Here is a 56,037-nt window from a genome sequence, read left to right as displayed (position 1 = left end):
CGCCGTGCAGATCAACGCAGACAACTCGGGGACCGGCGGTTTCGTCTGGGTCGCGCGGAACGAGACGGGCGCGGGCATCGAACTGAACGGCAACTGGGGGTACTCCGAGGAACCGCGATTGACCCTCTACGGTTCCACGCAGTCGGCCGGATTCCGCCTGGACGAGACGGGTGACGGATCGGTCTCCCTTCCCGCGGGAGCCGTCAACAGCGCGGAGATCCTCGACGAGCCGGGAACGGCGGCGGAGGCGGCCAATACCAGCCTGATGCTCGACGGGACGGTGCAGGCGATCCTCTCGCGGACGATCACCGCTCCCGCCGCGGGGTACGTCCTGGTCGTCGGCACCTGCCAGCCCCGGGCGAACCATACTGCGGGAACGAACAGCTTCGCCGATTTCGGCGTCTCGGACCTGGGCACGGCGTTCCCGTCCAACCAGGACGTCGAATTCCGCGTGCCTTCGACCGCCGCCTCGGGCATGTACTGCATCCCGGCGACCGTGACCGGTCTCTTCGCCGTCACGAGCGGCTCGCACACCTTCCACCTGCTCGGGCGGGAGAACTCGGGGGATTTCGAAATCTTCGACGCGCAACTCACGCTCGTCTATCTCCCGACGGCCTACGGGACGGTGGTCGAAACGATGAGAATGGCCGGCGATCCGTTTGATGACGCCGCTCCCGGCCGACCGGCCGTCGACGCCGGCGCGGCGGCCCTCGAGCGCGACGCGTCGATCGCGGCCGACCGCGCGCGCGTCGATCGCGAGCTGGCGGCGATGCGCGCCGAACTGGAGGACGTGAAACGGCTGATGGAGGAAGAACGGAACCGATAGCCACCCCCGCAGCGGACGGGCGAGTACCGTCGCCGGGGACTCCCGCCTCCCGGTGACGGCCGCCCTCCGCGGCGGAAGCGGAACGGTTCGAGCCCGCGTGGCGCGGCCGGTCGGGAAGAGACGCACAGGTTTTTTTCCCGATCGGCCGGCGCACTGTCATCGCCCCCGTGAAACAAAATCCTTCCCGCGTACGATATACGGATTGAGAGCCGAAAAGCCGCGTCGTCGCATCGTCGAGTCGCGCTCGCGGCCCGTTCGGAAATGCAGGGAGGAGCATGCATGCGCATCAAGATCGCCATCACCGTATCGCTCTTCGTCACCGTCATCGCGCCGGCGGCGACGGCGAGCACCGACTGCCCGCCCGCCGACGAGACCCATCGGTATGTCGAGGCGCCACTGGATCACGACGATCCGTCGGCGGGTGTCTTCGATCTCTACTACGAGCTCGCGGCGCCCTTCGATCCGGCGAAGCCGACCCTGATCGTCGTCTCGGACGCACAGCAGTTCTTCGTGTCCCCGGGACGAATGGAGCGGGTCGCGAAGAGCGTCGGGGGCGAGGATTGCAACGTGGTCGGTATCGTCACGCGGGGGAAGCCCTGCTCGGCGCTCGGCGACGCTCGACGTCCTGACGGGTCGGTCGACTGGTGCAAGGCGGCCAGGTACTTCTCGGCCCGCCAGTTCGTCGGCGATATCGACCTGGTGCGCCGGGAAACGGTGGGCGAAACCGGCCGCGTCATGCTCTACGGAGCGTCGGGGGGCGGCCTGCTCCTGCATCAGTACGTCGCGCGTCACGGCGACCGCGTGTCACGCGCTTGGTCGCGGTGCGCCGTCATGCCCGGCGTCAACGCGGCGCTCGGCATATACGCCGACCGGTTCTTTCTCGATCTTGCCGCTCACGATCCGACGCTGCCGCCCATGCTCCGGTTTGTTCTCGACGGCGAGCGCGTCGATCGCGCCCGGCTGATGCACGTGCTGCAGCGGGTGAACTTCTTCGTGGAGCACACGGAAATCGACGAAACGAGAGCCTCGATCGTCAGGCGCCTGTACGGCGGGGACGCCGCCGTGCTGGATTCCCTGCACGCCGCCTGCCAGTGCGCGGCGGTCGACAGCATTCTCGGCACCCCGGAGGCGGCGGCGGTCGTCGTCCGGCTCTTCGAGCTCGACTGGCCGGAGATCAAGCGCCGCCGGGCCGAGCTCTTCCGGAACGACGTCGTCTACCCGGAGCTCGAAACGCTGTACCGGTATATCGAGCCGCTCGTCGAACTCCTCGACGCCGGCCGGATCGCCGAACCTGACCTGGCGATCGAGCGCGGCGCGCGACGAGCCGACACGGAGATGCTGATCCTCGCGGGGGCGCACGATCACACGGTGAACTGGCGCAGCCAGGAGGTGCTCGCCGGCTGGTACCGGCGCGTCCACTTCTTCCTTGCCGACGACAACCACATGTTCATGAAAGACGCGGCGGGCTACCGCGCGATGGGAACGGCATTCTATCTCGGGGGGCTGGGGAGCGAGGGATTCCGGTCGGCGGTGTCCGCCGTCGAGGCGCACCGCTATCGACCGGCCTCGCCGGCCGCATCGTCCGTCAGCGGAGCCTCGCCGAAGCCCTCGAAACGGTAGTCGCGACCGGCGCTTTCTCCCGCCGATCCCGACACGGCACGACGCCGTCGTTCCGATTTATCGATTGAGTGTTCCCCGCACTCGACGGTACAATGCGTCTCTCGCGCCGGAGCGTTCCGGGAGAAGACGCGGCGAAGCGACTGAAGGGGGGGGCGGTGAAGCGCCTGATCGGCATCGCGACGACGATACTGTGCCTGGCCGCGGCGGTTGCGGCGGCTGCGGGTGATCGGGAAACGAAGCTCTCGCCGGAGGAGCTCTCGCTGCTGCTCGACCGCTCGCCGCAGCTCGTCCTCTACGGGGGATACACCGTCGAACCGGGCGACACGCTGCGCGGGCCGGTCGTCGTCGTTCGCGGCGCGCTCGACGTGCGGGGCGGCGGCATCGTCGACGGCGACGTGTGGGTGGTGAACGGGCGACTCATCCTCGCCGGCGCCTCCGGCGTGACGGGGCGGGCGCATCTCGTCGATTCGGAGATCTACCTGTCGCACGATGGCCGCGTCGATGGGGGAATCGCCCGGTACCGGTGTTCGTGCCGCCTCGATGACGAGCTGTTCGAGTCCACCGGGGAGCTTCTCTTCGTCGAGTACGTCGATCCGCGCGCCGTCAGGACGGCCTTCGCCTTCGAGCCCGGAGCGCCGAGCCGCGTCGATTACCACCTCGTCAGCGTCGGGTTGAAGCGGGAGAACGATCTTCATCGCGATCCCTACGTGAAGGGACGGGCGATGCTGCGCCTCCCCCTCTGGAAAGAGTCGCACGGTCTTCTCGGGTTCGAGGCGGGGATCGAGATCCCGATCGGCGGCGGCGGGACGGCGTTGCATCTCGAGGCGTTCAAGACGTCGGAGACCGAGGACGACCGTCTGCTCTCCCGCCTGGAGAACGGCGTCATCACGAGCCTGACCGGGGACGATTTCCTCGACTGGTACGAGAAACGCGGCGGGCGGGTCGGCCTCACGATCCGATCCGGCGGGCGATGGATCGTCGAGTCCGCCTTCCTGCTGCAGGAGGAACTCTCGCTCGAGGCGCGCGGCATTCCCTCGCTGCTCTTCCCGCGAGACACGTACCGCCCGAATCCCGCGATCGCGGACGGCACGCGTATGGCATTCTCGACGAGCATCACGCTCGACACGCGCGACGGCTGGGAGGAGGAGACCGGCTGGTTCTGCCGTCTCCGGGCGGAAAAGGGGTTCGCCGACGGGCCGGGAACGTTCTCATACGAGACGCTCGAAATCGACGCCCGGCGCTATACCGATCTGCCGCGGGGGATACGGCTCGATCTGCGTGGACGACTCTTCACCGCCTTCGACCGGCTTCCGTCGCAGCTGACGCAGTCGCTGAACGGATACGCGGGCGTGCGCGGTCTCCGGGACCTGCCCTTCGATCCACCGCGGGGCGACCGGGTCGCCTTCGCGTCGGCCGAGCTGCGCGTGCCGATGCCCCCGGCGCCCCTTCTCCGGCGCCTGTGGAGCCGATGGGATCTTCTTTTCTTCTCCGACGCGGGGCTCGTCGCCCTCGCCGGGGATCCCCGGTCGCCGCTCGGTTTCCTCGACCGTTCCGCGGAGAGCTGGGGGCAGACGGCGGGCGTCGGCGTTTCCGGCGAATCCCTGCTGCCCTGCGTCGTTCTGGCCGTCGCCTGGGATCTCGACGGAAGCTTCGACGAACCGCGTGTCATCCTGCGGGCGCAACGGTCGTTCTAGGAGGAATCGCACGTGCTCGTCATCGATGGTCTCGAAAAGCGTTTCGGAAGGGTCGAGGCCCTGCGGGGGATCGATCTCCAAATCGAGACGCCCGGCGTCTACGGTTTCCTCGGGCCGAACGGGGCCGGCAAGACGACCGCCTTCAAGATCGTCTGCGGGCTCCTCCGGCCGACGGCGGGGCGGGTCCTCGTCGACGGGATCGACGTCGCGAAGCAGGCCGCCGCCGCGGTGGCGAGGATCGGCGTCCTCTTCGACGCGCCCGCTTTCTACCCGTGGTTGACCGGAAGGGAGAACCTCGAGGTCGCCTGCCGCTGGCTCGGACGGGGCGACGGCCTCCTCGTGGACCGGCTGCTCGATCTCACCGGACTCGGCGAGTCGAAGAGGCGGCGCGTCTCGGGGTATTCGTGGGGCATGAAACGCCGACTCGGACTCGCCGCGGCCCTGCTCGGCGATCCGCCGATCCTGCTGCTCGACGAACCGACGAACGGGCTCGACCCGGCGGGGATCGCCGACATCAGGCGCCTCCTGCCCCGGCTCGCCCGCGAGGAGGGAAGGGCCGTTCTCCTCTCGAGCCATCGCATGGACGAGGTCGAGAAGACGTGCGACCGCGTCGCGATCATCGACCGCGGCCGGATCCTCGCCGACGGCCCCGTGGCGGAACTCGCCGCCGGGGGGGAAGGTCTCGAGGACCTCTTCTTCCGGATCACCGGCGCGGGAGGCGGCGATGAGTGAACTCGCCAGGGTCCTCGCCGCCGAGCGCTTCAAGGCGTCCCGAAGGAGGACGACGTACCTCTTTCCCGTCGCGATCGCGCTCGCGTCGGCGATCATCGTTTTCGCCCTCGATGCGGCGACGCGCCGGCAGTGGATCGGCGTGCCGAGCGGGTTCTATCTCGCCTCCTCGTCGCTCGGCCGGATCGCGCACCTCGCCGCGTTCGCCGGCGCAATGCTCGCCTGCTTTCACATCTCCCGCGAATACGCGCTCGGCACGGTCAAGGCGGCCTGGGTGCGTCCCGTGTCGCGCGGTGCCTGGTGGTGGGGCAAGCTCATCTCGGCCGTCGCCGCCTCGGCCGCGCTCTTTGTCGTCGCCGCCGCCGTCGTGGTCGCCGTCTCCTGGCTGAAGCCCGGTTTCGCGGACCTCGTGGAGACGCAGGTCATGATCCATCCGGCGGGGCGACTCGGCCTGCGGCTTTCTCTCGCCATCGCGCTGACTTTGTGCGCCGTCGTCGCGACGACGGCCGTATCGGCGGCGATCGCCGCCGCCTGCAACGGGCCGGGAACGGCGATCGCCGCCACCCTCGCCCTCTGGGGGGCGATGTCGTTGCTGTCCGTATTCCCGGAGGCGCAACCCTGGCTTCCGACGACCTGTCTCTCATTGCCCGCCGAACAGATGACGGCGATGTCCGCGGGGCTTCCCCTGCCCCGTGAATGGGGCGACGTCGTGCGTCTGACGCTCGCCGGAGCGGCGGGATGGACGGCCGTGTCGATCGTCGTCGGCCGGAGGATCGTCATCCGCAAGGAGGTCACCTTCTGATGCGCACACACCGAGTGCTCGGGGCCGCGGCCGTCGCCGCGATCCTCCTGCTGCCCGCAGCATGCCCTGTCGCCGCACGCGACGACGCGGCCTTCACCCTGTCGAGGTTGAGCGTCGCCGACAAGCTGCTCGACGTCCGCGCGGAGGATCTCGACGGCGACGGACTCTGCGACATCGTCATCACGCACCGGAAGGGCCTTCCCCCCGACGAGACGAGATGGATCTCGGTCTTCTGGCAGGACGCCGAGGGCGGTTTCGCCACGGCGGCCGATCACTCGTGGCCCGTCGACACCGCGGCCGTCCTCCTCGACATCGGTGATTTCGATAATGACGGCGGCAGGGAGATCGTCTACGCGACGCCCTCGGAGATCCGCTGCTACCGTCTCGCAGGCCGCCGCTACGACGAGACGCCGGTGACGCTTTTCGAGACGGGCGGCATCGCCGTCTTTCCGCCCGAGAGCCGGTTGCCGGTCGTCGACTTCGTCAGGGACTGGAACGGGGACGGCCGGGAGGAGATCGCCGTCTTCGATTTCGGGGGGCTTCGTCTGCACGCCGCCGACACGAGCGGCCGATGGGTCGCGACCGACACGCTTCGCATCGACATCTCGACCGTCGTGTACACGCGGGATTCGGGATCCCTCGACGGCGAGGTGACGCTCGGCGTGAGCGCCCGGTACGCCTTTCCCGACATCCGCGTCGAGGACGTCGACGCAGACGGCCGGGCAGACCTCCTCACGATCGACGACGACGAGGTCGCGGCCTACCTGCTGGGGGCAAACGGGCGGTTCGCCGCGGTGCCGTCGTGGCGCAGGCGGTTCGACGTGCGAACGAAGAAGGAGAAGATCGAGGGGATCGCCGAGGTTTCCACGGTCGTGCGCGATCTCGACGGCGACGGATACGTCGACGTCGTCGTCACGAAGCAGACGGCGAAGGGACTCTCGAACTTCCGCGGCGTCATCAACGTCTACCGGGGAGGCCCGGCGGGATTCGCGGAGGCCCCGGGGCAGGTGATCGTCTCAGAGGGAACCGCCTCGGCGACCGCCATGATCCGGGACGTGAACGGGGACGGCCGGCTCGATCTCGTCTTGCCGTCGGTGAAGATCAGCGTGTCGTCGATCATCCGGTTCCTGCTGACCCGTTCGGTGCCGATCGCCTTCAACATCTTCCTCCTCGGCGAAAACGACCGTTTCTCCGACCGGCCCGATTTCACCAAGGAAGTGAAATTCAAGATCGATTTCTCGGGCGATTCCGACACGCAGGCGATGGATCTCGACGGCGACTTCGACGGCGACCGGCGGAAGGATTTCGTCTTCGCCACCGGCGAAAACGAACTCTCGATCTACCTCGGCCTCGAAGACGGCGGAGACCGGCTCTTCTCGAAGAAGCCCGTCGCCCGCATCGAGGCGGACGCCTACGGCGAGCTGGACACGCGCGATCTCAACGGCGACGGCTATTCGGACATGATCATCCACTATCCGCAGAGCAGGGAACGGCGGGGAATGGTGCAGGTGCTCATCAACAGGCGAACGCTGAGGTAGCGGCCGCGGAAGAGTCCAGGGAAGGCCGGCCGCGGCTAGTCCCCGAATCCCTCGAAACGGTAATCGCGGTAGGCGTCGCAGCGGGAGCAGAGCAGGATCTTTCCCCGCTCGCCCCGGTTGAGGATCTCGGCGAATCCGCGGCGGACCGGGCCGTTCCAGATATCGAGGACGCTCGTCTCGTTGACGTCGCCGATGACCGCGCGGCCGGCGATGTCCCAGCAGCAGAGCACGGCCCGGCCGTCGGTGTAGAAGAACATCTCCTCGCGCATCTTCAGGCACGGCTTCTCGACCATCTCGACGCCCTCGTCCCACGGCCAGTTGTACAGGGGGACGATCGAGGCGCGATCCGCGCGGGCCGACCAGAATTCGACGAAGGCCTTCTGTTCGTGGCGGTTGATGTCCATGTCGATCATCCGCACGTCGGTGACGACCCGGCTGCCGCTCTCGTCGACGAGCGCGATGAAACGTTCGATGTTTTCGACGACGCGATCGTAGTCGAGGCCGACGCGGCACTGCTCGTACACCCCGGCGGAGAAGGCGTCGACGCTGAAGCGCATGAGATCGATGCCGGCGTCGATCAGCCCGCGGCCCCGCTTCTCCGTGAGGGCGTTCGCGTTCGTGTTGATCTCGACGCGCGCGGTGGGATCCTCCTTGATATACCGGACGATCGTCTCGATGCGCGGATCGATGAGGGCCTCGTTCTGCAGGAAGGGCCGGTAGGTGACGCCGAGTCCGCGGGTGTCGTCGACGATCTTGCGCCACGTCTCGTCCGGCATCCTGCGCGGTCCGCGGGCGATCGTCTTCTGCGGGCAGAAGGGGCACTTCGCGTCGCAGCCGATGATCGACTCGATCTGGATGTACCGCGGTTGTGTCGGAAGCCGGAGATCGGCGTTCATGCGGGCTCCTTCCGTCGTTCCGGGAATCGGGTGAGGGTGCCGTCACGCCTGCAGACGGGTCAGCAACAAATCTACGCAACGGGGAGCCGCTCCGCAATGTTTTCTGATGAACCCGGCCGCTTCCCGGCCGCGGCGCGCGAGGAGCGCGGGATCGTCGAGAAGGGCGGAGACGCCGTCGGCGAATTCCCCTGGCCGCTTTACGACGCGGCCCGCGCCGGCTTCGGCGAGCCTGAGGGCCTCCCACGAGTTGTCGATGCGCGGGCCGAAGAAGACGGGCAGGCCGAGGACCGCCGGCTCCATCACGTTGTGGACGCCGGTGGTGAATGAACCGCCGACGTAGGCCACCGTGCCGGCGCGGTAGAGTTCGGCGAGGTACCCCAGGCCGTCGGCGACGACGACCGGCTCGGGCGGCGGACGCTCGCCGAGTTCGGAGACGAGGGCGAAGCGGAGCCCTTCGGCCTCGAGCGAGCGGCCGATCTCCGCGAGTCGCGCCGCCGTCGGCTCGTGCGGAACGAGGATGAGCGCGGTCTCCGGATGCCGTTTCCGGAGACACGCGAATCCCGGGATGACGACCGCCTCGTCGCGGGGCCACGTGCTTCCCGCCACGACGAAGACGCGGCGGTCGTCGAGAAGCGCGCGGGGCGGTTCGACGGTCGTCGTGTCGACGCGGCGGCAGACCTGGTCGAAGCGCGTATCGCCCGTCGTCTCCACCAGCACGCCGCCGCCCGATGCGAGGCGGAACCGTCCTGCGTCCTCGTCGGATATCGCCGCGATCGCCGACAGCCGCTGGTAGAGCGAGCCGTACCAGCCGCGGGCGTACCATGCGAGCCTGCGCGAGCCGGTAGAGAGGGTCGCCGACACGAGCACCTGCGGCACGCCGCGACGGGAGGCCTCGAGGATGAGGTTCGGCCAGAGATCGAACTTCACGTAGACGAGAAGGTCGGGACGCAGGATATCGAGGCAGAAACGCGCGTTGCCCGCCGTGTCGAAGGGGAGGTACTCGACGAAACGGATGCGTTCGTTCCTTCTCGATCGGTCGTGGCGATGGAGGTAGTTGTATCCCGACGGCGAGGTGAAGGTCAGGGCGATCCGGACGTCCGGGCGGCGGGCGGCGAGTTCGTCGATCACCGGCGTCGCCTGCAGGAATTCCCCGACCGAGGAGACGTGGAACCAGACGAGCGGGCCCGCCCCGGCTGCGGCCGCCCCCTTTTCGCGCCAGCGCGGCCGGATCCCCCGGCGCGTGGCGAGGGTCTCGGCGATCTTTTCGTCGAAGGGCGCGACGAGACGGAGAGCCGCCGGCGCGAGGGGCGCGACGAGGCCGTAGAGGAACTGCGCGGGGTGACTCATCCTTCTCCTTCAGCCTCGGCGGTCCCGGCCCCGTCGAGGATTCCCGCTGCCGCGTCGAAGACGCGTGCCGGCGCCAGCGACTCGAGACAGTCCTTCGTGCCGAACGGGCAGGGGCGCGCTCCGTTCCGGGAACAGGGGCGACAGTCGAGGGGCGCCTCGATGACGACGCTCGCCGGAAGTCGCGGGAAATAGCCGAACTGGCCCACGGTCGGGCCGAACAGGGCGACGACCGGCGTTCCGACCGCCTCGGCGATGTGAAGCGGTGCCGAATCGTTGGAGACCAGGAGGGGGCACCTCGCGAGAAGGGCCGCCGTCCCTGGCAGATCCAGCCGGCCGGAGAGGTCGATCGCGGCGCCGCCGCTTTTGGCGGCCACCTCGCGGCAGACGGGTTGGTCGTCGGGGCCGCCGACGAGGACGACCGTCTCGCCGCGGGCCGCGAGCATCGCTGCGAGGGCCGAGAAATGCCCGGCGGGCCAGCGCTTGGTCTCGTGTCTCGCCCCGGGCGCGATCGCAACGGGCGCCCGGGCGCCCGTCTCTCCGGCGAGCAGTCGTTTTGCCGCGGCGATGGCGCCTGGGGACGGAGAAAGCCTCGGCGGGGGATCGTGGGGAAGTTCGGCCCCGAGGCGGCGGGCGAGGTCGACGAAGCGGCCGGCCATGGAGACGCCCGGCGGAAACCGGTCGATCTTGCGCCTGATGAGGAGCAGTTTGCGCGCCTGGTCCTTGTCGATGCGCACCCGCGTCCCGGCGCGCAGCGTTCCGGCGAGGACGGCGCTCCGGGGGACGCCGTGTGCGTCGATCAGGACGTCGAACCGTCCGGGCATCGACGCCCGGAGGGCGAACAGCGCTTTCAATCCGTCGCCGCGGAGCAGGTGGAGGGCGTCGATCCGGTCGTCCGTCTCGAAGAGCGGGCGGTACCGTTCCTTCGTGACAAAACTGATCGCCGCTCCGGGGCAGCCCTCGCGCAGCGCCTCGAGAAGGGCGGTGAGGAGCACGAGGTCGCCGAGCGACCCGAACCGGATGACGCAGATCGTTTCGATCGTCCGTCTCATGGACACGAATATACGACAAGCATCCGGTCAATTCCAGATTTGAAAACGGGATGCATATCGTGAGGTCGTGATCCCATGCATGGCGGACCGGTGTGCGCGGCGGAAGAAGGGCCACGCCGCGGGGATGGTTGGGCGTGGAATAGGAAACAATCTCGCGGTTTCCCGTTCGTGTTCATCCGGTAATTCGGAATATTTCCCCAAAATAGATTGTTTCGTATGGATTCGGCACACGAAATGTTTGATGCGCGAGAAAAATGCGAAATGATGCGCGGATTCGTACGCCAAAAGGTTTGATATTTCAGGATTCATGCATTATATTTACGCCTGATTTCGCAAAACACTCATATATCTTGTTTTGCGTAAGAGATCCCCGGCGGGGCAGTCGTCGCGGGACCGGGATGAAAGGGAGAGGTGCATGGAAGTGAAAAACGAGATCGGCGCACGCATCAAGCAGTACCGTCTCTCCAGGGGATTGACCTTGAAGGATATCGAGGTCAAGGCGAAGGTGTCGGCGACGCACGTTTCCGAGATCGAGCGGGGGATGACCTCCCCGACGGTCGGCGCCCTGGCCAAGATCGCCGAGGCGATGGGCACCGACGTCGCGTATTTCGTCGAGAAGCGCAACCTGTCGAAGATATCGGTCGTCCGCCGGAGCGAGCGCCGTCACATGCATTACAAGGAATGGGGGGCGACCTATCATTCCCTGACGATGGACATGCCGAACCCGATGATCTCCTTTCTCGAGGTCGAGCTCGAACCGGGCATCAAGCGGCCGGAGGAGACGAGCGTGCACGACGGGGAGGAGTTCGCGCTCGTGACCAAGGGCGTGATGGAGATCATCATCGGCGAAGAGAAATACATCCTCAAGGAAGGCGACAGCATCCACTACAAGGCCAACAAGCCGCACGCGATGCGGAATATCGGCGACGCCAGGTGCAAGGCGATCTGGGTCACGATGCCTCCGTTCAGTCTGTAGCGGGGGAGGTCGAGGTGAGGAGACGGACATGATTTCCAAGGAAGAGATCGGGCGGCGGATCAAGAAGGTCCGCGAGGAACAACACCTGACGCTCAAGAACGTCGAGGCGAAAGCGGGCATCTCCGCCACGCACATCTCGGAGATCGAGCGGGGGAAGACGTCACCGACCATCGGGGCGCTCATCAGGATCGCCGACGCGCTCCAGAAGGATCCGGCGTATTTCATCGAGGAGCAGGAGCTGGCCGACGTCTCCTTCATCGCGCTCGAGGATCGCGAGGAGCGCGAACTCGGCCGCACGCCGGGCAAGCGGGAGATGCTCACGCATTCGATCCCGAGCGGGAAGATCAACGCCCAGCTGATCACGCTCACGCCCAACGAGAACGCCGATATGGACATGCACGTCCACGAAGGGGACGAGGCCGCCGTCGTTTTGTCCGGCAGGATCAATTTCCGCGTCGACGACAAGCTCTACGAGCTCGGCGAGGGGGACAGCATCTACTATCTCGCTGCGCAGGAGCACGGTTACGCGAACGCCTCGAACGAAGAGGACGCGAAGCTGATCTGGTTCGCGTCGGAGCGGCGGGTAGACTAGAATCCGCCATCGGCACGGTCTTTCGGGCCGCCGGCGAACACGCCGGCGGCCTTTTTTTGTATCTGATTTCCATTGACATGAAAAAAGATACGTCCCTATCATCAGCCGGTATCGAAAGGGGGACGAATGAACGGGTACGAGGACGACCTGTCCGAACGGGACGGCTTTCTTTTCCAGCACCTGATCGCCATGTTCCAGACTCTCGCGCTGCAGCAGATGGGGAAGTTGATGAATCCCCTGACCGGCGCGGTGGAGCGGGATTTGCATCAAGCGCGTATCACGATAGACATGCTCGAGATGATCAGCACGCGAACGGCCGGAAACCTGTCGGATACGGAGAGCCGTATCCTCGACAACGTGCTCATGGAACTCAGAATGAACTTCGTCGACGAGTCCTCCCGGCCGGAACCCAAGGACGGGGACGGCGCGGAAGAAGCGACAACGGCGGATGAACCGCCCGCGGAAGGGGAAGAAACGGAATCGACGGACGCCGGCGGCGACGCCGACGGCGAAGAAGACGCGACTGGACGTACGTAAGGCGGCCCCGGGGGACCGATCGGGACATTCGCCGCCGGAACAGAGGAGGTTCGAGAGATGAGAGCAGTCATTCTGGTGATTCTCGCCGCGATCCTGCTGCCGATCGGCGCAGTCCCGGCCGCCGGTCAGGATGCGTGGGACGGCACCTCGGGGTTGCTTCGCGTGTACGACGCGGAAACGATCGGCAAGGGAAAGCTGATCTTCTCGCTCGGCACATGCTATTACCGGCGCGCCGACGTCCTGCTGACGCCCGGGCCGCGCAGTCTGTACTACCTGGCGGAACCGGGGTCCGAGCCGGAGGTCACGTACAGTTTCTTCAGTACGAGAGCGGTTCTCACGCTGGGCATCAGCGATTATCTCGAGATCTCCGCCGGTCTCGGCGTCCGCAACTGGATCATGCAGGTCGGGAGCGAATCGGAGAGCGGCGAGCTCGAGACGCGGACCCGCGGAGGGATCGGCGACACCGACGTCCAGCTCAAGCTGATTCCCCCGATTCCCTCGGAGATCGTCCGGGTCGGGTTCCTCGGCTCGGCGCGCTTTCCCACCGGCAACGCCGAGCGGGCCTTCACGACGGACAATATCGATTTCGGGATGAAGGGGCTCTTCACGTTCGATCTGACGAACCAGGACCGTTTCGTGCCGACGAGACTCCACTTCAACGCCGGCTACCGGTTCAACAAGAACGAAGAGGACGGGTACGGGATCCTCTACACGAACAATCCCGATTCGAGCGGATTCTACTATCCCGCGTACCCCGCGGTCCCCGAGGACGAGAGCGACAGCTTCAACGACATGTTCGAATTCGGCACCGGCGTCGAGTTCATCGTCGGCCAGGCGAGCCTCTTCCTCGAGTTCAAATGGGACCAGTTCATCAACGCCGACTGGCCCGAGGGCGATACGCTCTCCTACTACGGCAACCGCAACAAGAACGTCTACACGATCACGCCCGGCCTCTCGGTGACGAGCAGCAACGGCGTGGGGGTTCTGCTCGCCCTCGACATCAATCTCAACAGCGATGACGACCCGGCGCTTTCCTATCCGCCCGACTGGGCCGCATATTTCGCGTTCTCGTACGGCGGGTTCGTCATGGCACAGGACGCCGACGGGGACGGTATCGAGGACGGCGAGGACCGCTGCCCCGACAGTCCCGAGGATTTCGACGGCTTCGAGGACGACGACGGCTGCCCGGAGCTGGACAACGACGGTGACGGCATCAACGACGGCGTCGACGCCTGCCCCGATCTCGCCGAGGACTTCGACGGCTTCGAGGACGAGGACGGCTGTCCCGATCTCGACAACGACGGCGACGGGATCCCCGACGTCGAGGACCGCTGCCCGGGCGAGCCCGAGGACTTCGACGGGATCGACGACGCGGACGGGTGCCCCGACGTGATGCAGGACACCGACAACGACGGCATTCCCGACGACATGGACAAGTGCCCGCTCAAGGCGGAGGATCAGGACGGCTTCCAGGACGAGGACGGCTGTCCCGATCTCGACAACGACATCGACGGCATACTCGACGTGGACGACCAGTGTCCGAACGAACCGGAGACCTTCAACGGATACGAGGACACCGACGGGTGTCCCGACGAACGGCCGATCGAGGCGAAGTTCATACTCCGCGGGATAAATTTCGAGAGCGGCTCCTCCGCCCTCACGCCCGACAGCTACGGGGTGCTCGATCAGGTGGTAAAGTCGCTGATGGCCTACCCGGAAGTGCGCGTTGAGATCAGGGGATACACCGACAGCGTGGGTTCCGAGGAATCCAACCAGCGGCTCTCGGAGAAGCGCGCGAACGCGGTGAGGCAGTACCTGTCGAACGCCGGTATCGCCGTCGACCGCGTGATCGCGAAGGGCTACGGAGAGGCCGATCCGATCGCTCCGAACACGACCGCAGCCGGCCGCGCGGAAAACCGCCGGATCGAGTTCCACCGGCTCAACTGACGGAAGACGGCATCGATAACGCTGAACGGGGGCGCCTGGCAGGCGCCCCCGTTCCGTTTCCCCCTCGCCCCGGCTCTGGTCAGCGTTCGCCTTTCTTTCGCTTCGCCGCCTGCCAGAGCGATTCCATCTCGTCGATCTCCATCGATTCGAGGTCGCGGCCCCTCTCGGCGGCCGCCGATTCCATGGCGCGGAACCGGTCGGCGAACTTCGCCGTCGTCGTGGCGAGGGCGCCCTCGGGATCGGCGTCGAGGCGGCCGGCGAGATGGATCACGGTGAAGAGGAGATCCCCGAGCTCCTCCTTGACGTGCGCCCGGTCTCCCTCGAGGACGGCGTCGAGAAGCTCGTCGGATTCCTCGCGGATCTTCCCGACGATCCCGCGGATGTCGGGCCAGTCGAAGCCGACGGCCGTCGCTATGCGCTGCACGGCGTCGGCGCGGCGGAGGGGCGGGAGATCGTGAGGTATGCCGTCGAGAAGCCCCATCGGCGGGCGACCGGCCCGCTCGAGGCGCTTGGCCCGGTCCCAGGCGGCCTGGCTCTCGGCCGCGGTGTCGGCCTTCTCGTCGCCGAAAACGTGCGGATGGCGCGAGACGATCTTGCGATGAACGCGCGAAACGATGGCGGAGAGCGGCGTCTCGACGCGTTCGAGCAACAGCTCGTGCGCGAACACGACGAGGAAGAGGACGTCGCCGAGCTCCTCCTCGACGCCGTCGATGTCGCCCGCGCGCTCGGCGTGCAACAGCTCGTACGTCTCCTCGACGAGGTTCGAGATGATGTCGTCGAGGGTGCGTTCCCGATCCCAGGCGCAGCCCGATTCCCCGCGAAGGATGCGCAGGGTCCTCCGCAATCCGTCGATCTCCGCCGCCAGCGTCGCGTCGTCCGGTTTCATGCCTATCCCGTTCGTCTGCGGTGAACGTCTCGCCGCCGCGCAGGGAGCGCGACGGACGGCGGAAGTATATCCGATATTGCGCGCAGGGGCAATTCCTGTTACACTCCGTGTTTATCCCTTCAGGAGGCATGTGTGGCCGAGACGATCGTCATCAGGGGCGCGCGACAGCACAACCTCAAGAACATCGATCTCGAGATACCCAGGCGGCGGGTGATCGCCGTCACCGGCGTCTCGGGATCGGGGAAGTCGTCGCTCGCCTTCGATACGATCTTCGCGGAGGGCCAGCGCCGGTACATCGAGTCACTCTCGACCTACGCGAGACAGTTCATCGAGAAGCTCGAGCGCCCCGACGTCGACGACATCGCCGGCATCTCCCCGACGATCGCGATCCGCCAGAAGAACACCGTCACTAGCGCGCGCTCGACAGTCGGGACGGCCACCGAGGTGTACGACTATCTCCGGTTGCTCTTCGCCAGGGTCGGTCGGACGATCTGTCCCGACTGCGGCATCGAGGTGCGCGCCCATTCTCCCAGCGAGGCCGCCGCAGCGGCGCTCGATCTGTTCGCCGGACGCCGCGTGCATCTCGTCGTGCCGTCCGGATCGATCGACCCGGAGACGTGGGAATCCCGCAGGGGCTATCTCATCTCCCGGGGATACGCCCGCCTGCTCGTCGAGGGGGAGCCGAGACGGATCGACGAATACGAGCCGAAGAAACGGAAGGAATTTCCTCTCGACGTGCTCCTCGACCGGCTCGACGCGACGCCGGAGAACAGGGCGCGGATCGCCGATGCGGCGGAGATCGCCTACCGCGAGTCGTCCGGCACCCTCCGCGTCGTCGCCGTCGACGACGAAGAGACCCGCGACTTCACGAACGCCCCGTCCTGCACGCGATGCAACCGCGTCTTCGTCGAGCCGACGCCGCATCTCTTCTCCTTCAACTCCCCGTTCGGCGCCTGCCCGGAATGCAAGGGATTCGGCGACCGCATGGATTTCTCCGAGGAGCTGATCGTCCCGGATTCGCGGCTGAGCCTCGAGAGGCTCGCCGTCGATCCGTGGTCGCGCGAGCGATTCGCCCGTCAACGGTACCGGATGCTCGAGTTCTGCGGGAAACGCGGCATTCCGGTCGACGTTCCCTGGCGGGAGCTCGAACCAGCGCACCGGCGAACGCTTCTCGAGGGGGAGGACGGGTACGTCGGGATCATCCCCTTCCTCGAGAAGATGCGCGAGAAGAGCTATCGGAAGGGGCACCGTTTCTATACGCGGAAGTACATGGATTTCACCACCTGCCGCGTCTGCCGCGGGGGCCGCCTCCGGCCGGAGGCCTCGTGGGTGAGAATCGGCGGGCGCGCGATCTCCGAGCTCGCCGCGATGACGCCCGCCCGGATACTCGCCGCTCTCGGCGAGGCGCCCCTCAGCGAAAGGGAACGCGAGATCGCGCGCGACATCCTCGCCGAACTGGACGCCCGTCTGCGGTTCATGATCGACGTCGGGCTCGGGTATCTCACGCTCGATCGCCTGACGCGGACCCTCTCCGGCGGGGAGGCGCAGCGGATCAACCTCGCGAATTCCCTCGGCGCGAATCTCGTCGACGCGCTCTACGTGCTCGACGAGCCCTCCGTCGGTCTTCACGCCGCCGACAACGAGCGTCTCGTGACGGTCATGTCGCGGCTGCGGGATCTCGGCAACACCGTTCTCGTCGTCGAGCACGACCCCGAAATCATCCTCTCGGCCGACTGGCTCGTCGATCTCGGGCCCGGGCCGGGGCACGACGGGGGGGAAGTGCTCTTCAACGGATCGATAAAGGAGGCGAGGCGGACCGAGGTACCGCGCTCGGAAACCTTCACGTGGCTCTTCGGGCGGGGGGGAAGGGGCCGGGCCGGGCGGAAACACGCCAGGCCGACCGGGCGTGTCTCGCTCGGGAACGTGACCGCGCACAACCTGCGGGGGATCGACGTGGAGATACCGCTCGGCTGTCTCACCTGCGTCACCGGCGTCTCCGGCTCGGGCAAGAGCACGCTCGTCGTGGATGTCCTCTACCGCGCCCTCGCCGGACGGGGGAGAAGCTACCACGGCCTCGGCGGCATCGAGATCGAGGGAACCATCGATCGCACGCTCCTCGTCGACCAGTCGCCCATCGGCTCGACCCCGCGATCGAACCCGATCACGTACATCAAGGGTTTCTCGCACATCAGGGCGGCTTTCGCCTCGCAGCGGAAGGCGATGATCCGCGGATATCCCCAGGGGCGTTTCAGCTTCAACAAGCCGGGCGGCCGCTGCCCGCGATGCCAGGGGATGGGCTTCCGCCGCGTCGAGATGCATTTCATGGCGGACGTGTTCGTTCCATGCGACGATTGCGGCGGAAAGCGATTCAACCAGGAGACGCTCGAGGTGCTCTACAAGGGAAAGGATATCAGCGAAGTCCTCGATTTGACCGTCGACGAGGCGATCCGCTTCTTCGATGACACGCCCGCGCTCGGCGAGAAACTGTGGATCCTCTCGAGGGTCGGCCTGGGGTACCTCGCGCTCGGGCAGCCGTCGAACACGCTCTCGGGCGGCGAGGCGCAGCGCATCAAGATCGCACGCGAGCTCGCGGAATCGTCCGGCGAGCGGAACCTCTACATCATGGACGAGCCGACGACGGGACTGCACATGGCGGACGTCGAGCAACTCATGCGCGTTCTCGGCGATCTCGTGGACGCGGGGCACACCGTGGTGGTCATCGAGCACAACATGGATGTCATCGGGCGCGCCGATCACGTCATCGACCTCGGTCCCGGGGGCGGCGACGAGGGAGGGCTCGTTATCGCTTGCGGGACGCCGGACGAGATCGTACAATGCGGCGGGTCGCTGACGGGGAAGCACCTCGCGGCCTATCGCCGACGATACCTGGAGGAATAGGAGATGAACGTCCTGGTCACGGGCGGCGCCGGTTACATCGGCAGCGCGGTCACCGAGTACCTGCTCGACGCCGGCCACGCGGTCACGGTCGTCGACAACCTCTCGACCGGCCATCGTCCCGCGATCGACGAACGCGTGACCTTCGTCGAGGGGGATCTGCTCGACGAGGCGACCTGCCTCGAGGCGCTCGCCGGCGTCGAGGCGGTTCTCCATTTCGCCGCCTTCTCGCAGGTGGGCGAATCGGTCGCCGATCCGCTGAAGTACTACCGGAACAACGTCGCAGGCGCCGTCTCGCTCCTCTCGGCGATGCAGGCGCTCGGCGTCGGCAATTTCCTCTTCTCCTCGACCGCCGCCGTGTACGGCGAGCCGCCGGAGACGCCGATCACCGAGGAATCGCCACTCAGACCGGTGAACGCGTACGGCAACACGAAGCTCGCGATCGAGACGATGCTCTCCGACTGCGGCAGGGCCTGGGGGCTCAGATCCCTCTCCCTGCGCTATTTCAACGCCGCCGGGGCGACGGAGGCGCACGGGGAGGATCACCGCCCAGAGACACACCTGATTCCCCTCGTCCTCGATGCCGCCACGGGCCGTCGCGGGGAACTCGTCGTCTACGGAAACGACTACCCGACGCCGGACGGGACCTGTGTCCGGGATTACATCCATGTCCGCGATCTCGCCACCGCGCACGTGCTCGGTCTCGGGAAACTCGCCGACGGCCTCTGCGGCGCGGTCAATCTCGGGAACGGGCAGGGCTTCTCCGTCCTCGATATCATCCGTTCGGCGGAGATGGTGACCGGGCTGGACGTGCCGTACCGGATCGGCGGCCGGCGCGAGGGCGATCCGGCGGTGCTCGTCGCCTCTTCGGCGCGCGCCGAGGAACTTCTCGGGTGGAAGCGGCTGCAACCGGCGATCGACGACATCATCCGCGATGCCTACGCATGGCGCCGCCGGTTCCCCGACGGATATCCCGACTGATCCTGGAAAAATATTTACCACACGCTGCTTCCCGTGCAGCGTCGGTTCGCCGGCGACCGGACGCGTGCGGTCTCCGGAAACGTTTGTCACAAAGAACCGGCCTGGAACGATCCACGCAACAACGCCCCGAACAATAAGATAGGCGATCGTGCGCCGCGCATCTCCGCCGCGGCGGCCGGTTGGCGGTCTTTCCCGCAACATGGCATGCACATTGCGTTTATCTCCCGTGCGATCCATGCGTCCGCATTCGGCGGGCCGTCGGCGCGTACGGAGAGGAGACCATGTCCGCGGGAATCGCCATCGAAATGCTCGGCCGCTTTCGCCGGCGTCCGCCGCGATCAATGCAGGGGGCGGTGGCCTTGATCGGGGAGATCGCGAGGGAGCGAATCGGCGCGGACGCCTGCACGCTTCTGCTGCCGGGCGACCGGGTGGTATACGTCGCCGGGGCGATCCCCGGCGCGACGCGGGAGCGGATCGCGGCCGCCGCCGGCGTGCCGGAGGCCGTGGGGTGGGACTGGCTTTTCATCGACGCAACCGACGACGGCGGCTCCGGGACGGTGGATGCCATGGTGGCTCCCTTCTTCGACGGGCGCGAACGAATCGGCTCCTTCGCCTTTCTGCGTTCGGGCGGCCTCTTCGAAGCGGAGGCGGAGGACGATCTGCCGGCGGTCGCCGAGGCCGTTTCCGCATTGCTCGCCCCGATGGTCGAATCCGACGGAGGGCGCCGGCGCGACGGGTTGCGGATCGAGCTGCTCGACGCGGTCGGCGATCCCCCGGCGATGCGGAAAGTGCTCGACCGGCTGTGCGCGGAGAGCGGCGCGGAGTTCTGCGCCTATTACGCGGGAGCCCCGGATCGACGGTTGTACGCGTCGATCCTCTGCCGCGAGTTCTCGAGGCGCCTGCCCGAGATCCGCCAGAAGCTCGTCACCTCATGCGGGATGTTCGCGAACGACGGCGGCGGCGACGTCCTCTCGGAGGACGTCTTCTACCGGCGAGAGGGGGAGAACGTCGCGTATCTCCTCGGCGATTCGCGGATCGAGAGCTACTTCCTCGTGCCGGTCATCTTCGATACGGTCGTGAGGGGAGTGCTCTATGTCGGGAGCGTCCGGCGGGACGCGTTCGTCCGCGAGAACATCGCGGCGTTCCGGTCTTTCGCCGAGGAGGACGGAAAACGGACGCCTCTCGTCTACAGCGTCGGAGGGGAGCGCCGCATCCTCGAGAAGGTCGTCGCCGCGATGCCCGCGGGAGTCGCGCTCGTCGGCGCCGACGGGGAGATCGTCGCCGCCAACCGGCTCTTCCGCGAGACGTTGCGGTTGCAGGACGGGCAGGTCGGATCGATCGGCGAGGCATGGCGTCTCGCGGGATTCCGGGTCGACGTGCTCGCCGAACACGTTGTCGGGAACGTCCCGGCCGGAGCGACCGTCAGGGGGGGGAAGGGCGACGACCGGTACCTGAGGATCGACCGCGTGCCGATCGGCGATCTCTCCGCCGACGTGTCGTTTCTCGTCGCCGTCCGCGACGTGACAAACGAATACGAACGCGACCGGGACCGGGAGGAATCGATCGCCATGGTCGCGCACGAGTTGCGCACGCCCCTCGCCGCCTTGCGCAACGCCCTGCGCATCATGGTGGAGGCGAATGGCATCGAAGGGGAGGCGGGGCTCTTCCTCGGCACGGCGATCCGGACCGTCGACCGGCTCGACCTGCTCGTCGACGGGCTCGTCGATTCCTCGGGGCTGCGCGGGAAGGAAGCGGACGCGCATCCCGTGCGCGTCGACACGCGGCGGTTTCTCGGCGATGCGTCGCGCCTCTTCGCGGAGTCGATGCGCCGCCGGCGGATCGCGTTCGACGTCGAGGTGGACGGGCGATGCGCGGCGGTGCGCGTCGACCGGGACGCGACGTCGCAGATCGTCCAGAACCTTCTGTCGAACAGCCTGAAGCATGTCCCGGCCGGCGGCGCGATCGTCATCGACGTGCGGCCGTTCGATCCGTCGGCGTCCGGGGAGGGATGGTCCGCGGAAGCAGCCAACCTGTTCGGCGGCGTGCCGTGGGAGATGCTCGACGTCCCGGCGCGATTCGTCGATATCGCCGTGAAGGACACGGGGGACGGTATCGCCGGCGACGTCGCGCAGGCGATCAACGGACCCGATCCTCCCGATGCGCGGCGCGAACGGCCGGCGAAGGGTCTCGGGCTCGTCATCGCGCGCCGCCTCGCGGGAATGCACGGCGGCGCCCTCTTCGTCGAGAGGAAACCGGGGACGGGAGCGGCCGTGCATCTGCTGCTGCCGGCGAACGAGGAGACCGCGGCCGCGGTCGCGGCCGCGCGGCGGGCCGGCCGGGCCCTGGACGGGATGCTCGAGCGGGGCCGCCGCGTGATCCTGTTCGCCATGGAGAAGGACGACCGGCGCTGCTGGCTCGAGATCGCGGGCGAATGGCGGGGGAAGGTGGTCGTCGAGCCCTCGCCCGACGAGTCAAATGACGAGGGGTTGTTCTTGTGGCTGTTCGGCGGACGTTTCGCCGCGGGCTTGACGGCGTCGGCCCGTCTCGCCGCCGGACCGCTGTCATTCTTCGCTGGCGGCAGGGGGCATCTCCGGCCGCTTCGGGGGGACGCGGGCGACGCATTGCGCGTCGGCTGGGTCTTCGCTCCCGACGGCGGGACGCGATTCGCCGACCTGATCGCGGCGGCGCGGGAACGGACGGTCGCGGCCATCCCGGCCGCGGCCCTGAAAGGAGAACCGGGATGATCGGATACCGGATTCTCATCGTCGAGGACGATGAGGATATCGTCGAGACGGTCAAGTACAGTCTCGAACTGCGCGGGTTCACGGTCGACGTGGCCTACGACGGTCTGCACGCGCTCCGCAAGGCGCGCAAGGAGCACTACGACCTCATGCTGCTCGACATCATGCTGCCGGGCAAGAACGGGTACGAGGTGTCCCGGATACTCAAGGAGGAGATGGCCCAGGGGCTGATCGATCCCTTCCGCATCCTCGTCCTCACCGCCCGGAAGGTCGACAGCGCCGAACGGGAGGATTTCCTCGCCACCTGGTCGCAGGCAGACGAATACATGTACAAACCCTTCGAGCTCGGCGATCTCATCGCTCGGATCGAGGATCACATCAAGGCGCAGGAGCGGGAAGCGCTCCGCTAGGCATCGAGGCCGGCGGGAACGGAAGACGATCGATCATGTCACGCGCGAACGGCGCATACGACCGTGATACATCCGCGTATCTCGAAAGCATCTTCGAGAGTTCGCCGCTGGCGCTCGTCTCTCTCGACCTGCGCCTTCGCGTCACGATGTGCAACCGGGCGACGACCGAACTGACCGGATGGGACGCCCCGAGCCTGCTCGGCCGGCGCGTGACGAGACTGATCGCCCTGTCCCGGCTCCGCCCCGTCATCGAATACCTCAGGGCCCGCGGCACCCTGCGTCTCGGCGGGTGGATCACGAAACTGACGGGCAGCGACGGAAAGGAGGTGCCCGTGCGGCTGCGTCTCTCGCCGCTCGCCGGGGAGGGCGGGAGGCCGATCGGAACGCTCCTTCTCGCCTCGGATCTTCGCGACGCGAAGCGGGCCCAGGCGCGGCTCATCGAGGCGGAGCGCGTTGAGGCGATCGCGCAGACCGCCGTCTCGATCAACCACGAGATCAACAATCCCCTCTGCTCCATCCTCGGTAACACGCAGCTCCTCCTGATGGAGGGCGACAAGCTCGATCCGCGGATGATCGCGAAGCTCCACGCGATCGAACGGCAGATCGGCAGGATCCAGCTGATCGCGGAGCGGCTCGCCCGGGTCACCCGCCCCGTCGTCAGGGAGTACGTCGGCGGAAGAACGATGATCGATCTCGAGGAATCGGGCGTCGAGTCGATCCGTCCCGGGCAGGCGGCGAAAAGTGATTGACAAACGTCCCCCGATATTCGAACTTTAGACCCCGTGGGAAGGTAGCTCAGTCGGTAGAGCAACGGATTGAAAATCCGTGTGTCGGGGGTTCAATTCCCTCCCTTCCCACCACCCTTCCGGTCGATCGATCGATCCCCGCCGGCGAACCGGCCCCCCGGACCGAACCGTGGAAGGCGATCTGCCCCCCGATGACCCGCTTTTCGTCGAGGAGACGGTTGAGGCGAGGAGAACGCGTTTTCTTCGATCCGGCATCCGACCGTCCTCGTCCGCGGAGTCCGTCGTCGGCGCTTTGTCGCGCCGCGTGACGAACGTCCCTTCTGCCCGGTTGCCGGCCGCACCAGGCAGGGGTCGAGGGAATTGTTGTTGACATTACGGAAAAGCGCGATTTATCTTCTTTCTCACAATCACGGCGCGACGGGAAGGGGGAGGAGATGGACAGGAATCTGATGGCCGCCATCACGGCGGCCGTTCAGGCTTACATGGCGACCGAGGGGGAGGATCCACGGCTCCGCCCGGGGCAGAAGCTTCCCCCATGGAAGGTCGCGGCCCGCAGGCAGACGATGCACCGGCGGCGATTCGCCTTCCGCAAGGGGGGCATGCTCAAGGTTCCCCTGAAGCGTTTCTCGATATTCTGATTCGATTCCACGTTCTTCCGACGGAGTCCATAGATGGCCGGAACTCGCAGGAAATCACCCAAGGCGCGGCCGTTGGCCGTGACGGACACGACCTTGAGGGACGGCCACCAGTCGATCCTCGCCACGCGCATGCGCACCGGAGACATGATCGCCCTCGCGGAGATGATGGACGAGGTGGGATTCCAATCGATGGAGGTCTGGGGCGGCGCGACCTTCGACGTGGCCACGCGTTTCCTCAACGAGGATCCGTGGGAACGGCTCGCCGAGCTGAAACGGCGCCTTCGGCGGACGCCCCTGCAGATGCTCCTCCGGGGGCAGAACCTCGTCGGGTACCGTCATTACGCCGACGACGTGGTCGACGCCTTCGTCGACAGGGCGGCGGAGACGGGGATCGACATCTTCCGCGTCTTCGACGCCCTCAACGACGAACGGAACTTCGAGGCGTCATTCCGGGCGATCAAGCGGACCGGCAAGCATATCCAGGCGGCCGTTTCCTACTCGATCACCGGGAAGCGGCTCGGCGGGGAGGTCTTCGACCTCGACTACTACGTCGGCAAGGCGAAGATCTTCGAGGAGATGGGCGCCGATTCCTTCTGCATCAAGGACATGGCGGGGCTTCTCAATCCCTTCGACGCCGATATCCTCGTCGGGGCCCTCAAGGACGCGATCGACATCCCCGTGCAGCTGCACTGCCATTTCACGAGCGGCATGGCGTCCATGTCCTATCTCAAGGGAATCGAGGCGGGAGCCGACGGCATCGACTGCGCCCTCGCGCCGTTCGGGTTCCGGTCGTCCGAACCGGCAATCGAACCGTTCGTCGCGGCGCTCGCCGGCTCCGACCGCGATCCCGAGCTCGATCTCGAGAAGATCATCGCCATCGACAAGGAACTGGAGAAGCGTGCCGGGAAATACCGCTGCTTTCTCAACGAGACGCGGATGGCGATCATCGACACCGGCGTCCTCGAGCACCAGATCCCCGGCGGGATGCTCTCCAATCTCGTCTCCCAGCTCCGCGAGGCCGACGCGCTCGACCGCATCGACGAGGTCTACGAGGAGATCCCCCGGACGAGGGCGGAACTCGGGTTCCCGCCCCTGGTGACGCCGACGAGCCAGATCGTCGGCACCCAGGCCGTCCAGAACGTCCTCTTCGGCCGGTACGCGATGGTCAGCGCGCAGGTGAAGGACTACGTCTTCGGCCTGTACGGGCGTTCGCCGGTCCCCATAGACCAGAAGCTCCGCAAGAAGATCCTCAAGGGGTATCCGCGAGGTTCGAAGCCGATCGACCATCGCGCGGCGGACCTGCTCGAACCCGAGCTCGACGCGGCGCGCGAGGCGGTCGCCGACATCACGACCGACGAGCGGGACGTGCTCATCTACGCGCTCTACCCGACGACCGGCATGCGTTTCCTCCGCTGGAAACATGGACTCGAGAAGCCGACCGCCGAAGAGATGCCCCGGGAGGAACCGAAACCGTCCGGCGACGGGTTGGACGCGGCCGATGCGTCGGCCGCGGAACGGAAAAAGGGCGGCGGCAGGGCATCGCGGACGTTCCGCGTCCAGGTGGCGGGAGACGAATACGAGATCGAGGTGGAGGAAGTCCTCTCGCGCCCGCGGATGAAATCGGTGAGCGATACGGCTCCCATCGTCACGCGCGAACGGAAGAAACGGGACGACGCGGGTGCTGCCGCGGACGAGAAGGCCCCCGCCGGGGAGATATCGGTGATCGCTCCGATGCCCGGGCTCGTCCTCGAATACAAGGTGCGGGAGGGGGACGCGGTCGAGGTCGGAGACGTGCTCCTCGTTCTCGAGGCGATGAAGATGCAGAACTCGCTCACCTCGAACCACGCCGGCGTCATCCGCTCGCTCAAGGTCGCGCCGGGAACGTCGGTCGAGAAGAACCAGGTGATTCTGACCCTCTCCACCTGATTTCAGGAATACGCGCGATCTTCAAACGATGTCGCTTGACACCGTGCGCCATGTCTCATTATTTTTCGGGCACGCAGGTTGCGACGGCTGACTTTTCAACCCGCTGATCCGCAACGCGATGCACCGTTCCGTCTTCCCGGAACGGCCCGCAAAGGAGATCCGACATCGCCGCTTCGCCGCGCAAGACGTGTCGTCTGACCGCACACCCCATCCTTCCGATCGAGCCCCGGCGGGAGATCACATTCACCTTCGACGGCGTGGAGATGGCCGCCCTCGAGGGGGAGGTCGTCACCTCCGCCCTCTTCGCGAACGGGATCAGGACATTCGGACGTCATCCCCGCGACGACGCCGCCCAGGGGATCTTCTGCGTGAACGGCCAGTGCAGCCAGTGCATGGTTCTCGTGGAAGGCGTCCCGGTCAAGGGATGCATGACCGTCGTGACACCCGGGATGCGGGTGGAGAGCTGCAACGGTGTTCCACGCCTGCCGGCGGTCGGTGAACCGCCGCCCTTCGCCGAAACGCGAACGATCGGGACGGACGTGCTCGTCGTCGGCGGCGGTCCGGCCGGCGTCAACGCGGCGATCGAACTCGGCCGACTCGGCGTCCGGACGCTTCTCGTCGACGACAAGATGGAGCTCGGCGGCAAACTGACTCTGCAGACGCATCCCTTCTTCGGTTCGCGCGACGACTGCTACGCGGGCATCAGGGGGATCGAGATCGCCCGCATCCTCACCGGGGAGCTCGCGGCGCTCGACACGGTCGCCGTGATGACCGGAACGGTGGCCGTGGGCGCCTTCGTCGACAAACGGATCGGCCTGCACAGGGGCGACGAATATCTCCTGGTCGAACCGAAGGCGGTGCTTGTCGCCTGCGGCGCGCGGGAGAAATCGCTCGCCTTTCCCGGGTGCGACCTGCCGGGCGTCTACGGGGCCGGCGCCTTCCAGACGCTTCTCAACCGCGACCTCGTCCGGCCGACCGATCGGCTGTTCATCGTCGGCGGCGGCAACGTCGGGCTCATCACCGGCTACCACGCCATCCAGGCGGGGATCAAGGTCGTCGGCCTCGTCGAGGCGTTGCCGAGATGCGGCGGCTACAAGGTGCATCTCGACAAGCTCCGGCGCCTCGGCGTGCCGGTGCTCACCTCGCACACCGTCCTGCGCGCCGAGGGCGGGGAACAGCTCGAACGCATAACGATCGGTCGCATCGACGACAAATTCAGGCCCGTCGCCGGCTCCGAACGGGTCCACGATGTCGACACGCTCCTCGTGGCCGTGGGGCTTTCCCCGGTAAACGAGCTCTATGGCCAGTGCCGGGCCTTCGGGATCCCCTGCTACACGTCGGGGGACGCGAACGTCATCGCCGAGGCCTCCGCCGCGATATTCAGCGGCAGGATCACCGGTCGCCGCATCGCGCGGGATCTCGGACGCGAGGTGGAGATCCCGGAGGAGTGGGCGCGGACCGAGGCCGTTCTCCGCTCGAAGCCCGGGCGCGTCGTCGATCCCGGGGAGCCCCGGCGCCCGCGGAAGGTCTACCCGATCATCCGATGCGTCGAGGAGATCCCCTGCAATCCGTGCGTGGATTCCTGCGCGAAATGCTCGATCACGATCCCCGGCGATTCGATCATGGGCCTTCCCGTCTTCGACGGCGAATGCACGGGGTGCATGAAATGCGTGGCGGCCTGCCCGGCACTCGCCATCAACCTGATCCAACCGGACTGGAACGAGGAGCGGGGGACGTCGCTGCTGGTCCTTCCCTGGGAACTCGACGCAGGCGATCTCGCCGAGGGGCGCATCGTCACCACGGTCGACATGGAGGGGAATCCGGTCGGGGAGGGAACGATCGTGAAGCATCGCCCGTCGCCGATCGATCCGAACCGCCGGCTCGTCTCGATCGAGGTGCCGAAAGAGGACGCCTTCGACGTGGCGGGATTCCTCGTGCTCGAGGCGGAGTACGGGCGAACGGGGCAGGGACGGGCGGAACCGGTCGACGACGACACGATCATCTGCCGGTGCGAGCGCATCACCGCGGGAGAGGTCCGGCGCGAGATCCGCGACGGCGTCCGCGACATGAACGTCCTCAAGGCGACGATCAGGACGGGCATGGGGGCGTGCGGCGGCAAGACGTGCACCGAGCTGATCCTCCGTCTCTACCGCGAGGAGGGAGTCGATCTCGACGAGGTCACGCGTCCGACGGAGCGTCCCTTCGTCTCCGAGGTGCCTCTCTCCGCGTTCGCCGGGCTCGACGAGGGGAGCGGTTCGTGACCCTTCCCGCCTATGACGCGATCATCGTCGGCGCGGGGAGCGTCGGCTGCCCGACCGCCTATTTCCTCTCTCTCGAGGGATGGAAGGTCCTCGTGCTCGACGGGAACCCCGCGCAGGGCCAGGGACAGAACAAGGCCGCGATCGGCGGCGTCCGCGCAACGCATTCCGACCCCGCGAAGATCACCCTCTGCCTGCAGAGCATCGAGATCTTCGCCGGATGGCGGGAGAAGCACGGGACGGACATCGGCTGGATCGAGGGGGGGTACTGCTACCCGGTGTACACGGCCGGAGACGAGACCACGCTCAGGGGGCTCCTCCCGGCGCAGAAGAGCTACGGCCTCGATATCGACTGGCTGGGCCCGGACGAGATCGCCCGGGTCGTCCCGGGCATCAACAGGGATGGCCTCAGGGGCGGCACGCTCGCCCCGGGCGACGGGCAGGTCTCGCCCCTCAAGGCGGCCGCGGCCTTCTGGAAGGAGAGCCGCGACCGGGGCGCCGAATACCGGTTCGGCGAACCGGTGACCGAACTCATCATCTCGGGCGGCGCGATCGAGGGCGTCGTCACGCCGCGCGGGCGCTACTATTCAGAGGTGGTGGTCAACGCCGCCGGCGCGGGAGGGCAAGAGATCGGCCGCATGGCGGGGATCGAGATCCCCGTCGAGCCGGAAAGCCACGAGGCGGGGATCACGGCGCCCATGGAACGGTTCCTCGATCCACTCGTCGTCGACATCCGTCCGGGTCCCGAGGGAAAGACGAAGAACTTCTACTTCGGGCAGAACGACCGCGGCCAGGTGATCTTCTGCTACACCCCGATCGAGCCGATCGCCGGCACCGACCGGCGCTGCACCTCGGAATTCATGCCGATCATCGCGCGCCGTCTCATCGACCTGATCCCCCGCTTCCGGAACATGCTCGTCAGGCGGGTCTGGCGGGGGCTCTACCCGCAGACCCCCGACGGGATCATCATCCTCGATCGCGTCGAGGAAGTGCGCGGATTGTATCTCGAGGCGGGGATGTGCGGGCAGGGATTCATGCTCGGCCCGGGCGTCGGCCTGAACATGGCAAGCCTCATCGTCCACGGCCATCCCGTCATCGACGACGACATCTTCGATTCCATCGGCTTCTACCGCGATTTCTACGCCACGAAAGAGGCGCTCGAATAGCCGCCGCCTTCCCGGCGCGCGAACGGTCCCCGATCGCGTCACGACGACCGGCGAGATCGCGCGGGTCGTCTGACCGCCGCGCCGCGGCGACGTTCTCCCCCTTCCTAGCGCAACAGGACCATCTTCGTCGAGACCGTCTCCTTGCCTGCCCGCAGACGGCACAAGTAGACGCCGGATACTGCCGGGACGCCGCGATCGTCCAGGCCGTTCCAGGAAACGGCGTGCTTGCCGGCGGGATACGGTCCCCGGGCAAGCGTCCGGACGCGCCTGCCGGCGGCGTCATGGATGACGAGAACGATCGACGCCCGGTTGGGCAGGGAGAAGGCGGCAATCGTCGAGGGATTGAAGGGATTGGGGGCGCAGACGAGCGACAGGGGAGGCGCGGGCATGCCGATGCGGTCCGTCTCGAAGAGCGTCCGCGAGCCGTCGCCGTCGTCGACGGAGACGCGGTAGGCGGCCGACCGGCCAACCGGCGGCTCGTCGCGGAAGCGGTAGGCGCCGGGGCCGTCCTCCTCGATCGAAACATCCAGGGGACGCCACGCCCCGCCGTCGAGACGGCGCTCGGCGGCGAAGACGGGGCGGATATCGGTCGAGACGCGCCAGGAGACGATGATCCCCTCCCCGTCGACAGTGGCGTCGAAACCGCGAAGGGCCGTCGCGACGATCTCGCCGTCGGCCTCGACGAGCTGCGCGAAGATGTCGAAGTATCCGTCGTAGCGGGAATCCTGCCAGCCGACGACGGTTTGTCCCGCGCCGGTCGCGACGGCCGCCGGGAAGAGGGAACGTTCGCTTCGCGTGCAGACGCCGGCGCCCGCCGCGGGCCACCTGGCCGATCCCGCCCCGTCGATCCGCTGTGCGTAGATGTCCTCGGCGAGCGGACCGCCCCGGTCATCGTGCCAGGCGACGACGACGCCGCCGGAATCGTCCGGGCAGATCGACGCATTCGACTGGCTCCCTGCCGCCGTGCAGACGGGAACGCCGCCGTCGCCCCAGAGCCGCGCGCCGTCGGCATCGATGCGCTGCGCGTACAGATCGATATCGGCGCCGTTGTTCTCGCTCCAGACGATCGCCGCGCCGCCGGCGCCGTCGGCGCAGATGAGCGGGAGCACCTGGTCGTGGGGACGCGACGCGACGACCAGCGCCGTGTCCTCCCAGCCGACGAGGTTTCCAGGCAGGAGTTTCTGGGTGCGCAGCACCACGTCCCCCTCGATCGGGCGATCCTCCCAGACGAGGATGGCGTTGCCCAGGCCGTCTGCGGCGATCGCCGGGTTGTAGTTCTCCACCGCCTCGTCGCCGACGAGGCATTCGACGCCCGCAGATCCGTCGGAAAACACGCGGACGGCGTAGAGGTCGTGGGGCGCGTCCCGGATCGACGCGCGTCGGCGCGCGTCCCGCCAGGCGATCCACGCTCCGCCGGCGCCGTCCGGCGCGACGACGCCATCGTATTGCGCCATCGTGTCGACGCAGACCGCCGCGCCGTCGGGGCCCCAGAGGAGCGCGCCGCCGGGGGAGATGCGCTGGGCCCAGAGATCGATCTCGTAACCGCGCCGCTGGTCCGACCAGGCGACGATGACGCCGCCGTCGCCGTCGGAGGCCGCCGAGGGCCCGTAGACGGAGACGGGCAGGTCGCAGACGGCGACGCCGTCGGTCGTCCAGAGCGCCGCTCCCGTCTCGTCGATCCGTTGCGCGTAGATATCGGCGTCGCCGCCCCTGTTGTCGGTCCAGACGACGATTGCGCCGCCCGCCCCGTCGGCGACGACGATCGGCTCCTCCTGGTCGCCGGCGGCGACGCAGATGGGCAGGCCGTACATTCCCCATCTCGCTGCGCCGGTCGACTCGACCGCCTGGAAGTAGATGTCCCGGTCGATGCCGCTCCGGAAATCGCGCCACGCGAAGAGGACTGCGCCGCCGGCGATCGCGACCCCGTCGAGCTCGTCCTGGGTTCGCGCGCGGACGCAGACGATGACGCCGTCGCCCGTCCACGAGGGGCCGGCAGGGGCGTCGGTAAAAGAGAACGCGGACAGGAGAAGGACCGCGAAGAGAAGTCGATGGCGCATGACGACCTCCTGCGTGTTGTCGGCGGGCGGGGCCCGGTCGGGATGTGTCGGTTTGCGAAACAGCCGCTCGATTCATCGTACCATCGACGGCGGTCGATCGCAAGGGGAAGCGGCTCGCCGGCGCGCCCGGGACGCCGCCGCCGGCCCGCGCGAATTGATGAGTGGAGAAGGCGCGGCGGAACGAGAAATCACTTGAATCGGGGAAGCGGCTTTGCTTATGTTCTCCTCGCACGGGGCTGGTGTAGCTCAGCTGGTAGAGCAACGCACTCGTAATGCGTAGGTCGTCGGTTCGATTCCGTCCACCAGCTCCATACAGAACGATCGCGACGCTCCGCGGGATGGGATCCCCGGGGCGTTTTTCTTGCGCCCCTCCGGCGGAAACGCGGGCGGGCCGAGATACGGCTGGACGCGGCCTTGCCGAGCGCGTACCATCCCCTGTCGACCGATGGATCGTGAACGGGCGGCCGCGCGCCGGCGCCTGCAACGGAGGAGGGTGTCGTGAAGAGACGTTTCGTTCCCCTGGCGTCCGCGCTCGTCGTGTTCTGCGCGGTCGTCGCCACCGCCGCCGGAATCGAGCGGCGGGAAGAGGGCAACCTCGTCATCGAGGGGATCCCCGACATACCCGGGCGCATCGTCGAACGGATGCGCCAGTACAACAACACGCGCTCGGCCGGATTGATCGACTGGGACGCCGAGGGTTCGGGGCTCTACGTCTCGACGCGCTTCGGTGAGACGTCGCAGATCCACTACGTCGCCCGCGCGGGCGGCGCACGGAGCCAGCTCACCTTCTTCGACGAGCCGGTGAGCGGCGCCGCCGTTTGTCCCGATCCGTTCAGGCCGGGCTTCCTCTTCGCAAAGGACGTCGGCGGCGGCGAGAATTACCAGATCTTCCGGTTCGACCGCCAGACCGGCGTCTCCACGATGCTCACCGACGGGGAATCCCGCAACGGGGGACAGGTCTGGTCGAACCGCGGCGACCGCTTCGCCTTTTACAGCACGAAACGGAACGGCCGGGACTGGGACATCCTCGTCGCCTCGCCCGACAGCCCGGAGGAGGCGCGGCCCGTCGTCGCGGAGGGCGGCGTGTGGTACCCGGTCGAGTGGTCTCCCGACGACACCCGGCTCATCGTCGGCCGCTACGTCTCCGCGAACGAATCCTACGCGTACGTCCTCGATGTCGAGTCGGGCGCTCTCGCGGCGATCGCGCCGTCGACCGGGCCCGTGGCGTTCGGGAATGCGGTGTGGTCGCAGGACGGCGACGCGGTCTTCTTCTCCTCCGACGAGGAAACCGAATTCAAGAAGCTCCGGCGCTGGGATGTCGCGGCCGAACGCTCGACCGTCATCACGGGGGACATCGACTGGGACGTCGAGGGGCTGGCGATCTCGCCGGCGGCCGGCATGATCGCCTTCACGGCGAACGAGGACGGCATCGACCAACTGTACCTCCTCGACACGGAGACGCTCGCCCGCGAGCGGATCGACGAGGCGCCGACGGGCCTCATCGGCCGTCTTCGTTTCGACCCGGCGGGCGAGCGGCTCGCCTTCACGGTCTACGAGGCGACCTCGCCGGGCGACGTCTTCGTCCTGCGGATCGCCGACCGCTCGATCGAACGCTGGACCGAGAGCGAGGTCGGCGGCCTGGATACCGGCCGTTTCGTATCGCCCGAGCTCGTCCGGTACCCGACCTTCGACGAGACGAACGGGGCGCGCCGGACGATCCCCGCCTTCTACTACCGGCCGGAGGGGGAGGGTCCCTTCCCCGTCGTCGTCGATATACACGGCGGTCCCGAGGGACAGGAGCGGCCGCGATTCGACCCTCGGGTCCAGTATCTCGCGAACGAGCTCGGCATCGCCGTCCTCGCCCCGAACGTCCGCGGATCGAGCGGTTACGGCAAGACCTACCTCGCGCTCGACAACGGGTTCAAGCGGGAGGACTCGGTGCGCGACATCGGCGCGCTTCTCGACTGGATCGAGGCGCGTCCCGAGCTCGACGCCTCGCGCGTCTGCGTCATGGGCGGCTCCTACGGCGGGTACATGGTCTACGCGGCCATGGAGCACTACAACGACCGGCTTCGCGCCGGGATCGACGTCGTCGGCATCAGCAATTTCGTCACCTTCCTCGAGAACACGAGGGAGTACCGGCGCGACCTCAGGCGCGTCGAGTACGGGGACGAGCGCGACCCGGAAATGCGCGCGTTTCTCGAGAAGATCTCCCCGACGACGAACGCGCATCTCATCACGAAACCGATGCTGATCGTCCAGGGGCTCAACGACCCGCGGGTGCCCGCTTCCGAGGCGGAGCAGATGCTCGCGGCGATCCGGGCGAACGGGGGAGAGGCCTGGTACCTTCTGGCGCGGGACGAGGGCCACGGCTTCCGCAAGAAGACGAACCGCGACCGATACGTCCATTCCGTGATACTCTTTCTCGAGACCTGGATGCTCGACTGACCGGAACGGGCGATACACGCGGCGGAACGGGGCACGGCAGGGCGCACGCCGGGGGAGTGTGCGCGGGCACGAGCATAAATCATGGTTGAAAATGTTGGATATAGTCCATGAAAAGGCTTGATTTGGCGGGGATTGTCTCGTATATTGTTCACCGATTTTGCGGGCGGGGCGTCGTTTTGGCGTCATGTAAAGTATGATATAATAGGGCGTTATCCGGAACCGAAAGTGAGTGTCCCGACATGGCCGATCAGAAGCCGGCTTCCAGGAAGCCGGCGGTCATCAGGGTCGTACCGGAATGGTGCAAGGGTTGCGAGATCTGCGTTGCGTTCTGTCCGAAGAACGTGCTCGAGATGGAAAACGGCACGGTGAAGGTGGCCCGGCCCGATGACTGCATCAAGTGCATGCTCTGCGAGCTGCGCTGTCCGGATTTTGCGATAACTGTCGAGTGAGGACCCCGGGGTCCTCGCTCTTTTTTTTTCTGCCGGTTCCGGCTCGGCGTTCTTCCGCGGGCGCGGGAACCGCACGAAAAGGAGACGATCCACTTGGCTCCTGATCGTACCGGGACGGTACAGATGATGCAGGGCAATCACGCCTGCGCCGCCGGAGCGCTCGCCGCCGGTTGCCGATTCTTCGCGGGATATCCGATCACGCCGTCGTCGGAGATCGCCGAGATCCTTTCCGCGAAGCTCCCCGTCATCGGCGGGAAATTCATCCAGATGGAGGACGAGATCGCCTCGATGGCGGCCGCCATCGGCGGGTCGCTCGCCGGCATCAAGAGCATGACGGCGACCTCCGGCCCCGGTTTCAGCCTCAAGCAGGAGAACATCGGGTTCGCCTGCATGGCCGAGATCCCCGTCGTCATCGTCAACGTGATGCGCGGCGGGCCGAGCACGGGGATGCCCACGCTTCCGGCCCAGATGGACGTGCAGCAGGCGCGTTGGGGCACCCACGGCGATCACAACATCATCGTTCTCGCGGCGAGCTCCGCCCAGGAGACCTTCGAACAGACCATACGCGCCTTCAATCTCGCGGAGACGTACATGACGCCGGTCATCCTGCTCATCGACGAGATCGTGGGCCACAGCACGGAGAAGGTCGTCCTCCCCGATCCCGACACGATAGAGACGGTCTCGAGGCGAACCCCCGACGTGCCTCCGGACGAGTACCAGCCGTACCGCGTCACGGAGGACTGCCGTCCCGTCCTCGCCCCGTTCGGCACGGGATACCGGTATCACGTGACGGGGCTCTGCCACGACGAGACCGGGTTCCCGACGAACGACTCGAAGGAGATCGAGCAGCTGATCCACCGCCTGAACGACAAGATCGAGCATCACCGCCTCGAGATCATCGATTACCGCGAGGACGGTCTCGACGACGCGGAGATCGTACTCTTCGCCTACGGATCGGTGGCGCGCGCGGCGAGAAGCGCGGTGGCGACCTGCCGGGCGGACGGGATCAAAGCCGGGCTCCTCGAGCCGCGCGTGCTCTGGCCCTTCCCCGACGAGAAGATCCTCGAGCTCGCCGGGCGGGCGCAGGCGTTCCTCGTGCCCGAAATGAACCTCGGCCAGATGGCGAGGGAGGTCGATCGCGCCTCGCGCGGCGCCGTCGTGCATCGTCTCAACCGCGTGGACGGGAATCCCATCCCTCCCGGGGACATCGTCCGGAAGATAAAGGAGGTGGTCTGAGATGTTCGACTACTTCCCCTACCTTCGCGAGTGGAACTTCCCGCACATCTGGTGCGCGGGATGCGGCGACGGGATCGCGCTCAAGGCGCTGATCCGGGCGATGGACGCCCTCGGCTTCTCGCGCGACGATTCGGTGATGGTCTCCGGCATCGGCTGTTCCAGCAGGACGCCGGGTTACGTCGACATCAACACGCTGCATACGACCCACGGGCGCGCGCTTCCGTTCGCCACGGGGATCAAGCACGCGAATCCCGACCTGAACGTCGTGGTCATCACCGGCGACGGCGACGCGACGGCGATCGGCGGCAACCATTACATCCACGCGGCGCGGCGCAACATCAACCTCACCGTGCTCCTCTACAACAACTACATCTACGGCATGACCGGCGGCCAGTGCTCGCCCACGACGCCCCGCGGCTACAAGGCCTCGACGGCGCCCTACGGCAACCTCGAGCCCCCCTTCAACACCTCGGGGCTCGCCATCGCGGCCGGCGCTTCCTTCGTCGCCCGCGGCGACGTCTACAACGCCCGGAAGCTCGAGGGATACATCAAGAAGGCCCTCCAGAAGAAGGGCCTCTCGATCGTCGAGATCCTCACGCCCTGCCCCACCGCCTTCGGCCGGCGCAACAGGATCCCGAGCCCCGTGAAGCTGATGGAATGGCTTCGGGATACCTGCGTGGACGTCAAGAAGTACGAGCAGATGACCGAGGAGGAGCGGCGGGGCAAGATCCGCACGGGCATCCTCTGCGACATCGAGAAACCGGAATTCACCTCCGAGTACGCGAGGCTCATCGAGCAGTGCAGGACGGAAGGCGCATGAACAGGTACGAAGTCCGTTTGAGCGGTTCCGGGGGTCAGGGCCTGATCCTCGCGGGAAAGATCCTTGCCGAGGCGGTCGCCATCTACGACGGGCGGAACGCCGTGCAGACGCAGAGTTACGGGCCGGAGGCGCGCGGCGGCGCCTCGAAGGCCGAAGTCGTCATCAGCGACGGCGAGATCGATTATCCCAAGGCGATCGAGCTCGACGTCCTGCTCGCCCTCACGCAGGAGTCGTGCGGCAAGTACGCGTGCGATCTGAAGACGGGCGGCATCCTCATCGTGGATTCGGACTGGGTCAACCAGCTTCCCGACGGGGACTTCCGCGTCTTCAGCGCGCCGATCGGCCGGATCGCCGTCGAACGGGTCGGCAAGGCGGTCGTGACGAACATCGTCGCCCTCGGCATCCTGACGAGGCTTTCCGGGGCAGCCACCGAGGAATCGGTGCGCAAGGCGATCCGTGCCCGCGTTCCCCGGGGGACCGAGGAGATCAACATGAAGGCCTTCGACGAGGGGGTCAAGGTCGCCGCGGGCCTTCTCGATACGCCGGGCAACTAGGGGTTGCGTTCCACCACCGATTCGGGGTATACCGTTAAGTCACGATACCGACGCGCGGGCGGCCACCGCCGCGCGGCGTACTGGCGCATGGCAGAACCGACGAGGAGGTAGTCACATGGGCGACCGCTTGAGCAAGGAAGAGCTTCTCGCGAAGGCCAAGAAGCCCGGCGAGGACGCGATGAAGCTTCATCCGTTCTACCGGGGCAAAGTCGAAATCATGCCGAAGAGCTGCATCCGCAACTTCGACGACTTCGCCATCTGGTACACTCCCGGCGTCGCCAAGCCGTGCCTCGACATCCGCGACAATCCCGAAAAGGTCTTCGAGCACACGAACAAGGCCAATTTCGTCGCCGTCGTCTCCGACGGGACGCGCGTGCTCGGCCTCGGGGACATCGGCCCCGAGGCGGGGATCCCCGTGATGGAGGGCAAGGCGCTCCTCTTCAAGTATCTCGGCGGCGTCGACGCCTTCCCGATCTGCGTCGACACGAAGGATCCCGACGAGATCATCGATTTCGTGCTGAAGCTCCAGCCGGTCTTCGGCGGCGTGAACCTCGAGGATATCTCCCAGCCCAAATGCTTCCGCGTTCTCAACGAACTCCGCGAAAAGGCCCGCATCCCGGTCTGGCACGACGACCAGCAGGGAACGGCGGCGGTGACGGTCGCCGGCCTCATCAACGCCGTCAAGATCGTCGGCAAGGACATGGCCAAGATCAAGGTGACCATGGTAGGCGCGGGCGCGGCGAACATCTGCATCGCCCGGATGATCATGCTCGCCGGGGTCACGCCGGGCAACATCCTCATGTGCGATTCGAAGGGGATCCTCCACGAGGGACGCGAGGAGCTCAAGGAGAAATACAAGGAGAAGTGGGAGATGTGCCAGAAGACGAACGCCGGGAACCGCGCCGGGGACGTTCCCGACGCGATCGCGGAAGCGGACGTCCTCATCGCACTCTCCAAGCCAGGTCCCGACACCATCAAGAAGGAGTGGATCTCCACGATGGCGAAGGATGCGGTCGTCTTCGTCTGCGCGAACCCGATCCCCGAGATCTGGCCCTGGGAGGCCAAGGAGGCGGGAGCGCGCATCGTCGCCACCGGGCGGAGCGACTTCCCCAACCAGGTCAACAACTCGCTCGGTTTTCCCGCGATCTTCCGGGGGACGCTCGATGTGATGGCGAAAACGATCACCGACGAGATGTGCATCGCGGCGGCCGAGGAGCTGGCGAAGTGCGCCGAGGACCGCGGGCTGCGAGAGGATTACCTCATTCCCACGATGGACGAGTGGGACGTGTATCCTCGCGAGGCGGCCTCGGTCGGACGCAAGGCGATCGAGCAGGGCGTCGCGAGGATCGACCTGACATGGGACCAGCTCTTCTCGATGGCGGAAACGAAGATCAAGCGCGCGCGAGAGGCGTTCCACTGCCTGCAGGACAACGGCTTCGTCAAGTTGCCCGAAGACTGATCCGGCCGGCGCGGACGGGTCGTCCGCGCCGAGGCGTTCCAACAGACCGGGCTGCCCGGGGTCGTCCCGCGGGCAGCCCATTTTTCGAGGAGGAAGAGATGTACAGGATCGCGTGGCTTCCCGGTGACGGTGTCGGAAACGACGTGATGGAGGCGGCCAGGATCGTCCTCGACACGCTGAAGCTCGACGCCGAATACATCCACGGCGACATAGGCTGGGAATTCTGGAAGTCGGAAGGGAACCCGCTTCCCGAGCGGACGCTCAAGCTCTGCCGGGAGACCGATTGCGCCCTCTTCGGGGCGATCACCTCCAAGCCGCGGGACGAGGCCGCGGCCGAGCTCGATCCCTCCCTCGCCGGGAAGGGCCTCGTGTATTCGAGCCCGATCGTCGGGCTGCGCCAGCGATTCGATCTCCACACCAACCTCCGCCCGTGCAAGGCCTTCGCGGGCAATCCGCTCAACTACAAGGACGACATCGACCTGGTGATCTTCCGCGAGAACACCGAGGGGCTCTATGCCGGCGTGGAGTTCCACCCCGTCGACGACGAGCTCAAGTCGATGATCGACGCGAAGCACAAGAAGTTCCACCGGTTCATGGAGGTCCCGGGCGACGACATGGCCATCTCCATGCGGATCTTCACGAAAAAGGGGTGCGAGCGGATCGTCCGCGCCGCCTTCGAGTACGCGAAGAAGACGGGGCGCCCGACGGTGACGGTCGTCGAGAAACCCAACGTGATCCGGGAGACGAGCGGGATGATGGTGCGCGTCGCGCGCGAGGTGGCGAAGGAGTACGCCGGTATCGAGCTCTGGGAGACCAATGTCGACGCGATGTGCATGTGGCTCGTCAAGAATCCCGAGAACTACAGCGTTCTCGTCTCCTCTAACATGTTCGGCGACATCATCAGCGATCTCGCCGCGCAGCTGGTCGGCGGGCTCGGCTTCGCCTCCTCGGCGAATATCGGCGACGGGTACGCCGTCTTCGAGCCGACGCACGGGTCGGCGCCGAAGTATGCCGGCATCTACAAGGTCAACCCGATGGCGATGCTCTTGACGACGCGCCTCATGCTCGAGTGGCTCGACGAGAAGAAGATGGCCGGTCGACTGGAACGGTCGATCGCGAAGGTGATCGCGGACGGCACGGTCCGCACCTACGACATGGGCGGCGACAACACGACGCTCGAGGTCGCCGAGGAAGTCGCCCGAAACCTGTAATCCCGGAGAGGGGACCATGGGCAAGACGATCATCGAGAAGATCCTCTCGAACCGCGCGGAAAAGGATGTCGCTCCCGGAGACGTCGTCTGGATCGGGATCGACATCCGGACCGCCCGCGATTTCGGGGGCGCGAACGTCGTCAAGAACCTGAAGAAGTACTACGATCCGCCCTGGGTCGACGATCCCGAGCGGACCTTCTTCACCTTCGACTGCAACGTGCCGGCGAAGGATATCGGGTATGCCGAGAACCAGCAGATCTGCCGCGATTTCGCGAAGGAGACCGGCGTGCGCGTCTTCGACGTCAGGGCCGGCATCGGTTCGCACGTGGCGATCGAGCGGGGTATCGGCCGTCCGGGCGAGATCCTCGTCGGCACCGACAGCCACCTGAACATCATGGGGGCGATCGGCTGTTTCGGACAGGGAATGGGCGACCGGGACATCGCCTACATCTGGGCGAGCGGCCGCAACTGGTTCGAGGTTCCCGCTTCGATGCGCGTGCGCCTCGACGGCACGCTCTCGTGGCCCGCGACGGCGAAGGACGTCGCCCTCGCCGTCATCAGCCGTCTCGGATCGGCCGGGGCGCTCGGCAAGGCGATCGAGTTCGCAGGGCCGGGGGCCGAGGAGATGAGCCTCTCCGGGAAGATCACCGTCGCCTCGATGGCCACCGAGATGGGCGCGATCGCCGCCTTCCTCCCGGTCAACGATTCGACGCTCTCCTGGCTCAAACGGCGCGCAGGCGATGATTCGCTCGAGCCCGTCGTCGCCGACGGCGACGCCGACTACGTCGAGGAGATCGCGATCGATCTCGGCTCCCTCGAGCCGATGGCCGCCTGCCCGTCGAGCCCGGCGAACGTGAAGCCGGTCTCCGCGATCGCCGGCACGCGCATCGATACGGCGATCATCGCTTCCTGCACGAACGGGCGCTTCGAGGACATGGTCCACGCGGCCGCCTATCTCGACGGGAAGCGCGTGAAGGAGGGGGTCACCCTCAAGGTCGTCCCCGCCACCGAGGAGGTCTACGAGCGGATGATGCGCGAGGGGATACTCGACATCTTCGTCCAAGCCGGCGCGCTCGTGAGCAATCCGGGATGCGGCGGCTGCGCATCGGGGCAGATCGGGATGGTCGGCAGGGGCGAGGTGCAGCTCAGCACGTCGAACCGCAATTTCGCCGGCAAGCAGGGGAAGGGCGACACGTACCTCGTGAGCCCGGCAACCGCGGCGGCCTCGGTCGTCGCCGGCGAGATCGTCTCGCCGGCAAGCGAGCCGGCGCCGCTTCCCGCATTCACGCCAGACGAGGCCTTCCACGGGGAGCCGGAGCTCACCATGATCTCCTGGCGGACTGGAACGCGGGGATCGGGGAAGGTCAGGTCGAAGGCCGCGGCGGCAAGCGCCGGCGGATGCCCGGCCGTGATACGCGGCCGAGCGCGGGTCATCGCCTCGGGCAAGAAGCCGATGGACGACATCGACACCGACATGATCTTCCACAACAAGTATCTCTCGATCACGGAGATCGAACGGATGGGCGAACACACCTTCGAGACGCTCGACGGCTACGAGGGATTCGCCGCCACGGTGAAGCCCGGCGACATCATCGTCGCCGGCGGCAATTTCGGCTGCGGCTCGTCCCGCCAGCAGGCCGTCGACTGCTTCATCTCGCTCGGCGCGTCGATCGTCGTGACCGCCTCGACGGGCGCCATCTACAAGCGGAACATCATCAATTCCGGGTTCCCGCTCCTCGAGGTTCCCGGCCTCGCCGAGTCCGGGATCGAGGAGGGGGAGGAGCTCTCCATCGATTTCGAACGGGGCGAGATCACGCGCGCCGACGGCACGGTCGTCCGGGGAAGCCGGCCGACCGCGGTGCAGCTCGACATCTGCCGGGCGGGCGGTCTCTTCGCCTACTCGGGGGAGGGTGACTGACATGGGCATGACGATGATCCAGAAGATCCTCGCCCGCGCGGCCGACCGGGAGCGCGTCGAGGTAGGGGAGATCGTGTTCGCCAGGCCGCACATGATCCTCTCGCACGACAACAGCGCCGCGATCCTCAAGATCTTCCGGTCGATGGGCGGCGCGCGCGTGTGGGATCCGCGACGGGTCTTCATCGCGCTCGACCACGCGGTGCCTCCCCCGGACGCAAAGAAGGCGATGAACCACAAGCAGATCCGCGAGTTCGTGAGAGAGCAGGACATCGTGAATTTCTACGACTGCGGCGAGGGGATCTGCCACCAGGTGCTGCCGGAGAACGGCCACGTGATCCCGGGCGTCGTCATCTACGGGAGCGATTCGCACACCACCACGCACGGCGCGATCGGCGCGGCGGGAATCCCGATCGGGCGGACGGAGACGGCGAGCGTCTGGGCCCTCGGCGAGACCTGGCTCCGCGTGCCGCAGACCTACCGGATCGTTCTCGACGGCGAACTCGCCCCCGGCGTCACGCCGAAGGACGTGGTTTTGCACGTGATCGGCGACATCACCGCGGACGGCGCGACGTACAAGGCCGTCGAGTTCCACGGCCCCGTGGCGAGCGGCATGAGCGTGGGCGGCAGGATGACCCTCTGCAACATGGCGGCCGAGATGGGCGCGAAGGCGGGGATGGTTCCCTTCGACGACGTCACCGGGGCGTGGCTCGAGGCCGCCGGCGTCGCCGGAAACTACGAGCCGGCGAATCCCGACGGGGACGCCGTCTACGAGAAGGAGCTCGTCTACGACTGCCGGACGATCGGGCCGCAGGTGGCCCGGCCGCACAAGGTCGACAACGTCGTGCCGGTGGCGGAGCTGGGAGACACGCCGATCGACGTCGCGCTCCTCGGCACCTGCACGAACGGGCGCGAGGAGGATCTCGCCCAGGCTGCCGAGGTGCTCGAGGGCAGGCGGATCGCGCCGGGGGTCCGGCTCCTCGTCTACCCGGCTTCCCGGAAGACGCTCGATCGCATCTACGAGAGCGGCGTGGCGAGGACGCTGCTCGCCGCCGGCGCGGAGATCGCTGTGCCCGCGTGCGGTCCCTGCCTCGGGGCCTACGGCGGCGTACTCGCGCCGGGGGAGACGGCCGTTTCCACGGCGAACAGGAACTTCAAGGGGCGGATGGGCTGCAAGGAGGAGACCGGGATCTACCTGGCGAGCCCGTACACGGTGGCCGCGTCGGCGATCGCCGGCAGGATCGTCACGGCGTTCTGACCGGCGCCGGCCGGGCCGGCCCGGGGGAGGAGACCCATGGAGCTTCAGGGAAGAGTGTGGATACTCGATGACGACGACATCAACACCGATGTCATCTATCCCGGAAAATACACGTACGAGCCCTTCACTCCGGAGGAGATGGCGAGGCACGCGCTGGAGGATTTCGATCCCTCGTTCGCGACGGAGGTCGCCGCCGGAGACGTCATCGTCGCGGGCAGGAACTTCGGATGCGGCTCGTCGCGCGAACAGGCGGTCACCTGCCTGGCTGCCGCCGGCGTCTCCGCGGTCGTGGCCGGTTCCTTCGCCAGGCTGTGGTATCGCAACGCGATCAACCAGGCGCTCGTCGCGATCGAGTGCGCCGAGGCATCGGCCTGGGCCCGAGAGCACCGGGACGAGCTCGAGAAACAGACCGTCTCCCTCGACATCGAACGGGGCCGGTTCTCGATCGGCGACCGGGTCTTCGACGTGCCGCCGCTGGCGGGGAAGGCCCTCGAGATCTTCGAGGCCGGCGGGCTCGTGCCCTACACGAAGCGGAAGCTCGGCGCGAGTTGACCGCCGCCGGCCGGCGGGAACGCACGGAAAAAATTCACTCGACTTTCAGGGCGGATTCTTTCATGTTCACTGTTGTTCGTCCCCGGCCCCGGCGGCGAAACGGCCGACAGGGGAACAGGGGACCGATTTTGCCATAATCCGGCGAATGAAACGCGTTACGCACCCCACGGTTTTCCGAAGGAGCAGGACATGGCTGGGAAGATGGTAACCATCGACGGGAACGAGGCCACCACGTATTCGGCGCACAAGACCAACGAGGTGATCGCGATCTATCCGATCACCCCCTCGTCCGTGATGGGTGAACTGGCCGACCAGTGGTCCGCGGAGGGTCGGACGAATATCTGGGGCACCGTTCCGCAGGTGACCGAGATGCAGAGCGAGGGTGGCGCCTCCGGCGCGGTGCACGGCTCGGTCCAGCGCGGCGGCCTGACGACCACCTTCACCGCCTCCCAGGGGCTCCTTCTCATGATCCCGAACATGTTCAAGATCGCCGGCGAGCTGACGCCCGCCCTCATCAATGTCTCCGCCCGGACGGTCGCCACGCACGCCCTCTCGATCTTCGGCGACCACTCCGACGTCATGGCGGTCCGCTCGACCGGCTGGGGGCTGCTTTCCTCCAACTCGGTGCAGGAAGCGATGGACATGGCGCTCATCGCACAGGCCTCGACCCTCGAGAGCCGCGTCCCCTTCCTCCACTTCTTCGACGGTTTCCGCACCTCCCACGAGGTTTCCAAGGTCGAGCTGATCCCCGACGAGGCCTTCACCGGGATGATCGACGACGAGACGGTCCGCGCCCACCGCGAGCGCGCGCTCACGCCCGACCGGCCGGTGATCCGCGGGACCGCGCAGAACCCGCCCACGTTCTTCCAGGCGCGCGAGACGATCAATCCCTTCTACGAGAAGTGCCCCGGCATCGTCGAACGCGTGATGAAGCGCTTCGAGAAGCTCGTGGGACGGCGCTACGATCTCTTCCAGTACAGCGGCGCCCCGGATGCCGAACGCGTCCTCGTTCTCATGGGCTCGGGCGCCGAGACGGCGCTCGAGACGGTCGAGCATCTCGCGGCGAAGGGTGAGAAGGTCGGCATGATCGCCGTCCGGCTCTACCGGCCCTTCTCGATCAAGCATTTCATCGGGGCGCTGCCCGCATCGACCCGGACGATCGCGGCGCTCGACCGCACCAAGGAGCCGGGGGCCATCGGCGAGCCCCTCTACGGGGACATCGTCACCGCGCTGCGCGAGCACGAGACGGCCGGCGGCGGGCGATTCGAGTCCACGCCGCGTGTGATCGGCGGACGGTACGGACTCTCGTCGAAGGAATTCACCCCGGCGATGGTCGTCAGCGTCTTCGAGGAGATGAAGAAGAGCGAGCCGAAAAACCATTTCACGGTCGGTATCGACGACGACGTCAGCATGACCAGCCTGTCCTTCGACCACGATTTCACCATCGATCGTCCCGGGCAGACGCGAGGCGTCTTCTACGGCCTCGGCGCCGACGGCACGGTCAGCGCGAACAAGAACTCCATCAAGATCATCGGCGAGGAGACCGGGAACTACGCGCAGGGCTACTTCGTCTACGATTCGCGGAAGGCGGGCTCGCTCACCGTCTCCCACCTCCGCTTCGGCCCCGAGCCGATACACTCGCCCTACCTGATCTCGAAGGCGAACTTCGTCGCGTGCCACCAGTTCCCCTTCATAGAGCGGATCGATCTGCTCAAGGTCGCCGAGCCGGGCGCTGTCTTCCTGCTCAACAGCCCCTACCCGACCGATGAGACGTGGGACAAGCTGCCGCGCGAGGTGCAGCAGCAGATCATCGACAAGAAGCTCCGCTTCTTCGTTATCGACGCCTACAAGATCGCCAGGGAGATCGGTCTCGGCGCCCGCATCAACACGATCATGCAGACATGCTTCTTCATCCTCAGCGACGTCATCCCGCGCGACGAGGCGATCGAGCGGATCAAGCACTTCATCAAGAAGGCCTACAGCAAGAAGGGCTCGAAGATCCTCGACCTGAACTACGCCGCTGTCGACCGCGCGCCCGAGCACCTGCACGAGATCGCCGTGCCGGCCGAGGCGACGAGCGACCTCAGGATGATGCCCCCCGTGCCGGAGGAGGCCCCCGAGTACGTCAAGGAGGTCATCGGCAAGATGATCCGCAAGGAGGGGGACGACCTGCCGGTGAGCGCGTTCGATCCTGACGGCACCTTCCCGAGCGGCACCACGAAATGGGAGAAGCGGAACATCGCGCTCGAGATCCCCGTCTGGGATCCCGACACCTGCATCCAGTGCGGCAAGTGCGTGCTTATCTGTCCCCACGCCGTCATCCGCTCCAAGGTTTACGATCCCTCCTTCCTCGACGGCGCGCCGGCGACATTCAAGTCGGCCGAGGCGAAGCACAAGGAATTCGCGGGGCTCAGGTTCACCTTGCAGGTCTCCCCGGAGGACTGCACGCAGTGCGCGCTCTGCGTGCACCAGTGCCCGGCGAAGAACAAGCAGGATCCGTCGCGCAAGGCGATCAACATGGCATCGCAGCCGCCGATCCGCGAGGAGGAGAAGAAGAACTGGTCGCATTTCCTCTCCATTCCCTACGTCGACCGGGAGAAGATCAAGCTCGACGCGACCCGCGGCGTGCAGTTCCTCGAGCCCCTCTTCGAGTTTTCCGGCGCCTGCGCCGGTTGCGGCGAGACGCCGTACGTGAAGCTTCTCTCCCAGCTCTTCGGCGATCGCACGCTCGTCGGCAACGCGACGGGGTGCTCGTCGATCTACGGCGGCAACCTCCCGGCCACGCCGTGGGCCAAGAACGCCGACGGGCGCGGTGTCGCATGGAACAACTCCCTCTTCGAGGACAACGCGGAGTTCGGTTTCGGGATGCGTCTCGCCATCGACAAGCAGAAGGAGTACGCGTACGAGCTCCTCGGCCGGCTCTCCGGCGAGCTCGGCGCCGCGACCGTCGCCGCGATCAAGGACGCAACACAGTCCGACGAGGCGGGGATCAAGGCCCAGCGGGGCCGCGTCGCGGCCCTCAGGGAAGCGCTGTCGAAGATCGACTCGCCCGAGGCGAAAGACCTCCTGGGACTCGCCGACGTCCTCGTCCGCAAGAGCGTCTGGATACTCGGAGGCGACGGCTGGGCGTACGACATCGGCTACGGCGGGCTCGACCATGTCATCGCGCAGAACCGGAACGTGAACATCCTCGTTCTGGATACCGAGACCTACTCGAACACGGGCGGACAGATGTCCAAGGCGACGCCTCTCGGCGCGGTCGCCAAGTTCGCCGCCGCAGGCAAGCGCACGCCGAAGAAGGATCTCGCGTGGATGGCGATGACGTACGGAAACGTCTACGTCGCGCGCGTGGCGATCGGCGCGAACGAGAGCCAGACGATCAAGGCCTTCCTCGAGGCCGACGCATGGGACGGCCCGTCGATCATCATCGCCTATTGCCACTGCATCGGCCAGGGCCTCAACCTGATCAACGGAACCGACCAGCAGGCGAAGGCGGTCAAGACGGGCTACTGGCCGCTCGTCAGGTACAATCCGGCGCTGCTCGCCGAAGGGAAGAACCCGCTGCAACTCGACTCGAAGGCTCCGAGCATGCCGCTCGAGGAGTACATCTACAACGAGACGCGATACAGCATCCTGAAGCACCGCATCCCCGAAGTGGCCGCCGAGTTGCTCGAACAGGCCCAGAAGGACGTCGCGAGGCGCTGGAAGCTCTACGAGCACATGGCGTCGATGTCCTACGACGACTGATCGGAAAAGGAGGGGATGATGGCGAATCTGAAGACGTCATACATGGGCGTCGACCTGGCGAACCCGGTCGTGGCCGCCGCGTCGCCGCTCGGGCGCGACGTCGATGCGGTCAGGAAACTCGAGGATGCGGGCGCCGGCGCGATCGTGCTCCACTCGCTTTTCGAGGAGCAGGTCACGCTCGAGGAAGAGGAGCTCGACGAGAATCTCGTCCAGGGCACGGAAAGCTACGCGGAGGCCCTGAGCTACTTCCCCGATATCGGGCCCTACCGGTTCGCCGCCGACGACTACGTCGAACACGTCAGGCGGGTCAGGGACACGGTCGGAATCCCCGTCTTCGGCTCTCTGAACGGCGTTTCGAAGGGCGGCTGGGTCCGCTACGCGAAGCTCATCGAGGAAGCGGGCGCCGACGGCATCGAGCTGAACGTCTATTTCCTGTCGACCGATCCTGCGGTCTCGGCCGAGAATATCGAGGAGATCCGCGCCGACCTCGTGCGCGCCGTCGCGGGCGCCGTATCGATCCCCGTCGCCGTCAAGCTCGGCCCGTGGCTCGACGCCGTGCCGAACACGGCGGCGAGGCTGGAGGGGGCGGGGGCGAAGGGGCTCGTCCTCTTCAACAGGTTCTACCAGCCGGATATCGATCCGGAGGCGCTCGCCGTCAAGACGACGCTCCAACTCAGCACCAGGCAGGAACTGCCGTTGCGGCTCAGGTGGACGGCGATACTCCGCGGCAGGGTCGATCTCGATCTCGCCGTGTCGGGCGGGATACACACGGCCGTCGACGTGGTCAAATCGCTTCTTGCCGGGGCGACCGTCGCCACGTGCGCCTCGGTGCTTCTCGATCACGGACCGGGATACGTCTCCGACCTGATCGCCGGGCTCGAGACCTGGCTCGACGGGCACGGTTACGACTCGGCGGACGCCGTGCGCGGACTGGTGAGCCAGGAGACGGTCGCCGAACCGGCCGCCTTCGAGCGGGCGCACTACATGAAGGTGCTCGGTTCCTGGAACGGCTGAGTCGCACGCGAACCCAACGCGGAAAAAGCCGGGGGCGCAACGCGCCCCCGGCTTTCGTGCATGCGCCCCCAAGCCGCGAAATCAGCCGACCGGCTTGAAGATCGTGTCGAGGATCGTGCCGTCGCGCCACTCGACGACCTCGACGGGCTCGTCGGTCGTCTCGGTGCGCGGCGGCGTTGCGCCGATCTCCGCCGCCGCCGCGAGCGACAGCTCGTGGAGTTCGTCGATTTCCACGAGCGAGAGACCCATCGACGCTGCGTTCTTCCGCAGCGGGTCGATCCAGGGACTCTCGCTGGCCGGGTTGACGGCGATGTACTCCTCGGTCACCGCGACGTCGATGCACTCTCCCGGTATCGAGACGGTGTAGACATCGTCGACGATCCGGGGAAAGCCCTTTCCCTTCTCTTTCTTCCCCGTGGCGAGCGGAAGGAACATGATCGTCAGTTTCGAGCCCGCGGCGACGCCCTGCGCGCCGCCGATGCCGCCGATGATCCGGCCGTTGGCGCAGATGCTGTTGACGTTGAAGGAGCGATCCAGCTCCAGCGTCGAGAGGACGGAGACGTCCAGCATGTTGACGGCGTTCTCCTTGTTGGAGACGTCGTCGTATTCTCCGGTCGAGATCTCGTAGTGGTTGAAGTCGTGCAGCATCGACTTGATGACGTTCTCGGAGGGCTGGAAGCACTGGCCGTGGAGGAGGTTCTCGATCAGTCCGGACTGGAGCATCTCAACGTGGAGCGAGGTGCAGCCGCCGATGGCGAAACCGGCTTTGATCTTCTCCTCCTGGAGTATCTTCTTGATCTCGTCGAGGACGATGAGACCGGCGCCGGAGCCCACCTGGAAGTTGAACCCGTCGAAGATCACGCCGGCCGCTTTCATCACGCCGAGCACCTGCTCGGCGATGCGCGCGTTGAAGGCGTTCGCGCGTATCTTTCCGATGTCGAGGGTGCCGGACCCGACGCCCTCCGCCGCCCCCGGGTCGTCGACCTTCACGACGAAGTCGACATCGCACATCGAGAGGGAGCGGGGGAAGAGATACCGGTCGCTGACCTCGCCGGCGAGAAGGCAGACGTGCTCCGCCCAGAGCGTGTCGGCGAGAAAGAGACCGAGCGGTCCGACCCAGTGGGCGGGATCGCCCATCAGGCCGTTGGCGTTTCCCCATCGGTCGGCGATCGGAACGGGGCCGAACGCCACCTTGACCTCGATCTCGCCCGTATGGAACTTGCGCACCCGGTTGCCGTGTCCGTAGCCGGTGACGATCCACGGGAGGAAATCGCCGGCCATCAGGTGCTCGCCCATCCCGCGGTAGCAGGAGCCGGTGATCCCGCGGATCACGCCGTCCCTGATCGCGTCGGGGAGCCACGGGATGCAGTTGTCGAAGAAGGCGTTGCCATAGAGAAGGATGTTCTTCCTGCCGTGCTCGCGGAGCCTGTCGACGATGAGCTTCAGGCAGACGTCGCCGAGCCGGTAGTAGTGCGGGTACGAGATCGTGTCGCCATCCTCGATCAGGGAGATCACGCTGTCGAGATCGGTGACCTTGCTCTCGCCGGTACGGACCTTCGAGCGGCCCGGACGGCCGGCCCAGGGATCGGCGTACGCCGGGTCGAAGGCCCCGACGAACGGCCGCTTTTTCACGCCGTTGACCTCGGTGGGGACGGTGCGGCCGAGCGCGTTCTTCACGAAATCCATCATTACCTCCTGCCTGCACGGGCGGAAACGGGTGTGCTTCCTCATAGGTAGCCATTCGATCGCCTCGTGTCAAGCACTCTCGGCCCGGGCGCGGCGCCGACCGTATGGCTACGCAACATTCATCATGGCAGTATGTTATATCGAACGCTCGCCGGCGGGGGGCGGGGGCGCCACGGCATGGGCATGTCGCGTGCGCCCCGGCGCGCGCAGAGGCGACGCATCGGCCATATTCGACGGACGGCGCCGGGATAGCGGACGGAACCGGACATGGACGCAGGCGAAAGCGGTCTCTTTCCGCCCCGTACGGCATGGAGCGAACGCATCGGGCGATTTAATTGATTTCGAGTCGAATACCTGAATGGGACGATAAACCGTACGTTTTCTCTTTTCGTTCAGGCCGGTTCTGCGGGCATGCTTTTAAGTTGACAATAGAGGAAATCCACTCTATCATCCTCGTTCCCTGAATGGTGAAACACCTGTTTCGATCGATGGTATGCCGTACACGGAACCCACAGGAGGTATGTAGTGGCCGAGGAGAAGAAGTCGATCACCTCGATGCTCGACGAGCGGCGACAGTTTCCGCCCCCCCCTGAATTCGCGAAGAATGCATGGGTGAAGAGCCTTGACGAGTACAAGGCCCTCTACGGGAAGTCCGAGAAGGATCTCGAGGGATTCTGGGCCGAGCAGGCCGAGAAGTACCTCCACTGGTTCAGGAAGTGGGACACGGTGCTCGACTGGCAGCCGCCATTCGTGAAGTGGTTCTCGGGCGGCACCTTGAACATCGCCTACAACTGTCTCGATCGTCACCTCGAGAACGGCAAGGCGGACAAGCCCGCGATCGTCTGGGAGGGCGAGCCCGAGGGCGAAGCGCGCACCTTCACCTATCGCGAACTGCATGCCGAGGTCTGCAAGTTCTCCAACGTCCTCAAGAAGCACGGGATCAAGAAGGGCGACCGGGTCTGTCTCTATCTCCCGATGGTACCCGAACTGGCAATCGCGATGCTCTCCTGCATGCGCATCGGCGCGATCCACAGCATCGTCTTCGGCGGATTCAGCGCCGAATCGCTGAAGGACCGCATCGTCGACGCGGAGGCCAAGCTGCTCGTCACCTCCGACGGTTCATTCCGTTCGGGCAAGACGATTCCCCTCAAGCACGCCGCCGACGAGGCGCTCAAGGGGTGCCCGTCGATAACGAAGTGCGTCGTCGTCAAGCGCACGGGGAACGAGATCGGCATGGTTGACGGACGCGACGTCTGGTGGCACGAGGAGATGGCCGACGCGAGCCCGGAGTGCCCCTGGGTCGAGATGGACGCCGAAGACGTCTCCTTCATCCTCTACACGAGCGGCACGACCGGCAAGCCGAAGGGCGTCGTCCACACGACCGGCGGATACCTGCTGTACGTCACGATGACCTCGAAGCTGATCTTCGACATCAAGGAAGACGACATGTACTGGTGCACGGCCGACATCGGCTGGATCACCGGGCATTCCTACATCGTGTACGGGCCGCTGAGTCTCGGCGCGACGAGCCTGATGTTCGAGGGCGTGCCGAGCTACCCCGGTCCCGACCGCTTCTGGGACGTCGTCGAGAAGTACAAGGTGAACATCTTCTACACCGCCCCGACCGCGATCCGCGCCATCATGCGCAACGGGGACGAGTGGCCGAAGAAGCACGATCTCTCGAGCCTGCGACTGCTCGGCACGGTCGGCGAGCCGATCAATCCCGAGGCCTGGATGTGGTACTACAAGATCATCGGCGGGGAGCGGTGCCCGATCGTCGATACGTGGTGGCAGACCGAGACGGGCGGGATCATGATCACCCCGCTGCCCGGCGCCTATGCGTTGAAGCCCGGATCGGCCACGCTGCCCTTCCCCGGCATCTTCCCGAAGGTCGTCCGCGAGGACGGCACGCCCTGCGACCGCAACGAGGGCGGCTACCTCATCATCGAGAAGCCGTGGCCCGGAATGCTCCGCACCGTGTGGGGCGACGACCAGCGGTACAAGGACACGTACTTCAGCCGCTTCAAGAACGTCTACTTCACGGGCGACGGCGCGCGGCAGGACGAGGACGGCTACTTCTGGATCATGGGCCGCGTCGACGACGTCATCAACGTCTCGGGCCATCGCATCGGGACGATGGAGGTCGAGAGCGCCCTGGTGAGCCACCAGTCGGTCGCCGAGGCGGCGGTTGTGCCGATGCCGCACGAGATCAAGGGACAGGGCCTCTACGCCTTCGTCACCCTGACCGGCGGCATCGAGAAGTCGGACAAGCTGATCGACGAGCTCCGGCAGCACGTATCCAAGGAGATCGGACCGATCGCCAAGCCCGACAAGATCCAGTTCGCCGACGCGCTGCCGAAGACGCGCAGCGGCAAGATCATGCGGCGCATCCTGAAGAGCATCGCCGCCGGAAGCGACGACGTGGGCGACACGACGACGCTTGCCGATCCTTCCGTCGTCACGCACCTGCTCGACGAGCGGAAGTAGCCGAAGGCGTACGCCTGAACGATGACGGGGCGGGACCCGGTCCCGCCCCGTTTCCTCGGAGCGGCCCGCGGAAACCCCGCGGGGCGGATTCGTTTGACTTCCCCCCGGGCATCGATTACCCTGTCATCGTTTCATCGTCCACGTCGACTGGAGGAGACTCGTGGAGTTCGATCCCGGCAGGCTCATGATCAGCGTATCGGGGGTGCGGGGGATACTCGGTCCGGGAATGAACCCCGGAACCGCCGCCCGGTTCGCCGCCGCGTTCGCGCGCCTGCTCGGCCCCGGCGCCGTCGTGATCGGGCGCGACACGCGGGTTTCCGGCCCGATCCTGGCGGACGCGGTCTCGGCCGCCCTCCGTTTCGGCGGACGTGACGTCGTCGATATCGGGATCGCCGCAACGCCGACGACGGCGATCGCGGTACGCGAGCTCGGCGCCGCCGGAGGCGTCGTCATCACGGCGAGCCACAACGGGCCCGAGTGGAACGCCCTGAAGCTCGTCGGCCCCGATGGCGAGTTCATCGACGATCAATCGGTAACGCGTCTTCGCGGGATCGTGTTCGACGGCGGTCCGGTCTACGACGCGCCAGGCGTTCCGGGGACGATCAAGCGGAACGATTCGCTGGACCGTGTGCATATCGGGCGGATCCTCGCCCTCGACCTGGTGGATCGGGAAGCGATCGCCGGGGCGGGTTTCACGGCGGTCGTCGATTGCGTGAACGGCGCGGGCAGCCGGATCGTCCCGGCCTTGCTCGGCGAGCTCGGCGTCGAGACGATCGAACTCTTCACCGATGTCGACGCGCCCTTCCCGCACGTTCCCGAGCCGAGGCCGGAGAATCTCGGGGATCTCTCGGCCGCGGTCAGAGAGCACGGCGCCTCGATCGGTTTCGCATGCGATCCCGATGCGGACCGGCTCGTGCTGGTCGACGGCGCGGGGCGCGTCCTCTCCGAGGAATACACGCTCGCGCTGGCCGCCGATTTCGTGCTCGGCGAGCGTCTCGGCCCGGTCGTCGCGAACCTGTCGACGTCGAGGCTCGTCGACGACGTCGCGCGGCGGCACGGCGTGCGGGTGCATCGATCGAAGGTCGGCGAGGCGAACGTGACGGCGCTGATGAAGGAGACCGGCGCGGTCATCGGCGGCGAGGGGAACGGCGGCGTGATCTTCCCCGCGATCCACTACGGTCGCGACGCGATGACGGGGATCGCCCTCGTTCTGCAGCTGCTCGCCCGGGAGAAGACCACGCTCGCCGCGAAGGTCGCCACCTATCCGCGCTACGAGATCGTCAAGGAGAAGAGGGCGTTCGACGGGGATCTCCAGGCGATCGGGGCGGAACTCGAGAAGCGTTTCCCGGGAATCGTGAACACGATCGACGGTATACGAATAGACATGGACGACGGATGGATCCATCTCCGGCCGTCGAACACGGAGCCGGTGGTGAGGATCATCGCCGAGGCGACGAGCGGCGCGGAGGCCGCCCGACTCGCCGGCGAGGTCTCCCGTCTGTTCCCGCCGGCCGCAGGCTGAAATGGCCGCCGGGCGACCGGCCGGAGCGAAGGAGAACGAGCGATGTGCGGAATCATAGGATATGTCGGTACGCGGGAGAATGTCGGAGACATCCTGATGGAGGGGCTCAAGCGGCTCGAATACCGCGGGTACGACTCCGCGGGGATCGCGGTCGTCCGCGACGGCAGGATGGTCTGGGAGAAGACGCCCGGCAAGATCGCGCGGCTCGAGGAACAGCTCGAAGGGATGGATCTCTCGGGCCGTGTCGGTATCGCGCACACGCGCTGGGCGACGCACGGCGAGCCGAACCGCGTCAACGCGCATCCTCATTTCAACGCCGACCGGACGATCGCGCTCGTCCACAACGGGATCATCGAGAATTACCGCACGCTCAAGAAGACCCTCGAGCAGGAGGGGTACGTTTTCACGACCGATACCGACACGGAGGCGCTGGCCCATCTCATCGACAAGTTCCACGACGGGAGGAATCTCGAGGACGCCGTGCAGCGTGCCCTGCGCATGGTCGAGGGGACGTACGGATTGCTCGTCGTGTCGACCAGGGAACCGGACAAGCTCGTCGGCGCGCGGAACGGCTCGCCGATCGTCGTCGGCATCGGCGACGGCGAGTACATCATCGCCTCGGACGTCGCGGCGATCCTCCAGCATACGCGGCAGGTCGTCTACCTCGAGGATCAGCAGATGATCCTCGCCACGGCGGACGGTATCACGACGATGACGATCGAGAACGAATTCGTGGAGCACGACATCCACGAGGTGGACTGGGATCTCGAGATGATCGAGAAGGGCGGCTTCGACCACTTCATGCTCAAGGAGATCTTCGAGCAGCCCGAGACGATCCGCAACGCGATGCGAGGCCGGCTCATCGCGCAGACCGGCCACGCTCGGCTCGGCGGCATCACGATGTCCGAGGAGGAGCTGCGCCGGATGGAGCGCATCGTCCTCATCGGCTGCGGCACGAGCTGGCACGCCGCGCTCCTCGGGGAGTACATGATCGAGGAGCGGGCGAGGCTGCCCGTCGAGGTGGAGTACGCCAGCGAGTTCCGCTACAGGAATCCCGTGCTGGACGGCCAGACGCGCGTCTTCGTCATCAGCCAGTCGGGGGAGACCGTCGACACGCTTGCCGCGCTCAGGGAGGCGAGGCAGCGGGGATCGAAGTGCATGGGGATCTGCAACGTGGTCGGATCGACGATCGCGCGGGAATCGGACGGCGGCGTCTATATCCATGCGGGACCGGAGATCGGCGTCGCCTCGACGAAGGCCTTCACCTCGCAGGTCACCGTCCTCGCCCTGCTCGCGCTCGTGCTCGGCCGCATGCGGAACATCTCGTCGGCCGAGGCCCAGAACATCATCGAGGCGCTCCTCGCCCTGCCCGGCCAGGTGGAGGAGATCCTGAAGAACGACGGCCAGATCAGGGAGATCGCGGAGCAGTACTCCGACCACAACAATTTCCTCTACCTCGGGCGCGGTCCCAACTACCCCGTCGCCCTCGAGGGGGCGCTCAAGCTCAAGGAGATCTCCTACGTCCACGCCGAGGGATACCCGGCCGCGGAGATGAAGCACGGGCCGATCGCGCTGATCGACGAGAACATGCCCGTCGTCATCATCTGTCCCCGCGACAACGCCTACCAGAAGATCCTCGGCAACATCAACGAGGTCAAGGCGCGGAAGGGCAAGATCATCGCCATCACGAACGAACGGAACCGGGAGGTCGTCGAGATGGCCGACCACGCCATCTTCGTTCCCGAGACCCTCGATTTCCTCTACCCGATACTGACGGTCATCCCGCTTCAGCTCATCGCGTACCACATCGCCGTGATGCGGGGCTGCAACGTCGATCAACCGAGAAATCTCGCCAAGAGCGTCACCGTCGAGTGACGGTCCGGCGGATTGGAGAGGAGCGCGCATGAAAGAGATCATCGCCACCGACACGGCTCCCGGCGCCGTGGGACCGTACAGCCAGGCGACCCGGTCGGGGGATCTCGTCTTCTGTTCCGGCCAGATCGGCATCGATCCGGTCACCGGCGCGCTCGCGGAGGGCGTCGAGGCCCAGGCCGAGCGTGTTCTCGAGAACCTCGCGGCCGTTCTCGATGCTGCGGGCGCAACGCTCGACGACGTGCTCAAGACGACCGTCTATCTCGCGTCCATCGAGGACTTCAAGACGGTGAACGGCGTCTACGCCCGCTTTTTCACGAAAAACCAGCCGGCGCGGGCCGCCTTCGCGGTGAACGCCCTGCCCCTCGGCGCACTCGTCGAGATCGAGGCGGTGGCGCGCGTCGGCTGACTTTACACGCCGGCCGCAATGTCGTATGCTCGAAGGGCGGGAATGGATGGGTTCTGGTGGACCCCGAGGACTTCAAATCCTTCTGCCGGGTGCTAAAACCATCCGGGGTGGGTTCGATTCCCACACGTTCCCGCCATTTCT

At 66.5% G+C, this 56,037-nt stretch carries 41 protein-coding genes and 3 tRNA genes; 38 read left to right on the top strand and 6 right to left on the bottom strand.

All coding sequences use genetic code 11. The features are described 5' to 3' along the window. From JW876_10815 to JW876_10790, 6 genes are all read left to right on the top strand, one after another. The coding region (locus tag JW876_10815) for a hypothetical protein (GenBank protein ID MBN1885997.1) at positions 1–826 on the top strand (826 nt) is incomplete at its 5' end. A gap of 279 nt (positions 827–1,105) precedes the next feature. After that, the gene (locus JW876_10810; GenBank protein ID MBN1885996.1) at positions 1,106–2,446 is read left to right on the top strand and encodes a hypothetical protein; all 1,341 of its coding nucleotides are present in this window, start codon (positions 1,106–1,108) and stop codon (positions 2,444–2,446) included. A gap of 155 nt (positions 2,447–2,601) precedes the next feature. After that, positions 2,602–4,140, top strand: a complete 1,539-nt coding sequence (locus JW876_10805) for a BamA/TamA family outer membrane protein (GenBank protein MBN1885995.1) — start codon at positions 2,602–2,604, stop codon at positions 4,138–4,140. Positions 4,141–4,152: 12 nt separating this feature from the next. After that, positions 4,153–4,872: an ABC transporter ATP-binding protein gene (locus tag JW876_10800; GenBank protein MBN1885994.1), complete on the top strand. Its 720-nt coding sequence runs from the start codon at positions 4,153–4,155 to the stop codon at positions 4,870–4,872. Next, positions 4,865–5,671 (top strand): ABC transporter permease, encoded by an 807-nt coding sequence (locus JW876_10795; GenBank protein MBN1885993.1) that lies wholly within the window; start codon positions 4,865–4,867, stop codon positions 5,669–5,671. The genes JW876_10800 and JW876_10795 overlap by 8 nt, the downstream gene beginning before the upstream one ends. Further along, the gene (locus tag JW876_10790) at positions 5,671–7,209 is read left to right on the top strand and encodes a VCBS repeat-containing protein (GenBank protein MBN1885992.1); all 1,539 of its coding nucleotides are present in this window, start codon (positions 5,671–5,673) and stop codon (positions 7,207–7,209) included. Before JW876_10795 ends, JW876_10790 begins: the two co-directional genes overlap by 1 nt. 35 nt (positions 7,210–7,244) lie before the next feature. Here JW876_10790 and JW876_10785 read toward each other — a convergent pair whose 3' ends face one another. From JW876_10785 to JW876_10775, 3 genes are read right to left on the bottom strand one after another with little or no spacing between them, the layout of a single operon-like run. Next, on the bottom strand, positions 7,245–8,105 hold the full coding sequence (locus JW876_10785; GenBank protein ID MBN1885991.1) for a radical SAM protein: 861 nt from the start codon (positions 8,103–8,105) through the stop codon (positions 7,245–7,247). A 42-nt stretch (positions 8,106–8,147) separates the two neighbouring features. Then, the gene (locus tag JW876_10780; GenBank protein ID MBN1885990.1) at positions 8,148–9,452 is read right to left on the bottom strand and encodes a hypothetical protein; all 1,305 of its coding nucleotides are present in this window, start codon (positions 9,450–9,452) and stop codon (positions 8,148–8,150) included. Continuing rightward, positions 9,449–10,501: a glycosyltransferase family 9 protein gene (locus JW876_10775; protein MBN1885989.1), complete on the bottom strand. Its 1,053-nt coding sequence runs from the start codon at positions 10,499–10,501 to the stop codon at positions 9,449–9,451. The genes JW876_10780 and JW876_10775 overlap by 4 nt, the downstream gene beginning before the upstream one ends. A gap of 415 nt (positions 10,502–10,916) precedes the next feature. Here JW876_10775 and JW876_10770 point away from each other — a divergent pair, with 415 nt between their 5' ends. The 4 genes from JW876_10770 to JW876_10755 all read left to right on the top strand — a co-directional run bounded on the left by JW876_10770 (position 10,917) and on the right by JW876_10755 (position 14,553). Next, entirely contained in the window at positions 10,917–11,477 is a 561-nt protein-coding gene (locus tag JW876_10770; GenBank protein MBN1885988.1) for a helix-turn-helix transcriptional regulator, read from the top strand. Between the two features lie 28 nt (positions 11,478–11,505). After that, entirely contained in the window at positions 11,506–12,069 is a 564-nt protein-coding gene (locus JW876_10765; GenBank protein ID MBN1885987.1) for a helix-turn-helix transcriptional regulator, read from the top strand. Between the two features lie 126 nt (positions 12,070–12,195). After that, positions 12,196–12,606: a DUF1844 domain-containing protein gene (locus JW876_10760; protein ID MBN1885986.1), complete on the top strand. Its 411-nt coding sequence runs from the start codon at positions 12,196–12,198 to the stop codon at positions 12,604–12,606. A 57-nt stretch (positions 12,607–12,663) separates the two neighbouring features. Beyond that, positions 12,664–14,553, top strand: coding sequence for an OmpA family protein (locus JW876_10755; protein ID MBN1885985.1), 1,890 nt, complete (start codon positions 12,664–12,666; stop codon positions 14,551–14,553). Between the two features lie 79 nt (positions 14,554–14,632). On the opposite strand, the gene mazG is transcribed toward JW876_10755, so the two are convergent. Continuing rightward, a complete protein-coding gene (gene mazG, locus JW876_10750) occupies positions 14,633–15,439 on the bottom strand; it encodes a nucleoside triphosphate pyrophosphohydrolase (GenBank protein MBN1885984.1) in 807 nt (268 codons plus the stop codon). 132 nt (positions 15,440–15,571) lie between these two features. Here mazG and uvrA point away from each other — a divergent pair, with 132 nt between their 5' ends. The 10 genes from uvrA to JW876_10700 all read left to right on the top strand — a co-directional run bounded on the left by uvrA (position 15,572) and on the right by JW876_10700 (position 29,200). Next, positions 15,572–18,337, top strand: coding sequence for an excinuclease ABC subunit UvrA (gene uvrA, locus JW876_10745; protein MBN1885983.1), 2,766 nt, complete (start codon positions 15,572–15,574; stop codon positions 18,335–18,337). A gap of 3 nt (positions 18,338–18,340) precedes the next feature. Continuing rightward, positions 18,341–19,315 (top strand): UDP-glucose 4-epimerase GalE, encoded by a 975-nt coding sequence (gene galE, locus JW876_10740; protein MBN1885982.1) that lies wholly within the window; start codon positions 18,341–18,343, stop codon positions 19,313–19,315. A gap of 281 nt (positions 19,316–19,596) precedes the next feature. After that, positions 19,597–22,059 (top strand): GAF domain-containing sensor histidine kinase, encoded by a 2,463-nt coding sequence (locus JW876_10735; protein MBN1885981.1) that lies wholly within the window; start codon positions 19,597–19,599, stop codon positions 22,057–22,059. Then, the gene (locus tag JW876_10730; GenBank protein MBN1885980.1) at positions 22,056–22,466 is read left to right on the top strand and encodes a response regulator; all 411 of its coding nucleotides are present in this window, start codon (positions 22,056–22,058) and stop codon (positions 22,464–22,466) included. Before JW876_10735 ends, JW876_10730 begins: the two co-directional genes overlap by 4 nt. A gap of 35 nt (positions 22,467–22,501) precedes the next feature. Next, a complete protein-coding gene (locus JW876_10725; protein ID MBN1885979.1) occupies positions 22,502–23,215 on the top strand; it encodes a PAS domain S-box protein in 714 nt (237 codons plus the stop codon). 35 nt (positions 23,216–23,250) lie between these two features. After that, a tRNA-Phe gene (locus JW876_10720) sits at positions 23,251–23,326 on the top strand. A gap of 320 nt (positions 23,327–23,646) precedes the next feature. Beyond that, positions 23,647–23,850 carry a hypothetical protein gene (locus tag JW876_10715; GenBank protein ID MBN1885978.1) on the top strand — a complete coding sequence of 68 codons (204 nt, stop codon included), beginning with the start codon at positions 23,647–23,649 and terminating at the stop codon, positions 23,848–23,850. 33 nt (positions 23,851–23,883) lie between these two features. Next, complete coding sequence (locus tag JW876_10710; GenBank protein MBN1885977.1) at positions 23,884–25,776, top strand: pyruvate carboxylase subunit B; 1,893 nt, start codon at positions 23,884–23,886, stop codon at positions 25,774–25,776. Between the two features lie 263 nt (positions 25,777–26,039). Beyond that, complete coding sequence (locus tag JW876_10705; GenBank protein MBN1885976.1) at positions 26,040–28,037, top strand: FAD-dependent oxidoreductase; 1,998 nt, start codon at positions 26,040–26,042, stop codon at positions 28,035–28,037. Beyond that, positions 28,034–29,200, top strand: coding sequence for an FAD-binding oxidoreductase (locus JW876_10700; protein MBN1885975.1), 1,167 nt, complete (start codon positions 28,034–28,036; stop codon positions 29,198–29,200). Before JW876_10705 ends, JW876_10700 begins: the two co-directional genes overlap by 4 nt. Before the next feature lie 104 nt (positions 29,201–29,304). Here the strand turns inward: JW876_10700 and JW876_10695 are convergent, their stop codons facing one another. After that, positions 29,305–31,257: a T9SS type A sorting domain-containing protein gene (locus JW876_10695; GenBank protein ID MBN1885974.1), complete on the bottom strand. Its 1,953-nt coding sequence runs from the start codon at positions 31,255–31,257 to the stop codon at positions 29,305–29,307. A gap of 235 nt (positions 31,258–31,492) precedes the next feature. Between JW876_10695 and JW876_10690 the strand changes: the two genes are divergently transcribed. The 13 genes from JW876_10690 to JW876_10630 all read left to right on the top strand — a co-directional run bounded on the left by JW876_10690 (position 31,493) and on the right by JW876_10630 (position 47,920). Beyond that, positions 31,493–31,568 (top strand) — tRNA-Thr (locus tag JW876_10690). A 187-nt stretch (positions 31,569–31,755) separates the two neighbouring features. Beyond that, positions 31,756–33,705: a S9 family peptidase gene (locus JW876_10685; protein MBN1885973.1), complete on the top strand. Its 1,950-nt coding sequence runs from the start codon at positions 31,756–31,758 to the stop codon at positions 33,703–33,705. Between the two features lie 239 nt (positions 33,706–33,944). Next, on the top strand, positions 33,945–34,154 hold the full coding sequence (locus tag JW876_10680; protein ID MBN1885972.1) for a 4Fe-4S binding protein: 210 nt from the start codon (positions 33,945–33,947) through the stop codon (positions 34,152–34,154). 123 nt (positions 34,155–34,277) lie between these two features. After that, positions 34,278–35,390: a 2-oxoacid:acceptor oxidoreductase subunit alpha gene (locus JW876_10675; protein ID MBN1885971.1), complete on the top strand. Its 1,113-nt coding sequence runs from the start codon at positions 34,278–34,280 to the stop codon at positions 35,388–35,390. Between the two features lies 1 nt (position 35,391). Further along, on the top strand, positions 35,392–36,210 hold the full coding sequence (locus JW876_10670; GenBank protein ID MBN1885970.1) for a 2-oxoacid:ferredoxin oxidoreductase subunit beta: 819 nt from the start codon (positions 35,392–35,394) through the stop codon (positions 36,208–36,210). Further along, positions 36,207–36,764 (top strand): 2-oxoacid:acceptor oxidoreductase family protein, encoded by a 558-nt coding sequence (locus JW876_10665; GenBank protein ID MBN1885969.1) that lies wholly within the window; start codon positions 36,207–36,209, stop codon positions 36,762–36,764. Before JW876_10670 ends, JW876_10665 begins: the two co-directional genes overlap by 4 nt. A 115-nt stretch (positions 36,765–36,879) precedes the next feature. Then, positions 36,880–38,223, top strand: coding sequence for an NADP-dependent malic enzyme (locus tag JW876_10660; GenBank protein MBN1885968.1), 1,344 nt, complete (start codon positions 36,880–36,882; stop codon positions 38,221–38,223). Between the two features lie 98 nt (positions 38,224–38,321). Beyond that, entirely contained in the window at positions 38,322–39,434 is a 1,113-nt protein-coding gene (locus JW876_10655; GenBank protein MBN1885967.1) for an isocitrate/isopropylmalate dehydrogenase family protein, read from the top strand. 16 nt (positions 39,435–39,450) lie between these two features. Continuing rightward, positions 39,451–41,352 carry a 3-isopropylmalate dehydratase large subunit gene (locus tag JW876_10650; GenBank protein MBN1885966.1) on the top strand — a complete coding sequence of 634 codons (1,902 nt, stop codon included), beginning with the start codon at positions 39,451–39,453 and terminating at the stop codon, positions 41,350–41,352. A gap of 1 nt (position 41,353) precedes the next feature. Next, entirely contained in the window at positions 41,354–42,607 is a 1,254-nt protein-coding gene (locus JW876_10645; GenBank protein MBN1885965.1) for a 3-isopropylmalate dehydratase large subunit, read from the top strand. Positions 42,608–42,643: 36 nt separating this feature from the next. Beyond that, complete coding sequence (locus JW876_10640; protein MBN1885964.1) at positions 42,644–43,159, top strand: 3-isopropylmalate dehydratase; 516 nt, start codon at positions 42,644–42,646, stop codon at positions 43,157–43,159. Positions 43,160–43,348: 189 nt separating this feature from the next. Next, the gene (gene nifJ, locus JW876_10635) at positions 43,349–46,906 is read left to right on the top strand and encodes a pyruvate:ferredoxin (flavodoxin) oxidoreductase (GenBank protein ID MBN1885963.1); all 3,558 of its coding nucleotides are present in this window, start codon (positions 43,349–43,351) and stop codon (positions 46,904–46,906) included. 18 nt (positions 46,907–46,924) lie between these two features. Next, positions 46,925–47,920, top strand: a complete 996-nt coding sequence (locus tag JW876_10630) for a dihydroorotate dehydrogenase-like protein (GenBank protein ID MBN1885962.1) — start codon at positions 46,925–46,927, stop codon at positions 47,918–47,920. Positions 47,921–48,001: 81 nt separating this feature from the next. Here JW876_10630 and JW876_10625 read toward each other — a convergent pair whose 3' ends face one another. Continuing rightward, positions 48,002–49,606: a hypothetical protein gene (locus JW876_10625; GenBank protein ID MBN1885961.1), complete on the bottom strand. Its 1,605-nt coding sequence runs from the start codon at positions 49,604–49,606 to the stop codon at positions 48,002–48,004. A gap of 555 nt (positions 49,607–50,161) precedes the next feature. Between JW876_10625 and acs the strand changes: the two genes are divergently transcribed. The 5 genes from acs to JW876_10600 all read left to right on the top strand — a co-directional run bounded on the left by acs (position 50,162) and on the right by JW876_10600 (position 56,032). Next, complete coding sequence (gene acs / locus JW876_10620) at positions 50,162–52,093, top strand: acetate--CoA ligase (protein ID MBN1885960.1); 1,932 nt, start codon at positions 50,162–50,164, stop codon at positions 52,091–52,093. A gap of 160 nt (positions 52,094–52,253) precedes the next feature. Beyond that, entirely contained in the window at positions 52,254–53,615 is a 1,362-nt protein-coding gene (glmM, locus tag JW876_10615) for a phosphoglucosamine mutase (GenBank protein ID MBN1885959.1), read from the top strand. Positions 53,616–53,657: 42 nt separating this feature from the next. Further along, complete coding sequence (gene glmS / locus JW876_10610) at positions 53,658–55,490, top strand: glutamine--fructose-6-phosphate transaminase (isomerizing) (GenBank protein MBN1885958.1); 1,833 nt, start codon at positions 53,658–53,660, stop codon at positions 55,488–55,490. 28 nt (positions 55,491–55,518) lie between these two features. After that, positions 55,519–55,896 (top strand): hypothetical protein, encoded by a 378-nt coding sequence (locus JW876_10605; protein ID MBN1885957.1) that lies wholly within the window; start codon positions 55,519–55,521, stop codon positions 55,894–55,896. Positions 55,897–55,934: 38 nt separating this feature from the next. Then, a tRNA-Sec gene (locus tag JW876_10600) sits at positions 55,935–56,032 on the top strand. The last annotated feature ends 5 nt before the right edge of the window (positions 56,033–56,037 follow it).

The organism is Candidatus Krumholzibacteriota bacterium (assembly GCA_016931295.1).
In the GTDB taxonomy this organism is placed as follows: domain Bacteria; phylum Krumholzibacteriota; class Krumholzibacteriia; order Krumholzibacteriales; family Krumholzibacteriaceae; genus JAFGEZ01.
This window is presented reverse-complemented; position numbering and strand designations above follow the sequence as displayed.

Excerpts from the sequence above, each read along its gene's own strand:
- JW876_10810 (MBN1885996.1), top strand. The coding sequence starts at position 1,106 with ATGCGCATCAAGATCGCCATCACCGTATCGCTCTTCGTCACCGTCATC.
- JW876_10795 (MBN1885993.1), top strand. The coding sequence starts at position 4,865 with ATGAGTGAACTCGCCAGGGTCCTCGCCGCCGAGCGCTTCAAGGCGTCC.
- JW876_10790 (MBN1885992.1), top strand. The coding sequence starts at position 5,671 with ATGCGCACACACCGAGTGCTCGGGGCCGCGGCCGTCGCCGCGATCCTC.
- JW876_10785 (MBN1885991.1), bottom strand. The coding sequence starts at position 8,105 with ATGAACGCCGATCTCCGGCTTCCGACACAACCGCGGTACATCCAGATC.
- JW876_10780 (MBN1885990.1), bottom strand. The coding sequence starts at position 9,452 with ATGAGTCACCCCGCGCAGTTCCTCTACGGCCTCGTCGCGCCCCTCGCG.
- JW876_10775 (MBN1885989.1), bottom strand. The coding sequence starts at position 10,501 with ATGAGACGGACGATCGAAACGATCTGCGTCATCCGGTTCGGGTCGCTC.
- JW876_10770 (MBN1885988.1), top strand. The coding sequence starts at position 10,917 with ATGGAAGTGAAAAACGAGATCGGCGCACGCATCAAGCAGTACCGTCTC.
- JW876_10765 (MBN1885987.1), top strand. The coding sequence starts at position 11,506 with ATGATTTCCAAGGAAGAGATCGGGCGGCGGATCAAGAAGGTCCGCGAG.
- JW876_10760 (MBN1885986.1), top strand. The coding sequence starts at position 12,196 with ATGAACGGGTACGAGGACGACCTGTCCGAACGGGACGGCTTTCTTTTC.
- JW876_10755 (MBN1885985.1), top strand. The coding sequence starts at position 12,664 with ATGAGAGCAGTCATTCTGGTGATTCTCGCCGCGATCCTGCTGCCGATC.
- mazG (MBN1885984.1), bottom strand. The coding sequence starts at position 15,439 with ATGAAACCGGACGACGCGACGCTGGCGGCGGAGATCGACGGATTGCGG.
- galE (MBN1885982.1), top strand. The coding sequence starts at position 18,341 with ATGAACGTCCTGGTCACGGGCGGCGCCGGTTACATCGGCAGCGCGGTC.
- JW876_10735 (MBN1885981.1), top strand. The coding sequence starts at position 19,597 with ATGTCCGCGGGAATCGCCATCGAAATGCTCGGCCGCTTTCGCCGGCGT.
- JW876_10730 (MBN1885980.1), top strand. The coding sequence starts at position 22,056 with ATGATCGGATACCGGATTCTCATCGTCGAGGACGATGAGGATATCGTC.
- JW876_10725 (MBN1885979.1), top strand. The coding sequence starts at position 22,502 with ATGTCACGCGCGAACGGCGCATACGACCGTGATACATCCGCGTATCTC.
- JW876_10715 (MBN1885978.1), top strand. The coding sequence starts at position 23,647 with ATGGACAGGAATCTGATGGCCGCCATCACGGCGGCCGTTCAGGCTTAC.
- JW876_10710 (MBN1885977.1), top strand. The coding sequence starts at position 23,884 with ATGGCCGGAACTCGCAGGAAATCACCCAAGGCGCGGCCGTTGGCCGTG.
- JW876_10705 (MBN1885976.1), top strand. The coding sequence starts at position 26,040 with ATGGCCGCCCTCGAGGGGGAGGTCGTCACCTCCGCCCTCTTCGCGAAC.
- JW876_10695 (MBN1885974.1), bottom strand. The coding sequence starts at position 31,257 with ATGCGCCATCGACTTCTCTTCGCGGTCCTTCTCCTGTCCGCGTTCTCT.
- JW876_10680 (MBN1885972.1), top strand. The coding sequence starts at position 33,945 with ATGGCCGATCAGAAGCCGGCTTCCAGGAAGCCGGCGGTCATCAGGGTC.
- JW876_10675 (MBN1885971.1), top strand. The coding sequence starts at position 34,278 with ATGATGCAGGGCAATCACGCCTGCGCCGCCGGAGCGCTCGCCGCCGGT.
- JW876_10670 (MBN1885970.1), top strand. The coding sequence starts at position 35,392 with ATGTTCGACTACTTCCCCTACCTTCGCGAGTGGAACTTCCCGCACATC.
- JW876_10665 (MBN1885969.1), top strand. The coding sequence starts at position 36,207 with ATGAACAGGTACGAAGTCCGTTTGAGCGGTTCCGGGGGTCAGGGCCTG.
- JW876_10660 (MBN1885968.1), top strand. The coding sequence starts at position 36,880 with ATGGGCGACCGCTTGAGCAAGGAAGAGCTTCTCGCGAAGGCCAAGAAG.
- JW876_10655 (MBN1885967.1), top strand. The coding sequence starts at position 38,322 with ATGTACAGGATCGCGTGGCTTCCCGGTGACGGTGTCGGAAACGACGTG.
- JW876_10650 (MBN1885966.1), top strand. The coding sequence starts at position 39,451 with ATGGGCAAGACGATCATCGAGAAGATCCTCTCGAACCGCGCGGAAAAG.
- JW876_10645 (MBN1885965.1), top strand. The coding sequence starts at position 41,354 with ATGGGCATGACGATGATCCAGAAGATCCTCGCCCGCGCGGCCGACCGG.
- JW876_10640 (MBN1885964.1), top strand. The coding sequence starts at position 42,644 with ATGGAGCTTCAGGGAAGAGTGTGGATACTCGATGACGACGACATCAAC.
- nifJ (MBN1885963.1), top strand. The coding sequence starts at position 43,349 with ATGGCTGGGAAGATGGTAACCATCGACGGGAACGAGGCCACCACGTAT.
- JW876_10630 (MBN1885962.1), top strand. The coding sequence starts at position 46,925 with ATGGCGAATCTGAAGACGTCATACATGGGCGTCGACCTGGCGAACCCG.
- JW876_10625 (MBN1885961.1), bottom strand. The coding sequence starts at position 49,606 with ATGGATTTCGTGAAGAACGCGCTCGGCCGCACCGTCCCCACCGAGGTC.
- acs (MBN1885960.1), top strand. The coding sequence starts at position 50,162 with ATGCTCGACGAGCGGCGACAGTTTCCGCCCCCCCCTGAATTCGCGAAG.
- glmS (MBN1885958.1), top strand. The coding sequence starts at position 53,658 with ATGTGCGGAATCATAGGATATGTCGGTACGCGGGAGAATGTCGGAGAC.
- JW876_10605 (MBN1885957.1), top strand. The coding sequence starts at position 55,519 with ATGAAAGAGATCATCGCCACCGACACGGCTCCCGGCGCCGTGGGACCG.